This is a genomic window from Streptomyces sp. NPDC006296, assembly GCF_040613235.1.
In the GTDB taxonomy this organism is placed as follows: domain Bacteria; phylum Actinomycetota; class Actinomycetes; order Streptomycetales; family Streptomycetaceae; genus Streptomyces.
In genome coordinates this window covers 1-55,885 of the sequence record NZ_JBEXRT010000043.1, presented here as the reverse complement: position 1 = coordinate 55,885, position 55,885 = coordinate 1, and the positions used below count along the sequence as shown (strand labels likewise).

The 55,885-nt window shown below is 73.5% G+C and carries 51 protein-coding genes; 26 read left to right on the top strand and 25 right to left on the bottom strand.

The genetic code is table 11. The annotated features are described in order from the left end of the window. Positions 1-67: 67 nt before the first annotated feature. Genes ABZ172_RS25190 through ABZ172_RS25180 form a run of 3 tightly spaced genes read right to left on the bottom strand, consistent with a single transcriptional unit; the run spans position 68 to position 3,320 of the window. Complete coding sequence (locus ABZ172_RS25190; protein ID WP_356886701.1) at positions 68-1,153, bottom strand: low specificity L-threonine aldolase; 1,086 nt, start codon at positions 1,151-1,153, stop codon at positions 68-70. Beyond that, the gene (locus tag ABZ172_RS25185) at positions 1,132-1,896 is read right to left on the bottom strand and encodes an SDR family NAD(P)-dependent oxidoreductase (protein WP_356886699.1); all 765 of its coding nucleotides are present in this window, start codon (positions 1,894-1,896) and stop codon (positions 1,132-1,134) included. The genes ABZ172_RS25190 and ABZ172_RS25185 overlap by 22 nt, the downstream gene beginning before the upstream one ends. A gap of 26 nt (positions 1,897-1,922) precedes the next feature. Further along, positions 1,923-3,320, bottom strand: coding sequence for a DUF6421 family protein (locus ABZ172_RS25180; protein ID WP_356886697.1), 1,398 nt, complete (start codon positions 3,318-3,320; stop codon positions 1,923-1,925). A 281-nt stretch (positions 3,321-3,601) separates the two neighbouring features. On the opposite strand from ABZ172_RS25180, the gene ABZ172_RS25175 reads away from it, so the two are divergent. Beyond that, entirely contained in the window at positions 3,602-4,252 is a 651-nt protein-coding gene (locus ABZ172_RS25175) for a glycerophosphodiester phosphodiesterase family protein (RefSeq protein ID WP_356886711.1), read from the top strand. Between the two features lie 32 nt (positions 4,253-4,284). Here ABZ172_RS25175 and ABZ172_RS25170 read toward each other — a convergent pair whose 3' ends face one another. Then, positions 4,285-4,833: a GNAT family N-acetyltransferase gene (locus ABZ172_RS25170; protein WP_356886695.1), complete on the bottom strand. Its 549-nt coding sequence runs from the start codon at positions 4,831-4,833 to the stop codon at positions 4,285-4,287. A gap of 178 nt (positions 4,834-5,011) precedes the next feature. Here ABZ172_RS25170 and ABZ172_RS25165 point away from each other — a divergent pair, with 178 nt between their 5' ends. The 5 genes from ABZ172_RS25165 to ABZ172_RS25145 all read left to right on the top strand — a co-directional run bounded on the left by ABZ172_RS25165 (position 5,012) and on the right by ABZ172_RS25145 (position 8,410). After that, positions 5,012-5,626 (top strand): DUF5134 domain-containing protein, encoded by a 615-nt coding sequence (locus tag ABZ172_RS25165; RefSeq protein ID WP_356886693.1) that lies wholly within the window; start codon positions 5,012-5,014, stop codon positions 5,624-5,626. Between the two features lie 87 nt (positions 5,627-5,713). Then, positions 5,714-6,649 carry a M56 family metallopeptidase gene (locus ABZ172_RS25160; protein ID WP_356886691.1) on the top strand — a complete coding sequence of 312 codons (936 nt, stop codon included), beginning with the start codon at positions 5,714-5,716 and terminating at the stop codon, positions 6,647-6,649. Positions 6,650-6,683: 34 nt separating this feature from the next. Further along, complete coding sequence (locus ABZ172_RS25155; RefSeq protein WP_356886689.1) at positions 6,684-7,370, top strand: phosphatase PAP2 family protein; 687 nt, start codon at positions 6,684-6,686, stop codon at positions 7,368-7,370. Between the two features lie 55 nt (positions 7,371-7,425). Continuing rightward, positions 7,426-8,127: an HAD-IA family hydrolase gene (locus tag ABZ172_RS25150; protein ID WP_356886687.1), complete on the top strand. Its 702-nt coding sequence runs from the start codon at positions 7,426-7,428 to the stop codon at positions 8,125-8,127. A 103-nt stretch (positions 8,128-8,230) separates the two neighbouring features. Beyond that, positions 8,231-8,410 carry a hypothetical protein gene (locus ABZ172_RS25145; RefSeq protein ID WP_356886685.1) on the top strand — a complete coding sequence of 60 codons (180 nt, stop codon included), beginning with the start codon at positions 8,231-8,233 and terminating at the stop codon, positions 8,408-8,410. A 210-nt stretch (positions 8,411-8,620) separates the two neighbouring features. Here ABZ172_RS25145 and ABZ172_RS25140 read toward each other — a convergent pair whose 3' ends face one another. Continuing rightward, complete coding sequence (locus ABZ172_RS25140) at positions 8,621-10,111, bottom strand: hypothetical protein (protein ID WP_356886683.1); 1,491 nt, start codon at positions 10,109-10,111, stop codon at positions 8,621-8,623. Positions 10,112-10,274: 163 nt separating this feature from the next. Here ABZ172_RS25140 and ABZ172_RS25135 point away from each other — a divergent pair, with 163 nt between their 5' ends. Then, the gene (locus tag ABZ172_RS25135; protein ID WP_356886709.1) at positions 10,275-10,949 is read left to right on the top strand and encodes a DUF305 domain-containing protein; all 675 of its coding nucleotides are present in this window, start codon (positions 10,275-10,277) and stop codon (positions 10,947-10,949) included. Positions 10,950-11,118: 169 nt separating this feature from the next. On the opposite strand, the gene ABZ172_RS25130 is transcribed toward ABZ172_RS25135, so the two are convergent. The 8 genes from ABZ172_RS25130 to ABZ172_RS25095 form a co-directional block, all read right to left on the bottom strand. Then, positions 11,119-11,502, bottom strand: coding sequence for a helix-turn-helix transcriptional regulator (locus tag ABZ172_RS25130; RefSeq protein WP_356886681.1), 384 nt, complete (start codon positions 11,500-11,502; stop codon positions 11,119-11,121). Positions 11,503-11,595: 93 nt separating this feature from the next. Further along, a complete protein-coding gene (locus ABZ172_RS25125) occupies positions 11,596-12,321 on the bottom strand; it encodes a class I SAM-dependent methyltransferase (protein WP_356886679.1) in 726 nt (241 codons plus the stop codon). Between the two features lie 29 nt (positions 12,322-12,350). Then, positions 12,351-13,451, bottom strand: a complete 1,101-nt coding sequence (locus tag ABZ172_RS25120) for an NADH:flavin oxidoreductase/NADH oxidase (protein WP_356886677.1) — start codon at positions 13,449-13,451, stop codon at positions 12,351-12,353. A gap of 145 nt (positions 13,452-13,596) precedes the next feature. Continuing rightward, on the bottom strand, positions 13,597-14,001 hold the full coding sequence (locus ABZ172_RS25115; protein ID WP_356886675.1) for a hypothetical protein: 405 nt from the start codon (positions 13,999-14,001) through the stop codon (positions 13,597-13,599). A gap of 333 nt (positions 14,002-14,334) precedes the next feature. Then, positions 14,335-16,737 carry a glycoside hydrolase family 3 N-terminal domain-containing protein gene (locus ABZ172_RS25110; protein ID WP_356886673.1) on the bottom strand — a complete coding sequence of 801 codons (2,403 nt, stop codon included), beginning with the start codon at positions 16,735-16,737 and terminating at the stop codon, positions 14,335-14,337. Positions 16,738-16,789: 52 nt separating this feature from the next. After that, complete coding sequence (locus ABZ172_RS25105) at positions 16,790-17,686, bottom strand: carbohydrate ABC transporter permease (RefSeq protein ID WP_356886671.1); 897 nt, start codon at positions 17,684-17,686, stop codon at positions 16,790-16,792. A gap of 4 nt (positions 17,687-17,690) precedes the next feature. Continuing rightward, complete coding sequence (locus tag ABZ172_RS25100) at positions 17,691-18,626, bottom strand: sugar ABC transporter permease (protein ID WP_356886669.1); 936 nt, start codon at positions 18,624-18,626, stop codon at positions 17,691-17,693. Continuing rightward, positions 18,623-19,867 (bottom strand): extracellular solute-binding protein, encoded by a 1,245-nt coding sequence (locus tag ABZ172_RS25095; protein WP_356886667.1) that lies wholly within the window; start codon positions 19,865-19,867, stop codon positions 18,623-18,625. Before ABZ172_RS25095 ends, ABZ172_RS25100 begins: the two co-directional genes overlap by 4 nt. A 215-nt stretch (positions 19,868-20,082) precedes the next feature. Between ABZ172_RS25095 and ABZ172_RS25090 the strand changes: the two genes are divergently transcribed. Together ABZ172_RS25090 and ABZ172_RS25085 are read left to right on the top strand one after the other, a co-directional pair. Beyond that, positions 20,083-21,156, top strand: coding sequence for a LacI family DNA-binding transcriptional regulator (locus ABZ172_RS25090; RefSeq protein WP_356886665.1), 1,074 nt, complete (start codon positions 20,083-20,085; stop codon positions 21,154-21,156). Positions 21,157-21,357: 201 nt separating this feature from the next. Then, entirely contained in the window at positions 21,358-22,443 is a 1,086-nt protein-coding gene (locus ABZ172_RS25085; protein WP_356886663.1) for a sialidase family protein, read from the top strand. A gap of 62 nt (positions 22,444-22,505) precedes the next feature. On the opposite strand, the gene ABZ172_RS25080 is transcribed toward ABZ172_RS25085, so the two are convergent. The 4 genes from ABZ172_RS25080 to ABZ172_RS25065 form a co-directional block, all read right to left on the bottom strand. After that, entirely contained in the window at positions 22,506-22,922 is a 417-nt protein-coding gene (locus ABZ172_RS25080) for a universal stress protein (protein WP_356886661.1), read from the bottom strand. Between the two features lies 1 nt (position 22,923). Then, the gene (locus tag ABZ172_RS25075; protein ID WP_356886659.1) at positions 22,924-24,417 is read right to left on the bottom strand and encodes an APC family permease; all 1,494 of its coding nucleotides are present in this window, start codon (positions 24,415-24,417) and stop codon (positions 22,924-22,926) included. Positions 24,418-24,610: 193 nt separating this feature from the next. After that, a complete protein-coding gene (locus tag ABZ172_RS25070; protein WP_356886657.1) occupies positions 24,611-25,831 on the bottom strand; it encodes a saccharopine dehydrogenase C-terminal domain-containing protein in 1,221 nt (406 codons plus the stop codon). Positions 25,832-26,369: 538 nt separating this feature from the next. Then, the gene (locus ABZ172_RS25065; protein WP_356886655.1) at positions 26,370-27,047 is read right to left on the bottom strand and encodes a uracil-DNA glycosylase; all 678 of its coding nucleotides are present in this window, start codon (positions 27,045-27,047) and stop codon (positions 26,370-26,372) included. A 187-nt stretch (positions 27,048-27,234) separates the two neighbouring features. On the opposite strand from ABZ172_RS25065, the gene ABZ172_RS25060 reads away from it, so the two are divergent. After that, on the top strand, positions 27,235-28,227 hold the full coding sequence (locus ABZ172_RS25060) for a BadF/BadG/BcrA/BcrD ATPase family protein (RefSeq protein WP_356886653.1): 993 nt from the start codon (positions 27,235-27,237) through the stop codon (positions 28,225-28,227). A 315-nt stretch (positions 28,228-28,542) separates the two neighbouring features. Then, positions 28,543-29,466: a hypothetical protein gene (locus tag ABZ172_RS25055; RefSeq protein WP_356886651.1), complete on the top strand. Its 924-nt coding sequence runs from the start codon at positions 28,543-28,545 to the stop codon at positions 29,464-29,466. A gap of 100 nt (positions 29,467-29,566) precedes the next feature. On the opposite strand, the gene ABZ172_RS25050 is transcribed toward ABZ172_RS25055, so the two are convergent. The 4 genes from ABZ172_RS25050 to ABZ172_RS25035 form a co-directional block, all read right to left on the bottom strand. Then, positions 29,567-30,637, bottom strand: a complete 1,071-nt coding sequence (locus ABZ172_RS25050; RefSeq protein ID WP_356886649.1) for a lactonase family protein — start codon at positions 30,635-30,637, stop codon at positions 29,567-29,569. Positions 30,638-30,734: 97 nt separating this feature from the next. Continuing rightward, positions 30,735-32,246 carry an FUSC family protein gene (locus ABZ172_RS25045; protein WP_356886647.1) on the bottom strand — a complete coding sequence of 504 codons (1,512 nt, stop codon included), beginning with the start codon at positions 32,244-32,246 and terminating at the stop codon, positions 30,735-30,737. 275 nt (positions 32,247-32,521) lie between these two features. After that, positions 32,522-32,971, bottom strand: coding sequence for a hypothetical protein (locus ABZ172_RS25040; protein ID WP_356886645.1), 450 nt, complete (start codon positions 32,969-32,971; stop codon positions 32,522-32,524). A gap of 68 nt (positions 32,972-33,039) precedes the next feature. After that, positions 33,040-33,735, bottom strand: coding sequence for a TetR family transcriptional regulator (locus tag ABZ172_RS25035; RefSeq protein WP_356886643.1), 696 nt, complete (start codon positions 33,733-33,735; stop codon positions 33,040-33,042). A gap of 130 nt (positions 33,736-33,865) precedes the next feature. Between ABZ172_RS25035 and ABZ172_RS25030 the strand changes: the two genes are divergently transcribed. The 6 genes from ABZ172_RS25030 (at position 33,866) to ABZ172_RS25005 (ending at position 41,585) form a co-directional block, all read left to right on the top strand. After that, positions 33,866-34,633 (top strand): SDR family NAD(P)-dependent oxidoreductase, encoded by a 768-nt coding sequence (locus ABZ172_RS25030; RefSeq protein ID WP_356886641.1) that lies wholly within the window; start codon positions 33,866-33,868, stop codon positions 34,631-34,633. A gap of 480 nt (positions 34,634-35,113) precedes the next feature. Beyond that, a complete protein-coding gene (locus ABZ172_RS25025) occupies positions 35,114-36,943 on the top strand; it encodes an NAD(P)/FAD-dependent oxidoreductase (RefSeq protein ID WP_356886639.1) in 1,830 nt (609 codons plus the stop codon). A gap of 83 nt (positions 36,944-37,026) precedes the next feature. Then, entirely contained in the window at positions 37,027-38,619 is a 1,593-nt protein-coding gene (locus tag ABZ172_RS25020) for a hypothetical protein (RefSeq protein ID WP_356886707.1), read from the top strand. A 329-nt stretch (positions 38,620-38,948) separates the two neighbouring features. Further along, positions 38,949-39,428 (top strand): Lrp/AsnC family transcriptional regulator, encoded by a 480-nt coding sequence (locus ABZ172_RS25015; RefSeq protein WP_356886637.1) that lies wholly within the window; start codon positions 38,949-38,951, stop codon positions 39,426-39,428. Between the two features lie 23 nt (positions 39,429-39,451). After that, positions 39,452-40,138: an HAD family phosphatase gene (locus ABZ172_RS25010; RefSeq protein WP_356886635.1), complete on the top strand. Its 687-nt coding sequence runs from the start codon at positions 39,452-39,454 to the stop codon at positions 40,136-40,138. Positions 40,139-40,379: 241 nt separating this feature from the next. Then, on the top strand, positions 40,380-41,585 hold the full coding sequence (locus ABZ172_RS25005; RefSeq protein ID WP_356886705.1) for a serine/threonine-protein kinase: 1,206 nt from the start codon (positions 40,380-40,382) through the stop codon (positions 41,583-41,585). A 9-nt stretch (positions 41,586-41,594) separates the two neighbouring features. Here ABZ172_RS25005 and ABZ172_RS25000 read toward each other — a convergent pair whose 3' ends face one another. After that, positions 41,595-42,587, bottom strand: a complete 993-nt coding sequence (locus ABZ172_RS25000) for an aldo/keto reductase (protein ID WP_356886633.1) — start codon at positions 42,585-42,587, stop codon at positions 41,595-41,597. A gap of 52 nt (positions 42,588-42,639) precedes the next feature. Continuing rightward, entirely contained in the window at positions 42,640-43,557 is a 918-nt protein-coding gene (locus tag ABZ172_RS24995; protein ID WP_356886631.1) for a glycoside hydrolase family 16 protein, read from the bottom strand. A gap of 240 nt (positions 43,558-43,797) precedes the next feature. Here ABZ172_RS24995 and ABZ172_RS24990 point away from each other — a divergent pair, with 240 nt between their 5' ends. Beyond that, positions 43,798-44,319 (top strand): DUF4232 domain-containing protein, encoded by a 522-nt coding sequence (locus tag ABZ172_RS24990; protein ID WP_356886629.1) that lies wholly within the window; start codon positions 43,798-43,800, stop codon positions 44,317-44,319. 99 nt (positions 44,320-44,418) lie between these two features. Further along, the gene (locus ABZ172_RS24985) at positions 44,419-45,015 is read left to right on the top strand and encodes a DNA polymerase ligase N-terminal domain-containing protein (RefSeq protein ID WP_356886627.1); all 597 of its coding nucleotides are present in this window, start codon (positions 44,419-44,421) and stop codon (positions 45,013-45,015) included. 118 nt (positions 45,016-45,133) lie between these two features. Here ABZ172_RS24985 and ABZ172_RS24980 read toward each other — a convergent pair whose 3' ends face one another. Together ABZ172_RS24980 and ABZ172_RS24975 are read right to left on the bottom strand one after the other, a co-directional pair. Further along, the gene (locus ABZ172_RS24980; protein WP_356886703.1) at positions 45,134-45,823 is read right to left on the bottom strand and encodes a class F sortase; all 690 of its coding nucleotides are present in this window, start codon (positions 45,821-45,823) and stop codon (positions 45,134-45,136) included. 123 nt (positions 45,824-45,946) lie between these two features. Further along, a complete protein-coding gene (locus ABZ172_RS24975) occupies positions 45,947-46,684 on the bottom strand; it encodes a hypothetical protein (RefSeq protein WP_356886625.1) in 738 nt (245 codons plus the stop codon). Positions 46,685-46,943: 259 nt separating this feature from the next. Here ABZ172_RS24975 and ABZ172_RS24970 point away from each other — a divergent pair, with 259 nt between their 5' ends. From ABZ172_RS24970 to ABZ172_RS24940, 7 genes are all read left to right on the top strand, one after another. Beyond that, the gene (locus tag ABZ172_RS24970; protein WP_356886623.1) at positions 46,944-47,957 is read left to right on the top strand and encodes a formylglycine-generating enzyme family protein; all 1,014 of its coding nucleotides are present in this window, start codon (positions 46,944-46,946) and stop codon (positions 47,955-47,957) included. Between the two features lie 66 nt (positions 47,958-48,023). After that, positions 48,024-49,238: an ROK family protein gene (locus ABZ172_RS24965; RefSeq protein WP_356886621.1), complete on the top strand. Its 1,215-nt coding sequence runs from the start codon at positions 48,024-48,026 to the stop codon at positions 49,236-49,238. Beyond that, a complete protein-coding gene (locus ABZ172_RS24960) occupies positions 49,235-50,065 on the top strand; it encodes an ABC transporter permease (protein WP_356886619.1) in 831 nt (276 codons plus the stop codon). The genes ABZ172_RS24965 and ABZ172_RS24960 overlap by 4 nt, the downstream gene beginning before the upstream one ends. Further along, a complete protein-coding gene (locus ABZ172_RS24955) occupies positions 50,062-50,841 on the top strand; it encodes an ABC transporter ATP-binding protein (protein WP_356886617.1) in 780 nt (259 codons plus the stop codon). The genes ABZ172_RS24960 and ABZ172_RS24955 overlap by 4 nt, the downstream gene beginning before the upstream one ends. Positions 50,842-50,890: 49 nt before the next feature. Next, on the top strand, positions 50,891-51,874 hold the full coding sequence (locus ABZ172_RS24950) for an aliphatic sulfonate ABC transporter substrate-binding protein (protein WP_356886615.1): 984 nt from the start codon (positions 50,891-50,893) through the stop codon (positions 51,872-51,874). Next, the gene (locus ABZ172_RS24945; RefSeq protein ID WP_356886613.1) at positions 51,871-53,382 is read left to right on the top strand and encodes a sulfatase-like hydrolase/transferase; all 1,512 of its coding nucleotides are present in this window, start codon (positions 51,871-51,873) and stop codon (positions 53,380-53,382) included. Before ABZ172_RS24950 ends, ABZ172_RS24945 begins: the two co-directional genes overlap by 4 nt. Next, positions 53,379-55,748, top strand: coding sequence for a family 43 glycosylhydrolase (locus tag ABZ172_RS24940; RefSeq protein ID WP_356886611.1), 2,370 nt, complete (start codon positions 53,379-53,381; stop codon positions 55,746-55,748). The genes ABZ172_RS24945 and ABZ172_RS24940 overlap by 4 nt, the downstream gene beginning before the upstream one ends. Positions 55,749-55,885: the final 137 nt, after the last annotated feature.

Below are 55,885 nucleotides of genomic sequence, written 5' to 3'. Positions count from 1 at the left end.
GCCGCACGGGCGTGACCTGCGGCCGACCGGGAGCGTGGTGCTCCCGGCCGGCCGCACGGGCGGGCCGCTACTGCTGCCGCGCCATCTCCTCCTTGAGCGCCAGCACGAAGGCGTCCACGTCGTCCTCGCGGGTGTCGAAGGCGCACATCCAGCGGACGTCGCCGGCCTTCTCGTCCCAGAAGTAGAAGCGGAATCGCTTCTGGAGCCGCTCGGTCACCGCGTGCGGCAGGCGGGCGAACACCGCGTTGGCCTGGACGGGGTGGAGGATCTCCACCCCGTCCACCGTCCTGACCCCGTCGGCGAGCCGCTGGGCCATGGCGTTGGCGTGGCGCGCGTTGCGCAGCCACAGGTCGCCGGCGAGCAGCGCTTCGAGCTGGACCGAGACGAAGCGCATCTTGGAGGCGAGCTGCATCGACAGCTTCCGCAGGTGCTTCATCGCCCGGACCGAGTCGGGGTTGAGGACGACGACGGCCTCGCCGAAGAGCGCGCCGTTCTTGGTGCCGCCGAAGGACAGGACGTCGACCCCGACCGTGTTGGTGAACGTGCGCATCGGTACGTCCAGCGACGCGGCGGCGTTGGCTATCCGGGCACCGTCGAGGTGCACCTTCATGCCCCGGGCGTGGGCGTGGTCGCAGATGGCGCGGATCTCACCGGGCGTGTAGACGGTGCCGAGCTCGGTGTTCTGGGTGATCGAGACGACCTGCGGCATCGCCCGGTGCTCGTCGTCCCAGCCGTACGCCTCGCGGTCGATGAGCTCCGGGGTGAGCTTGCCGTCCGGGGTCGGGACGGTGAGCAGCTTGAGGCCGCCCACGCGTTCCGGCGCGCCGCCCTCGTCCACGTTGATGTGGGCGGACTCCGCGCAGATCACCGCGCCCCAGCGGTCGGCCAGTGCCTGGAGGGCGACCACGTTGGCCCCGGTGCCGTTGAAGACCGGGAAGGCCTCGGCGGTGGGGCCGAAGTGGCTGTGCATGACGCGCTGGAGGTGTCCGGTGTAGTCGTCCTCGCCGTAGGCGACCTGGTGGCCGCCGTTGGCGAGGGCGAGGGCCGCGAGGACCTCGGGGTGGACGCCCGCGTAGTTGTCGCTCGCGAAGCCGCGCACCTGCGGATCGTGATGACGGCGCGCGTCGGTCCTTACGGTTGCGGGGTCAGCCACAGGCGTTTTCCGTTCACTTCTCCGGCGGGCCGGTCCCAGACCCCGGCGATGGCGTCGGCCAGCTCCGTGACGTCGGTGAAGCCCGCGAACTTGGCGTTCGGTCGCTCGGCGCGCATCGCGTCGTGCACCAGAGCCTTGACCACCAGGATCGCAGCAGCCGATGTCGGGCCCGCGTCGCCCCCCGCCTTGCGGAAGGCGTCGGCCAGCGCGAGCGTCCACGCCTCGGCTGCCGCCTTGGACGCGGCGTAGGCGGCGTTCCCCGCGGTGGGCTTGCCCGCCCCGGCCGCGCTGATCAGCACGTACCGGCCGCGGTCGCTGCGCTGGAGTGCCTCGTGGAAGGCCAGCGAGGTGGACTGGACGGTGCGGATCAGCAGCTTCTCCAGGAAGTCCCAGTCGGCAAGGCTGGTGTCCGCGAATCCGGAGCCGCCGCGCCAGCCGCCGACGAGGTGGACCAGGCCGTCGACACGGCCGAACTCCTTTTCGGTCTTGAGCGCCCATTCCCGCGCGGCCGCCGGGTCCAGCAGGTCGACCGTGTCGCCCGTGACGGTCGCTCCGCCGTGCGCGTACCGCGCGGCGTCGACCGCCTCCGCCAGCCGCTCGGGGTTGGCGTCCGAGGCGATCACGGTCGCGCCCGCCTCGGCGAGCCTGAGCAGGGTGGCCCGGCCCGCCGGTCCCGCCGCCCCGGCCACCGCGATCACCGCGCCCTCGAGCACGCCGCCGTCGGCCCTGTCCGTTCCGTTCATCGCCACCGCCTCCTCAGAACCCGCGCTCACGCAGCTGCCCGCCCGGCGTCCGCCGCGGTGATCCCCTTGGTGGAGGCGATCACATGCTTCAGCTTCTTCGAGAGCGCCTCATAGAACATGCTCAGGGGAAACTCGTCCGGAAGCACGTCGTCGACGAGCTTGCGCGGGGGCAGATCGAGGTCGAGGGCGTCGGGCCCCTTGGCCCAGCGGGAGCCCGGGTGGGGTGCGAGGTAGGTGGCGACCAGGTCGTACGCGGCGAACCAGTGCACGAGCTTCGGGCGGTCGATGCCGTCGCGGTAGAGCTTCTCGATCTCTCCGCACAGCTCGTTGGTGACCTGCGGCGCGCGGTCCCAGTCGATGGTGAGCGTGTTGTCGGTCCAGCGGACCACGTCGTGCTTGTGGAGGTAGGAGAAGAGCAGCTGGCCGCCGAGACCGTCGTAGTTGCGGACGCGCTCGCCGGTCACGGGGAAGCGGAACATCCGGTCGAAGAGCACGGCGAACTGGACGTCCCGGCCCTGGCCGAAGCCGTCGGCCTCCAGCTTCACGGCCTCCTTGAAGGCGGTGAGGTCGCAGCGCAGCTCTTCGAGCCCGTACATCCAGAACGGCTGGCGCTGCTTGATCATGAAGGGGTCGAACGGGAGGTCGCCGTGGCTGTGGGTGCGGTCGTGGACCATGTCCCAGAGCACGAAGGCCTGCTCGCAGCGCTTCTGGTCGCCGAGCATCTCGCGGATGTCCTCGGGCAGGTCGAGGCTCAGCAGCTCCACGGACGCCTCGGTGACGCGGCGGAAGCGCGCGGCCTCCCGGTCGCAGAAGATGCCGCCCCAGCTGAAGCGCTCCGGCGCCTCGCGCACGGCGATGGTCTCGGGGAAGAGCACCGCGGAGTTGGTGTCGTAGCCCGAGGTGAAGTCCTCGAAGGTGATCCCGCAGAACAGCGGGTTGTCGTAGCGCGTGGCCTCCAGGTCGGCGAGCCACTCGGGCCAGACCATGCGCAGCACGACCGCTTCCAGATTACGGTCCGGGTTGCCGTTCTGCGTGTACATCGCGAAGACGACCAGGTGCTGGAGGCCGTCGGCGCGGTTCCCGGCGGGCTGGAAGGCGAGCAGGGAGTCGAGGAAGTCGGGGACGCCGAAGCCGTCCGCCGCCCAGCGGCGCAGGTCGGTGACGAGCGCGCGGTGGTAGGCCTCGTCGTGCGGGAGCAGCGGGGAGAGCTGCTCGACCGCGGTGACCACGCGGGCGACGGCCTCGCCGGCCGTCGCGGCGGAGGGCGCGTCCTCGGCGTCGAAGTCGATGGAGCCGTCCTTGGACTGCCAGGGGCGGAGCTCTTCCACGGCACTCTTGAGCACGGGCCAGGCCGGATGCTCCACGACCCGTTGGGCTGCAGCTATCGCGCCGGTGGCGTGGTCACGCTCAAGAATTTCCGTCATAGCACTTCCTTCACAGGAGAACTTCGCGTCAAGCAACCGTATCCATTTCCGGTTCCTTCGGACAAGTGGGCGGCAGAAAATTATCCTGCCACCCATCATGTTCACCGCTATTTTTCCTGTCACACCTGGGGGCGACCTGTTCTTCCGCCGCCGTGGCGGGCCGGGGGCGGCTCCCCGTGCGCGAACTGGTTCGCTGGGGGCAGGAGCCGCACGGCGGACGGACACGGACACACGGAAGCGGGAGTGCCTTGACTTTTCTCACCATCGGTCATCGCGGGGTCATGGGGGTCGAGCCGGAGAACACGCTGCGCTCGTTCGCGCACGCGGAGCGGGCCGGCATGGACGCCGTCGAGCTGGACCTCCACCTGAGCAAGGACGGGGAGCTCGCCGTGATGCACGACGCCGCCGTGGACCGCACGACGGACGGGCGGGGGCTGATCGCCGAGAAGACCATGGCGGAGCTGCGCGGGCTCGACGCGGGGCAGGGCGAGCGGGTGCCCGTCTTCGAGGAGGTGCTGGACGCGGTCGGTTCACCCGTCCAGGCCGAGATCAAGGACGCCGCGGCCGCGCGGGCGCTCGCCGAGGTGATGCTGCGCCGCGATCTGGCCGGCCGTGTCGAGGTGTCCTCGTTCCACGACGAGGCGGTCGCGGAGATCGCCCGGCTGGTCCCGGGCGTGCGGACGGTGCTCATCGCCAGCCGCTGGGAGGGTGACGTGGTCGACCGGGCGAAGGCGGTCGGCGCGGCGACGCTCGCCCTGAACATCCGCCGGCTCACCCTCGACGTCGTCGAGCAGGCGCACGCCGAGGGGCTGAAGGTGATCGGCTGGGTGGTCAACACCCAGGACCACCTGCGCCTCGTCCACGCGCTGGGCCTGGACGGAGCGACGACCGACTTCCCTGAGATCCGGCGCCCGGGCGGCCCCGCGTCCTGAGGCGCCGGGGCCGCGGCGCCGCTCCCCGCGCCCTACAGCTCCTTGACCAGCAGCTCGAACGCGAGGTCGGCGCGCTGCGGAACACCGAAGCGCTCGTCGCCGTACGGGAAGGGGGTGAGCTCCCCGGTGCGGCGGTAGCCGCGGCGCTCGTACCAGGCGATCAGCTCCTCGCGGACCGAGATCACCGTCATGTGCATCTCGCTCGCGCCCCAGCCCTCGCGGGCCGTGCGTTCCGCCTCGGCGATGATCACCTTGCCGAGGCCGGCGCCCTGCAGCTCCGGCCTGACCGCGAACATGCCGAAGTACGCGGCACTCCCCCGGTCTGCGAGCTGGCAGCAGGCGACCGGCTCGCCGTCCCGTTCGGCGACCAGGACCTTGCCCGCGGGGCCGGCGAGCAGCGCGCGCACTCCCTCGGCGTCGGTGCGCCGGCCGTGGAGGAGATCCGCCTCGGTGGTCCATCCGGTCCGGCTCGCGTCGCCCCGGTAGGCGGACTCGACCAGGCGCACCAGGGCCGGCACGTCGTCCTCCGTCGCGTCGCGGAAGGTCAGTCCTGCCTGTGCCGTGGCCGGTGCGATGTCCATGGGCTCTTCTCCGGTGGTGTGCGGCCGATGCGTGCGTCCCGAGACTAACCCGCCCCCTGACCGCCCCCGCAGGCCCGGCGCGCTCCCCCCAGTACCCCAATGCGCCCCGGTAGAGGGTGCCGCCGCCGGGCATCGATGGGACGACACCGGCATGATCCGCCCGAGGGGGAGGTGCACCGTGCACGGACCGGCGCCGTCGGGGTGGCTGCTCATGGTGCTGTGCGGGGTCACAGGGGCGTACTGCCTGCTGCGGGCCCGGGACGGCACGGCCGGAGAACGCGGACCGGCGCGCGCCGAGGCGCTGATGGGCTTCGGGATGGCGGCGATGGCGGTGCCCCCGGCCCTGTTCACCCTGCCGGACCGGATGTGGGCCGTCCACGCGGTGGTGTTCGGCGGCTCCGCCCTGCACGCACTGCTGCGGGCCGGTGGCGGCGGCCACCATCTGCACCACCTGGTCGGTTCGCTGGCGATGGTCTACATGGCCGTGGCGATGGCGCCCGGTGCCGCCCCCGCGGGAGGCGGCCACGCGGGACACGGGGCGGGGCCCGCCGGAGGGGTCCCCGCGCTGACGGGCGCGCTCCTGCTGTACTACGCCCTCTACGTCCTGCGGTCGGCGGGACGGCTGGTCCCGGCTCCGTTGCCGGTCGGGCCGGCCGCCGGTGTGCCGGGCGGGTTACCGGCGGGCCGGGCCGGCGGCCCGGCCGGTCCCGCGTGGGGCGCACGGCCGGAGCTCGCACTCGCCTGCAGACTCACCATGGGGATAGCCATGTTCGCCATGCTGCTCACTCTGTGAGACGGACGGCCCCCCGCACCGTGGCGTACGTCACTTGGCGCGCGCGGCCGTACCCGCCGGCACGGCGGCCCTCATAGGCTGACGGCCATGTTGGTCTCCCTCGCGCTGCTGCTGCTCGGTGCACTGACCGCCGTCGCGGCCCCGGGTCTGATGGCCAGGGCCCGGTGGCCCGAGCGTGAGCCGGTCGTGGCCCTGTGGGTCTGGCAGTGCGTGGTCGCGGGCGTCCTGTTGTCCTTCGCGCTGTCCATGACCTTCAGTGCGGCCGCCGCGTGGCAGGCGGTGCGCGGTCATGTCTTCGCGCCCGCCCCGCACGGCGTGGTCGAGGCGTACGCCCTCGGCGCCTACGGTCCCTGGTCGGCGGTGATCGCCGTCCTGCTCGCGCTCGGCGGGCTGTGGACGGCCGCCATGCTCGTGCGCGAGATCCACCGGGCCCGGGTCCGGCGCAGGCGGCGGCGCACCGAACTCCTGGTCCGTGCCCCGCTGATGCCGGGAGAGGACGCGGGCAGCGGACGCCTCGTGGTGCTGGAGGGCGAACGCCCCGACGCCTGGTGGCTGCCCGGCGCGGCCCCCCAACTGGTCGTCACGACCGCGGCTCTCGGCCGGCTGAAGGGCCGTCAGCTCGATGCCGTGCTGGCGCACGAGCAGGGACACGCCCAAGCCCGTCACGACTGGCTCCGGCACTGCTCGGACGCGCTCGCGACCGGATTCCCGCAGGTGCCGGTGTTCGCCGCCTTCCGGGACCAGATGCACCATCTCGTCGAGCTGGCCGCGGACGACGTGGCGTCACGGCGCTTCGGACGCCTGACGATCGCGCTCGCCCTGGTCGAACTCAACGAGGACCGCGGGGTGTTCGGCCCGGCACCCGCCTCCGGCGCGCAGATGCCGCTCCGGGTGAACCGGCTGCTCGCTCCGGGGGAACGGCTCACCGCGGGCCGCCGTCTCCGGTTGACCGCCGCTGCGGCCCTGGTGCCCGTGGTCCCGCTGCTGGTCGCCTTCGTGCCGGGGCTCCGCGCCCTGGGATAGCCGCACGCGCGGTCCGTCGGCGAGGATCGTGCCCATGCACTCCCCCTCCCTCCGCTCCCGCACCGGGCCGCTCAGCCTGATCACCGGTCTCGTCTGCACCTCGCTGTCCCTCGTCCTGCTCGTGCTGGTCGCGGTGCGCTGGTCGCCGCTGATGTCGCTGGACACGGCCGTGGCCCGGTCCCTGCACCGGAACGCGGTGGCCGAACCCGGGCTGGTCCACGTCAACCGCGTATTGACGGACTGGGTGTGGGACCCGTGGACGATGCGCCTCCTGACCGCTGTCGTCGTCCTCGCCCTGTGGTGGCGCGGATCACGGCTGCTCGCCGGCTGGGTCGCGGCGACCAGCCTGCTCGCCGCGCTCGTGCAGCAGGGGCTGAAGGCAGCGGTGGGCCGGGAGCGCCCCCGGTGGCCCGACCCGGTGGACTCGGCGCACTACGCCGCCTTCCCCTCGGGCCACGTCATGACCGCCATGGTGACCTGCGGGCTCCTGGTGTGGCTGCTGCGCCTGCACGGCGCCCGGCCGGCCCTGTGGTGGGGCTCCCTGGCGCTCGCCGTGATCTCGGTGGCCGGGGTGGCCTTCACACGCGTGTACCTGGGCGTCCACTGGCTGAGCGACGTGGTGGGCGGCGTACTTCTCGGAGGGGCGCTGGTGGGGCTCTCCGCGGCGGCCTTCGACGGATACCTCCGGCGGTCCCCGGGCTCCGGGAGCGGCTCCCGGTAAGGGGTCGTCCCGGGCCCCCCTTTCGCCGCTCACCGCCGGCCGCGAGGATCGGTCCATGCAGATCAAGGGTGTACTTTTCGACTTCTCCGGGACCCTCTTCCGGATCGAGCCCGTCGACGCGTGGCTGCGCGCCGCCCTGGACGCACGGGGTACGGCCCTCGGGCAGGGCGACTTCGAGCGCTGCGCACGCGCGCTGGCCGAGGCCGGAGCACTGCCCGGGGGCCCGGCCCCCAGGAGCGTCCCGCCGTCGCTGGCCGCCGTGTGGGCCGCGCGCGACAGCAGTGCGCGACAGCACCGGGAGGCCTACACGGGCCTGGCCCGCGAGGTGGCCCTGCCCGATCCCGGTCTGTACGACGCGCTGTACGAGCGGCACATGAGTCCGGCCGCCTGGCGGCCGTATCCCGACGCGGAGGAGGTGCTGCGCGCGCTGCGCCGCAGCGGCGTCGCGGTCGGCGTGGTGAGCAACATCGGCTGGGACCTGCGCCCCGTCTTCCGGGCGCACGGACTGGACGAGCTCGTCGACGCGTACGTCCTGTCCTACGAACACGGTGTCCAGAAGCCCGATCCGCGGCTGTTCGGCACGGCGTGCTCGCAGCTGGGGCTCGCTCCCGCGGACGTGGTCATGGTCGGTGACGACCGCCGCGCGGACGGGGGCGCCGCCGCCGTCGGCTGTGCCGTGCGCCTCGTGGACCATCTGCCGGTGGCGGAGCGGCCGGACGGGCTGCGCGCGCTCGGCCTGCCGGGATCCGCCGGGTGAGGCCGGGTGCCCGGCGTCCGTGAAGAATTCCGGGAGAAGGTGTGAGGGATGTCCCTGCCCCGGCGGGGGTCGGAAAGCCCGGCGGGGGGTTAGCTTGGTGGACATGCCCCCGTACCCGAACCCGTCCGCAGCCGTCCGCACCGCCTCCGTGGTGAACGAGGAGATCCGCACGCTCTGGCAGCGTTCGGGCGGTCTGCTGTCCCCGGACGACGAGACGGAGTACCAGCGCCTGCTGGTGGAGTGGGCGGCGGTCTCGGGCACGGACGTGCGGCCGGCCGCCTGAGCGCGCCGACGGCGTCCGGCCGGTTCCGGCGGCCCTGAGCGCCACGGTGCCGGCCGGTGTCCGCCGGGCCCACGACCTGTGCGACGGACGTGCCCCGCCGGGTGCGATGCTTCCCGGCGGGGCGCTTGCGTCACCGCTGCGGTCTGTCGGACGGCCTCAGGACGGACCGCGGCCCGGCACGCGGGAGAACCCGCGGGCCGGGCCCGCGGATCAGCGGTCGAAGTAGTCCGGCTGCGTCTGCACGTTGAGCTCGGGCAGCCGCACCTTCTTCGCCGGATCGGTCCGCCGGTCGTTCAGCTTCAGGACGTCGAAGCCCTTGGCGATGTCGTTGGAGTAGATGTAGCCGTTGTAGTAGTACGCCGACCACGGGCCGGCCGTGGTGACCGCGTCCGTGGAGACCGGGCCGCGCTCGAAGTACGCGATCTCCTTCGGCTTGGAGGAGTCGGTGAAGTCCCACACGGACACCCCGCCCTGGTACCAGGCCTGGACCATGATGTCGCGGCCCTTGACCGGGATGATCGAGCCGTTGTGCGCGACGCAGACCTCGGTGTCCGCCTGCGGGCGGTCGATCTTGAAGTAGCTGCGGAAGACCAGCTTGCGGTGGTCGCCGCGTCCCTTGATGTCGTAGACGCCGTCGGCCCCGCGGTTCGGACCGATCTCGTCGTTGCAGGTGGCCGCGCCGCCGCCGCCGAGCTCATCGGTGAACACGACCTTGTCGGCGCCCTGGTTGAAGGTCGCGGAGTGCCAGAACGCGAAGTTCACGTTGTCCTGGACCCGGTCGATGATCTTCGGGTTCTCCGGGTCCTTGATGGAGAACAGCAGGCCGTCGCCCATGCACGCGCCGGCCGCGAGGTCCTTCGACGGCAGCACGGTGATGTCGTGGCACCCGGTGGTCTTCGAGACGCCGGGGTTGGTCGGCGCGCCCGGGTTACCGCCGTCCGGGAAGAGCACCGGGAAGTTGACGACCCGTGAGTCCTCGGGGGTGCTGCGCGGCACCTTGATGACGGAGATCCCGTCGTGCGGCGGCTGGCAGTCGGGGAACGTCTCGCTCGGTGAGTACGACGAGACGTAGATGTAGACGTTCTTGCGCTCGGGAATGATCGTGTGGGTGTGCGAGCCGCATGCCGTCTCGACCGCGGCGACGTACTTCGGGTTGCGCTTGTCGCTGATGTCGAAGACCTTCATGCCCTCCCAGGAGGACTTCTCCGTGGCCGGCTGGGTGGTGCTGGCACACGAGTCGTCGCTGCGCGAGGAGTCGGTCGACAGGAAGAGCAGGTTCCCCGAGACCGAGATGTCGTTCTGGGAACCGGGGCACAGGACCTGGGCGACGGTCCTCGGCTTCTTCGGGTTGCGGATGTCGAAGATCCGGAACCCGTCGTAGTTGCCGGCGTAGGCGTAGTCGCCCTGGAAGGCCAGGTCGGTGTTGAGCCCCTGGAGCGCGTCCTTGGGGACGTTCGTGAGGTGCTCGATGTTCGCGCTGTGGACGATCTCGTCCACACCGGGTATCTCGCCGCTCTCGATGGCGGCTCTGGCTTCGGCCTGCTCACTGACGGAAACACCGCTGCGCGTGGTGGCGGTGTCGCCCGGGTCCGGCGTCGCGGCCGCGGGGCCGGCCGTGAACAGCGTGGCGATGAGCCCGGCCGCGGCTGCCGCCGCACCCAGACGTCTGCGCCGCACGCCGGTGATGTGCAACGAGGTCACTGCGTCCTCCCTAGTGTCCGTTCGTCGACGAACGGTTATCGGACCCCGGCAGTATCGTCCCTCTCATGTACACACCAACAGATGGCAACAGAGACGTAATGAAAGTTTTTGATCTTCGGCCGGTGGTAGGTGTGAGGATGGTGTGGAACACGTTCATGTGCCCATGGAGGTCGCCGTGTTGATTTCCCGTCGGACCACACGCATGCGCCCGGCCGCCCTCGTGGCGCCGCTCGTGGCCGCCGTTCTCGCGCTGGGCGGCTGCGACGGAGGCGACGACGGGGCGAAGGCCTCGGCGGACGAGGGCCCCGCGGTCGTGGCGCCCGGCAGGCCCGGTGAACCGGCCAGGACGCTGTCGGCCGAGGAGGCGGTGAAGGCCGCCGGGGACGACACCCCCAATTCGGCGGACTTCCGTTACGTGCGCATGATGATCGAGCATCACGACCAGGCCCTGGTGCTCACCGCCCTGGTGCCCGGACGGGCCGCCTCCACCTCGGTCGAGCGGCTGGCCGAGCGGATATCGGCGGCCCAGAAGCCGGAGATCGGCGCGATGGAGGGCTGGTTGAAGAACAACGGCGGGGACGCGCGCGAGGAGACGCACGAGCACGCCTCGATGCCCGGAATGGCCACCGACCGGCAGATCGCGCGGTTGCGCGACAGCGACGGCAAGGCCTTCGACCGGATGTTCCTGGAGTTGATGATCACCCACCACCAGGGAGCGGTCACCATGGCGACCGAGGCGCTGGCCGACGGCAACAACGTCCTGGTGGAGGAGATGGCCAACGACGTCATCGCGCAGCAGACCGTGGAGATCGACCGGATGCGCGGGCTGCTGGCCTGACCCGGGCCCGACCGGCCGGCGCCGGCCTGGCGCACCTGCCGCCGCACCGCCACGGGCCGGCGCCTCGGACGTGGGGCACGAGGACGCCCCCCGCAGCCACGGACGGCGGGAGACGCGGGGCAGGAGCCCGGGCGCCGGCGGAGGGCATCGGGCGGAGGTGCCCGACCGCTCAGGGCAGCTCGCGGGCCGGTCCGGCCGGGGACGCGCCGGCCGCGCCGAGGCGTCCGGCCTGGAGGTCCGCGGCGCGCAGGACACTGTCCAGCAGGCCGGGGAAGAGCGCGTCCAGGTCCTCGGTCCGCACGCAGCTCAGCTTGGCGGTGCCGCGGTAGAACTGGCTGATGACCCCGCTCTCGCGGAGCACCCTGAAGTGGTGGGTCGTGGTGGACTTGGACACCGGCAGGTCGAAGCGGGAGCAGGCCTGCTCGTCGGCGGCAGCGGCCAGCTGACGCACGATCCGGAGCCTGACCGGGTCGGCCAGCGCGTGCAGGACGCCCTCGACGCGGATCTCCTCGCGCGCGGGGTGGGCGAGCACACGAGCGGCGTTCGTCGTCACGGTGGCTCCACTTCGGACTAGGGACTCCATGGTACGAGAATCGTCGGATCTTCACGCACGGGCGACCGCTCCGCACCCACGGGTGGTCTCCCCTCACCCACGGGCGGCCACGACCAGCCGGGCCCGCGGGCTGCCGTCCGGCCTGCGGCCGAACTCCTCCAGGGGCAGCAGCCGCACCCCGAACCCGGCTCCCACCAGGTCGTCCACCACGCCCGCGAGCGGGAAGGTGCGGTAGTACATGACGAACGGCGGGCGCCGCAGGGCGTTGCGGGCCCGCATGGCCAGGTCGAAGCCGAGCAGGGACCAGTAGGCGCGCGAGCCCACCGCGGGCGGGGCTCCGACCGGGAAGGCGAACAGCCCGCCGGGCCGCAGCGCGGCGTACACCTGGTCGAACAGTCCGGGGCGTTCCGCGGGCAGGAAATGGCCGAACGCCCCGAAACTCACGGCCAGGTCGAACGCCCCGGTGAACGGCAGCGCCCGGGCATCCGCCCGGACCCAGTCCACCGCCGGGCCCCGCGCGGTCCCGGCGGTGGCCCGGGCGACACCGAGCATGCCCGCGCTGAAGTCGACGCCGGTGACCCGCTCCCGGCAGAGACCGCGGAGCACTCCGGTCCCCGCCCCGGTGCCGCAGCAGAGGTCCAGGCCCCGGCCGAACGGCCCGAGGGGCCGCAGCGCGTCGGCGGCGGCTTCGAGCACCCGGTCCGGGGTCCGGTAGGGCGTCAGGTCGAACTTCGGCGCGAGCAGGTCGTATCCGCGCATCGTCGAGGAGAGCGCCTGCACGGCCAGCTCGCGCAGCGTGGGGCCCTGGGGAGTGGACATCGCCGCTCAGCGTACCCGCGGACGCGGGGTCACACCGCGTAGCCGTACGGCTCGGGCGCCCTGACGTCACCGCCGAGCGCACGGGCCGCGTTGCGGGCGAAGTAGGGGTCACGCAGCAGTTCGCGGCCGAGCAGGACGGCGTCGGCGCTGCCGTCCGCGACGATCTTCTCGGCCTGCACGGGGTCGGTGATCAGCCCCACGGCGGCGACCGGGAGGCCGGTCTCCTTCCGCACGCGCTCGGCGAACGGCACCTGGTAGCCGGGCTCCACGGGGATCCGCGCCTTCGGCGCGAGTCCTCCGGTGGAGACGTCCAGCAGGTCGACGCCGTGGGCGCGCAGCTCGTGGGCGAAGCGGACGGTGTCGTCGGCGGTCCAGCCCTCGCGCGGGTCGTCGGCGTTCTCGGTCAGCCAGTCGGTGGCGGAGATGCGGAAGAACAGGGGCAGTTCCTCGGGCCAGACGGCGCGCACCGCGTCCACGACCTCCAGCGCGAAGCGGATGCGGTTCTCGAAGGAGCCGCCGTAGGAGTCGGTGCGGCGGTTGCTGTGCGGGGACAGGAACTCACCGATCAGGTAACCGTGCGCCCCGTGGATCTCCACCACCCGGAAGCCCGCGTCGAGGGCCCGGCGGGCGGCGTCGGCGAACTGGCCGACGACCTGCCGGATGTCCTCGGCGCCGAGCTCGGCGGGCGTCGTGTGGCCCTCGTCGAACGGGAGGGGGCTGGGGGCGACGGGCTGCCAGCCCTCCGCGTCGCCGGCGGGTACGGGGCCGCCGCCCAGCCAGGGACGGCCGGTCGACGCCTTGCGCCCGGCGTGGGCGAGCTGGATGCCCGGAACGGTCCCCTGACCGGCGAGGAACGCGGTGATGCGGCGGAAGGCGTCCGTCTGGCGGTCGTTCCAGATGCCGAGGTCGGCCGCGCTGATCCGGCCCTCGGGGCTGACGGCGGTGGCCTCGACGAGGACGAGGCCGGTGCCGCCGGCCGCCCGCGCGCCGTAGTGGACGACGTGCCAGTCGTGGGGCGCCCCCGCGTCGGGACCGGACGCCTCGGCGCTGTACTGGCACATCGGTGCCATCCAGACGCGGTTGGGAAGGGTCAGCGACCTCAGGGTGTAGGGCTCGAACAGTGCGCTCACGGGGGCTCCGGTTCCTGGGGAGGCGGCGGCAGGACGGCCCGGGCACGCCGGGCCGCCGCTTCGTACGAGCCTCACCGTACTACGAATTTCTTCGTAGTACGAGAAGTGCCGTACTACTGCGTCCGGGGAACCTCGCCCCGGCCGGTCACGGCCCCGGCCGCAGCCTGCGGCGGAGCCGGACGGCCGCGTCGGCGTCGTACGTCTGGCTCCAGCTGCGTCCGGCTCCGGAGGTCCAGGTGACCTGGACGTTCGCCCCGTCCGCCCGGACGGCCTCCACCGTCATGAGCCGGTCGGCGTCCCTGACGTCCCCGCGCAGCAGATCGGCGGCCCGGACGCTGACCGGTTCCGCGTCACGCGCGTGCTCCGCCTCGTCGGCCGCCGTGACGAGGGCCGCGGCGAGCTCCCTGGCCGCGGCCGGGGTGCAGGACCAGGCGGCGTGCGCCGCGGGGCCCTCGATCAGGATCCCGACCCGGAGCGGTCCCTCCGCGGGCCCGGGGGCCGCCTCCAGCGTCGCGCCGTTCCCCTCGGGGTCCCGGATCTCGATGCCCATCCCTGCCGCCTCCTCGTCCGCTCCGGCCGGCTCGGTCCGGCCGGAGACCCTTCGGCGGGCCCGCACGGCCGCGCCCGCGCGCCGCCGGCGTCCACCGCCGGGTTACGGGATACCACGGCGCGGAGGGGACACGGCGGGGGAGGCGGCACCATCCGCACCGTGGAACGGGCTGCGGGTTCACCGCGTGGAGGCCGGCGGGCGTCTTCGAAACTTTCGGGCGCCCGCCCGGCCTGTCCGTCCTGTCGTCGGCCCGGTCCGTCCGCGATCCGGCCTCGGGGAGGAGGCCTGCCCGGTCGCGGACGGACCGGGCCGCACCGATCGGCTCCGCCGCGCTCAGGTCCGCGCGGCGGGCGGGCCGACCGAGGCGGCGCAGACCATCCGGCGTCCGTGCCCGACCCTGCGCTCGGGGCCGGTGAGGCGCAGCCGTACGGTGTGCCGGACGTCCGCGGGGTCGCTGGACGTCGCGAAGCGCAGCTCCAGCTCGCCGGGTTCGACGATCCGGTGTCCGCCGGCCCCGGTGAACGCGGCCAGGTCCGGGTGGAAGCGGAAGCCGACCCTGCGGGACTCCCCCGCCGCGAGCGGCACCCGGGCGTACCCGATGAGCCGGGCCTCGGGCCGGGTGGTCTGGGCGACCGGGTCGTGGACGTACAGCTGGACCACCTCGGTGCCGTCGCGGTCGCCGGTGTTGCGGACCGTGATCGCGAGGTCGGCCTCGGCGTCGGTGGGCAGTTCGGCCGGCCCGTCCTCGGCGGGCTCCCACCCGAAGGAGGTGTACGAGAGTCCGTGGCCGAAGGGGTAGAGGGGCGTGGGGTCGAGGTTGCTGACCCCGTTGGCCCGGCCGAGCGGCGGCTGCAGATACGTCCAGGGCTGACCGCCGGGGCCGTCGGGCACGCCGAGCGGCAGGCGTCCGGAGGGGTTGACCCGGCCCGAGAGGACGCCGGCGAGCGCGGGGCCGCCCTCCTCGCCGGGGAAGAAGGCCTGCACACAGCCCGCCAGCCGGTCCGCCCACCGGCCGAGCGCGTACGTCCGCCCGGTCAGCAGCACCAGGACCACCGGGGTCCCGGTCGCCAGCAGCGCGTCCAGGAGCGCGCCCTGGAGGCCGGGCAGCGCCAGGTCGGCGGCGTCGCAGCCCTCGCCCGATGTGCCCCGGCCGAAGAGTCCGGCCCGGTCGCCGAGCACCGCCACACAGAGGTCGGCGCCGGCCGCCCGTGCGGCGGCGCTCTCGATCCCGGCGGAGTCCGTGCCGTCCACCGCGCAGCCCGGCGCGTGGTCGACGTGCGCACCGGGGAACTCCTCCCGCAGCGCTTCGAGCAGCGTGGGAACGGCGATGCCCAGGGGCACGCCGGGGTGCTGGACCCCGACGTGGCTCGGGAAGGAGTAGCAGCCGAGCATGGCCAGCGGATCGTCGGCGCGCGGCCCCACGACCGCGATCCGTCCGGTCCCGGCCAGCGGGAGCACGCCGCCGGGATTGGCCAGCAGCACGCAGGACCGTTCGGCGAGCAGCCGGGCCAGGGCGCGGTTGTGCGGAGGGTCGAGGTCCACCGTGCCGCGCGCCCGGTCCGGGTCCGCCCCGTCGAGCGCGGCCGGCCGGACCTGCCGGTCCGGATCGAGCAGGCCGAGCTCGCACTTCTGCAGCAGGACCCTGCGCAGGGCGCGGTCCAGCAGTTCCTCGGCCACGCGTCCGTCGCGGACCGCCGCCACCAGCTCGTCGCCGTAGCTGCGCACCGTGGGCAGTTCCACGTCCACGCCCGCCGTGAGGGCGAGGCGGGCGGCGTCCGCACGGTCCCCGGCCACCCGGTGCAGGGTCTCCAGGAAGCCGATGCCGAAGTAGTCGGCGACGACCGTGCCGGTGAAGCCCCAGGTGTCCCTGAGGAGACCGGTGAGCAGGGCGGGGTCGGCGGCGGCGGGCACCCCGTCGATCTCGGCGTACGAGTGCATCACCGAGCGGGGGCCGCCGTCGCGGACCGCCATCTCGAAGGGCGGCAGGATCACGTCGGCCAGTTCCCGGGCGCCGGCCCGGACCGGGGAGAGGTTGCGGGCCCCGGCCGAAGCGGAGTAGCCGGCGAAGTGCTTGAGCGTGGCGACGACCCCGGCGGACTCCAGTCCGCGGACGTAGGCCGTCCCGATGGTCGCGACCAGGTAGGGGTCCTCGCCGATGGTCTCCTCGACGCGGCCCCAGCGCAGGTCGCGCACCACGTCCAGGACGGGGGCGAGACCCTGGTGGACACCGACCGACCGCATGTCGCCGCCGATGCGGTGCGCCATCTCGGCGACCAGTTCCGGGTCCCAGGCCGCTCCCCAGGCCAGCGGTACCGGGTAGGCGGTCGCGCCCCAGGCGGTGAATCCGGCCAGGCACTCCTCGTGGGCCAGTGCGGGGATCCCGAAGCGGCCCGCCGCCACGATCCCGGCCTGGGCGCGGGCCAGGGAGACGGCGCCGGTCGCCGGGTCCACCGGGGCGGAGCCGAACGGGCGGGTGAGCTGGCCGAGTCCGCGGGTGATGAGGTCCTCGTAGTCGACCGGGTCGACCATGTCGTTCTGGTGCGGCGCGACTCCGCCGCCCTCGGCGTCGGCGCCCACCCAGATCCCGTACAGCTGGGCGGCCTTCTCCTCCAGGGTCATCCGGGACGCCAGGTCGGCGACCCGCGTCCCGGGGTCGAGCGAGGGGTCGCGCCACGGGCCGTCGACGGCGGGGGGCGGGTCGGCCTGTCGGGTCTGCGGGGCAGGGTGGATCGCCATGCGGGCAGGGGTTCCTCTCGTGAGTGCTGCGGTCGGGGGCGGCGTCGGTGCGCTACTTGCCGCCCACCCCCATCAGTCCGTCGGTCAGCGCCCGCCGGGCCACGAGGTACACGGCGAAGACCGGTACGACGGACAGGACGACCGCCGCCAGTACCGCGGGGATGTTCACTCCGAACTGGCTCATGAAGGTGAACAGCCCGAGCGTCAGGACCCGCCGCTCCTCCGACTGCGTGAGGATCAGCGGGAACAGGAAGCCGTTCCACGCCTGCAGCGCGGAGTAGATCGCGACGGTGCTGATCCCCGCCCTGGAGAGCGGGACGGCCAGCTGCCACAGCATGCGCACGGGCGAGGCACCGTCCAGGGCCATCGCCTCGTACATCTCCTCGGAGACGTCGCGCATCGTGCCGCTGAGCACGAGGACCGCGACGGGCATCGCGAACGCCGCGGTGGGCAGGACCACCGCCCACAGGGTGTCGTACAGCCCCAGCTTCCCGATCATCAGGTAGAGCGGCACGATCACCGCCTGCGCCGGGATCGCCACGCCGAGCAGGAAGGTGCGGAAGGCGAGCGAGGAGAGGCGGCTGCGGGTGCGCACCGCGACGTAGGCCACCGGGACCGAGAGCACCAGCACGAGGACCACCGTGGCCGCGGCCACGATCGCGGTGTTCCCGATCAGCGTGAGGAAGCCGCTGTCCAGCACGGTGCGGTAGTTCTCGAACGTCGGATCCGTCGGGATCGCCAGCGGGTCGCCGTTCAGTGCCTCGTCCTGGCGCATCAGCGACGCGGAGACCAGGGTGTAGAGGGGCACCAGGACGACGAGCAGCCAGATCATCGAGCCGAGGCCGGCCACCGGGTTGCCCCGCACTCTGCGCGGACGGCCCGGACGGCCGCGCGGCGCCGCGTCCGGTGCCGGGCGGCGCTGCGCGGCCGTGCGGATACCGGTCGTCATCGCGTCACATCCCTTCCCGGGTGGACCGCATGGTGCCGAAGCCGCTCAGCCGGACCATGAGCAGCGAGATGCCGGTGGCCACCACGACGAGTGCGGTGGCGACGGCCGCCGCGTAGCCGAGGTCGTAGGTCTGGAAGCCGGTCCGGTACATCAGGTAGGGCAGGATCGTCGTGTCCGTGCCGGGACCGCCCCTGGTCATGATGAGCACCGTGTCGAAGTAGGTGAGCGAGCCGACGATCATCAGAACCGACGAGGTCGTGATCGTGTGGCGCAGCTGCGGCAGCGTGATGTGGAAGAACCGCCGCACCCTGCCCGCGCCGTCGATCGAGGCGGCCTGGTGGAGGACTTCGGGGATCTGCCGGGCGCCGCCCTGGTAGATCAGCGTGTGGAAGGGCATGAACTGCCAGCCGCCGACGAAGGCGACCACGAGCAGGGCGCCGGTGGACGAGCCCATGACGTCGGGGTCGATGCCCAGCCAGGGCCCGATCACCCGGATCACGCCGAAGTTGGGGTCGAGCAGGGAGTGGAACAGCATCGCGATCGCGGTGGTGGAGAGCAGCAGCGGGATGAAGAAGACCGCCGACAGGAAGGCGCGGCTGCGCTGGCGGCCCGCCGCCCACACGCCCAGCAGGAGGGCCACCGGCGTCTGGAAGGCCCAGCTGACCGTGGTGAGCAGCAGGCTCAGCCAGGCGGCCCGGCCGAACTCGGCGTCCCCGAACAGCCGGGTCCAGTTGTCCGGCCCGGTGAGGACCGGGGAGCCGAGCCCGTCCCAGGTGCAGAAGGAGAGGTACACGGCGATGGCCAGGGGGACGATCGCGAAGACGGCGAAGAAGAGGATGCCGGGGACGGCCCAGGCGACCGGCGGACGGCCGGCGTCGCCGACGGCCGCCTTGCCGCCCGGGCGCCTCCTCGCGACCGGTGGGTGGTGCGGCGTCGTCACTTGGCGGCCCTCATCGCGTCGACGAACTGCTCGGGGGTGCTCCGGCCGGCGAACAGCTTGCTGATCTCCGTGAGCAGCGGTGTGGCGTAGCGGGCTTCGAGTGCCTGGTCCCAGGAGAGGGTGAAGCTCGGGGCCTTCCGCACCATCTCGTACTGGTCGGTGGCGAACCGCGGGTCGGGCGAACCGCTCAGCATCGAGGCGGCGCCCGAGGTGGTGGGGACGTCGCCGTTGTCGACGAGGGCCTGCGCGTAGGACTGCGAGGCCATCGTCCTGAGGAACGCGACGGCGGTGTCCTTGTGCTTGGTCCGGGCGTTGACCGACCAGTAGTTGGTGGGGTTGCCCACGACGTTCGCCGGGTCGCCCGCTCCGCCGGCGACCGTCGGGAAGGCGGTCCAGCCGAGGTCCTTCTCGGCGAAGCCGGGGGCCTTGCCCAGTTGGGTCGAGTACTCCCACGAGCCCATGAGGTGCATGGCGGCCTTGCCCTGGTTGAGCAGGGCGGGCGCTCCGCCGTTGCCGTAGTCGACGGAGGTGAAATTCGTGCCGAACGCGCCGTCGTCGACCAGCTGCCTGACGGTCCGGGCCGCCTCGAGCACCGCGGGGTCGCCCCATCCCCCGGGGTCGCCGTCCTGGATCCTCCGGAAGACCTCGGGGCCGCCGATCCGGTCCAGCAGGTATTCCATCCACATCAGTTCGGGCCACTTGTCGGAGCCGCCGAGGGCGAACGGGGTGATGCCCGCCGCCTTGAAGGTGCTGACAGCCTTCCGGAGCTCCTGCCAGGTCCGGGGCGGCTCGATCGCGTGCTCGGCGAAGAGGGCCTTGTTGTAGAAGAGCATCACGGGCTGCATGCCGCGCATCGGGATTCCGTAGACCTTCCCGCCGAGACCGCCCGCGGTCATCACCGAGGGGAGGAAGCCGTCCCGGAGGACGGCGTCGTCCCTGACCGTCGCCGTGAGGTCCAGCAGTTTCCCGGCGTCGGCGTACGGCTTGACGGAGCCGCCGCCCCAGTTGAAGAAGATGTCGGGGGCGTCGGGCGATCCCATGGCGCTGCGCAGTTTGTTGACGTAGTCGGTGCCGGGGACCGCCACCAGCTTCACCTTGACCTTCGAGGTCGTGTTGAAGCTGTCGACCGCGGCCTGCTGGACCTTGACGGCGTCGTCGCCGTAGACGTAGGCGGTGAGGGTGCTGCCGTCGCTCCCGCCGCCTCCCGTCCCGCAGCCGGCCAGCACTCCGGCCATGACCATCGCCGCGCCGGCCGCGGCCCATCTCGTCGTCCGTGTGCCCCGAGTGAAAATCCCCGCCCGCATGGCCGCACCCTCTGTCGAATGTTTCGGTGTGCTTCTCGAATGTTGCCGGAACCGTAAGGGGGTGTTTCCAGCCCGTCAAGAGGGTGGGAGCGGAGATTCGCGCTTCGCGTCCTCACGCGGTCCCGAGGGGGCGGGGAAGCTACGATTCAGCCATGAGCCCTGCAGAGGTCCGGCCCCCACGGGAGAAGGCGCCCGCCGACGACTCACCGGAGAGCACCGCCACGCTGGCGGCGATCGCCCGGGAGGCCGGAGTCTCGGCTCCGACAGTTTCGAAGGTGCTGAACGGCCGTGCCGATGTCGCCCCGGGCACCCGCACCCGGGTGGAGGAGCTGCTGCTGCGGCACGGCTACCGCCGCAGGCGGGGCGCCTCCCAGCAGTCCCGGCTCATCGACCTGGTCTTCCACGAGCTGGACAGCGCCTGGGCGATGGAGGTCGTCCGGGGCGTCGAGAACGTCGCGCGGGAGGAGGGGCTCAGCCTGGTCCTGTCGGAGAGCGCGGGCCGGCTCACCCCCGGCCAGACCTGGGTGGACGGTGTGCTGGCCCGCCGGCCCGCCGGGGTGATCCTGGTGCTCTCGGACCTCGACGCGGCCCAGCGCGCCCAGTTGGCCGGCCGCGCCATCCCCTTCGTGGTCGTCGATCCGGCGGGCGATCCCGGGGACGACGTCCCGTCGGTGGGGGCGGCGAACTGGCAGGGCGGTCTGGCGGCCACCCGCCATCTGACGGGGCTGGGGCACCGGCGCATCGGGATGATCGGCGGACCGGCCCGCATGATGTGCAGCCGGGCCCGGCTGGACGGCTACCGCGCGGCCCTGGAGACCTCGGGCCTGCCGATGGACCCCCTGTTGGTCCGCGAGGGCGAGTTCCACCACGAGGACGGGTACCACGCGGCGCTGGAGCTGCTGCGGCTGCCCGACCCGCCCACGGCGGTCTTCGCGGGCAACGACCTGCAGGCGCTCGGGGTCTACGAGGCGGCACGCGAGCTGGGGCTGAGGATCCCGGAGGACCTCAGCGTGGTCGGTTTCGACGACCTGCCGCTGACCCGCTGGATCGGCCCGCCGCTCACCACGGTGCGCCAGCCGCTGACCGAGATGGCCGAGACCGCGGCCCGCCTGGTCCTCGAACTGGGCCGGGGCGGGCGGCCGGCGACCACCCGGGTCGACCTGGCGACGAGCCTGGTGGTCCGCAGCAGCACGGCTCCCCCGGCGCTCCGGGGGGACGCGGTCTGACGTCGGGCCCCTCCGCGGGACGCGCGGGGCCGGCCCTGCGGGGCGGGTCCGGCCCGCACCGGTGGGGCGCATCCGCCGGGCCGGCGGGGCGTCTCTCCGCGGCCGATCCGGCCGGGCGGGCGCCGTCGCTGCGGGGCGTTGTCGGTGGCGGGGTGCAGACTGGCCCGTATCCGGCACAAAGGCGTCTCGGGAGGTCCTGTCATGACCGACGTACTGCTCACCGTGGGCACCCGCAAGGGGCTCTTTCTCGGCCGCCGACGCGGCGGGACGTGGGAGTTCGGCGATCCGCACTTCAACGCCCAGGCGATCTACTCGATCGCGATCGACACCCGGGCGGGGACGCCCAGACTGCTGGTCGGCGGGGACAGCGCGCACTGGGGCCCCTCGGTCTTCCACTCCGACGACCTGGGCGCGAGCTGGGTGGAGCCGCGGCAGCCGGCCGTGCGGTTCCCGCGGTTCACCGACGCGTCGCTGGAGCGGGTCTGGCAGCTGCACCCCGCCGGCCCGGAGGCCCCCGACGTCGTCTACGCGGGGACGGAGCCGGCCGCCCTGTTCCGGTCGGACGACCGCGGTGAGTCCTTCGAGCTGGTCCGGCCGCTCTGGGAGCACCCGACCCGGTCCCGGTGGGTGCCGGGCGGGGGCGGCGAGGGCCTCCACACCATCCTGACCGATCCGAGGGACGCCCGGGCGGTGACCGTTGCCGTGTCCACCGCGGGCGTGTTCCGCACGGACGACGGCGGCGCGCGCTGGGTGCCCTCCAACAAGGGCGTCTCCGCCGTCTTCCTGCCGGATCCCGACCCCGAGTTCGGTCAGTGCGTGCACAAGGTCACGCGGGACGCAGCCGATCCCGACCGCCTCTACCTGCAGAACCACTGGGGCGTGTTCCGCAGCGACGACGGCGGGACGCGCTGGAAGGACATCGGCGCGGGCCTGCCCTCCGACTTCGGCTTCGCCGCCGCGGCGCACCCGCACCGCCCGGACACCGTCTACGTGTTCCCGATCAACGCCGACGCCGACCGGGTCCCCGCCGGCCGCCGCTGCCGGGTGTACCGCACCCGGGACGCGGGCGAGACCTGGGAGCCGCTGAGCCGCGGCCTCCCGGACGGCGACCACTACGGCACGGTGCTGCGCGACGGCCTGTGCACGGACGACGCCGACCCGGCGGGCGTCTACTTCGGCAACCGCAACGGCGAGGTGTACGCGAGTGCGGACGACGGCGACAGCTGGCAGCAGCTGGTCTCGCACCTGCCGGACGTGCTGTGTGTACGGGCGGCGGTGATCGGCTGACGGGGCGGGGCCGGCCGGTCACCGCCGCGGGGCGCGGACCGGCCGCTGCCGGCCGTCCCGGCTCACACCTCGGTCGGGACGCAGAGCACCGGGACGGTCGACAGGTGCAGGAGCTTGTGCGGGGTCGATCCGAGCAGCGCCCCGCGGATCGGGCTCTCGCCCCAGGTGCCCACCACGACGACCCTGGCCCCGTGGCGGGCAGCGGCCTCGATCAGGGCCGCCGCCGGGCCGAGGTCGATGACCTCGACCGTGGAGGACACCCCGGCCTGCTCGGCGGAGGCGACGGCGTGCTCCAGCCCCCTGCGCCCCTCCTCGGCGATGGCCGCGTAGTGGGCGCGGTACTCCTCGCCCCGGGGTCCGGGCGGTGCCGCCCCGTAGACGAGCACGAGGCGCTCGTCGAAGGCGGCGGCCACCTCGATCGCCACCCGCAGCGCCCGTTCGGCACCCGGCGACTCGTCGTACCCGAGGACCACCGACATGTCAGGACTCCTTGCCGTGGACGAGGCCGGGGTCGACGACCCCTCGGCGCTCCTTCCAGAACGCCGGCGACCGGAAACGCAGCACCACCATGATCACCACGCCGGCGAGGCTGATGCAGATGCCGATGACGAGCGGGGGCCCGAGGCCGAACCAGGACGTTCCGCTGTAGGAGTTCGCCGGGTTGGACATGTCCCTCACCGAGCGCACCAGGAGCCAGGTCAGCAGACCGGCGCCGACGAGCGGTCCGAGGCCGATGAGGAGGAGGTTGCGCAGGCTCTCCGTCAGATGGCGCCGGTAGTAGACCGCGCATGCCACGCCCGTGAGCGCGTAGTAGAAGGCGATGAGCAGGGACAGCGCGGTCAGCGTGTCGAAGAGGGCGTTCTCGCTGATCCGGCTCACGACGACGTACCAGGCGATGGCGATGGCGGCCACCCACCAGGTGCTCACGTCGGGGGTGCGGAACCGCGGGCTGATCCGGGCGAACCGCGCCGGCAGCGCCTGCCGCCGTGCCATCGAGAGCGCGGTGCGCGAGGCCGGGATGATGGTGGTCTGGGTGGAGGCGAGCGCCGAGGTCGCGACCGCGAGCAGCACGATCCAGTCCCAGCCGCCCATGACGTCGCGGGCGAGCAGGGCGAAGATGAACTCCTCCTCCCCGGCGTTCTCCACCAGGTACGCCGTGCCGGCGAACGCGACGACGGCGAAGCCGACGGACAGGTAGGTCACCAGCAGGATCACCGTCGACCACACCCCGGCCCGGCCCGGCGCGCTCGCGGAGTCCTCGACCTCCTCGGTGAGGTTGACGGCCGATTCCCAGCCCCAGTAGATGAACACGCCCAGCAGCAGACCGCTCGTGAGCGCCGCGCCGCCCGCACCGAAGGGGTTGAGCCAGGCGACCGAGGGTCTGACCGAGTCGAAGGACGTGGTGCCCGCGTAGACCCGGTAGAGCGCGACGATGACGAACACCAGGAGGAAGGCCACCTGAGCCAGGATCAGGGCGTTCTGCACCTTGGCGGACAGCTCGGTCCCGATGACGCAGAGCCCGGTCATCACCACGATCAGCAGCACGGTGAGCAGTTGGCGGACGAAGGTGTTGCCGACCCAGCCGTCGAGCCCGACGGCGAGGAGTCCGAAGCTGACGGCGATGTCCGCCAGCGACCCCACCACGAGCACACCGGTCATCGCGATCGCCCAGCCACCGAGCCATCCGGTCCACGGCCCCATGGCGCGCGTCACCCAGGAGAACGTCGTCCCGCAGTCCTGGTCGGCCTTGTTCAGGTAGTAGAAGGCCGAGGCGATGAGGAGCATCGGCACGAAGGAGGCGAAGAGGACGCCGGGTGCGTAGACACCCACGAGTGCGACGACCGGACCGATCACCGCCGCCACCGAGTAGGCGGGGGACGTGGCGTTCAGTCCGATGACCAGGGCGTCGACGAAACCGATCGCGTCGGGCTTCAGGCTCGCCGGCGGCGCTGATCCGGAGCGGTCCTCCACCATGCTCCCTCGCTCGGGTCACGGGCCTGGACTCAGGCGGAATATTTCCTTCCGTATGCTAAGGGCTGTCCCGTCGTCCCCGGTGGATCAGCGCGCGGCGTCGGATGCGGTGCGCGGCGGGCGGAGCGACGTTCACCTGTGTGCCGGGTCCGCGCGGGGGCGCCGCGGGCGTCGGTCTCCGCCGCCTGCGCGTCCGTCACTGCTCGCGCATCCCCCACGGGCTGCCGTACTCGGTCAGCAGGTCGAGGAACGGCCCGGGCGGCATGGCCTCGGGGCCGAGCACCCCGCTGCCGCCCCAGGCGCCGCCCGCGACGAGTTCGAGGGCCGCGACGGGGTTGATCGCGGTCTGCCAGACCACCGCCTGGGAGCCGTACTCGCGCATCGACCACTGGTTGTCGACCACGTGGTAGAGGTAGACCTCGCGGGGCCGCCCGTCCTTGCTCCCCTTCACCCAGGTGCCCGCGCACGTCTTGCCGTGCATCCGCTCGCCGAGTCCGGCCGGGTCGGGCAGGCAGGCCGCCACCACGTCACGGGGCGAGACCTTTGCGTCGCCGGCCCTGCTCCGCACCGAGACGGGCTCCGTGCCGTCGAGGCCCAGCTTGTGGAGGGTGCGCAGCACTTCGATGAACTCGTCGCCCAGCCCGTACTTGAAGGTGACGCGCCGGGCGTCGATCCACCGCGGGACGAGCAGCACCTCCTCGTGCTCGACGTTGACGCACTCGACGGGTCCGATGCCCTCGGGGAAGTCGAAGACCTCCGGCTCGCTGAAGGGGGCGGTGGTGAACCAGCCCCGCCCCTTCTCGTAGACGACCGGCGGGTTCAGGCACTCCTCGATGGTCGTCCAGATGCTGAAGGACGGGGCGAAGTCGTAGCCGTCGACCGTGAGATCGGCTCCGTCGCGGATGCCGATCTCCTCGATCTCGTCGAACAGCTCGTCGGCGGCGTACCGGGCGAACACGTCCGAGAGCCCGGGTTCGACCCCCATCCCGACCAGGGCGAGCCGTCCGGCCGCCTCCCATGCGGCGGCCCGGTCGAACTGCGCGTCCCCGAGCTTGACGCCGCACTCCTCGTAGGGACGGGCGGGGTGGGGCCGGGACAGCGACATGGCCATGTCGACGTAGTGGACCCGGTGGGCGAGGGCCGCCTCGAACAGCGGCATGACGAACCGGGGGTCCGTGGCGTTGAGCAGGACGTCGCAGCGGTGCTCCTCCAGCGCGGCGCGCACGGCTGCGGGATCCGAGGCGTCCAGCCGCACCGCGACGAAGCGGGAGCCCCGCTCACCGAGGGCCGAGACGGCGCTCTGCGCCCGGGCGAGGTCGTAGTCGGCGACCGCCATGTGCGCGAAGAACGGGCGGCGGGCCGCGATCCGGGTGATCGCCGTACCCACACCCCCCGCGCCGACCAGGAGGATACGCATGGGACACCACTCCTCTGCTGCTTCGGCCGCGGAGCCGCCCGCGGCCGGCCCGGCCGGGCCGGTGGACTGGGCACGCTAGCAGCCGCGCATCACGGCGGTGGGCAACCCGTCCGAGCGGCGTCCCGCGTCCGGGCCGTCCCCGCCCGGGGCCGCCACCCGGACGGAGCCCCAGCGCCGCCGAGGGGTCCGCGTCGCAGCGGCGGGGGTCGGCCGCAGCAGGGGGCCGGCGGCCCGTCGCGACGGCAGGGTCCGTGCGATCCCACGGCCGGGTGGTCCGGAGCCGGGTGGTCCGGGGCCCCGTGGTCCGCGGCCGTGGCGGCGCAGGGGCCCGTCGGTAGACCCGGCGGACCCCGGAAAACGGGGCGGCCCCACCGGCGGGGGGGGGTGCCGGTGGGGCCTGGTGCCCGCGACGACGCGGAGGGGGGTGCGTCGCCCGGAACTCGGGTCGGAGGGTCTCCTGCCCCAGGAGCGGAAAGCTATGCGGGACATCCGGCCGGAGATGCGGGACGCGATGTACGGCACCGGCGTCCGGCACCGCTCAGGGCAGCCGCCAGTCCACCGGCTGCTGCCCGGCCTGCTCCAGGAAGGCGTTGGTGCGGCTGAAGGGACGCGATCCGAAGAAGCCCCGGTCCGCCGACATCGGGGACGGATGGGCGGACTCGACCGCGGGCAGGTCCCCGAGGAGCGGCCGGAGGTTGCGGGCGTCCCGCCCCCACAGCACGGACACCATCGGCTTGCCGCGCGCGACCAGGGCGCGGATCGCCTGTTCGGTGACTTCCTCCCAGCCCTTGCCGCGGTGGGCGGCGGGTTTGCCGGGGGCCGTGGTCAGCGCCCTGTTGAGCAGCAGCACCCCCTGGCGCGTCCAGGGCGTCAGATCACCGTTGGACGGCCGGGGAAGGCCGAGGTCGGAGTGCAGTTCCCGGAAGATGTTCTCCAGGCTGCCCGGCAGGCGCCGCACGTCGGGCGCCACCGCGAAACTGAGCCCCATGGCCATGCCCGGGGTCGGATAGGGGTCCTGACCGACGATCAGGACGCGCACGTCGTCGAAGGGCTGCTGGAAGGCGCGCAGCACGTCCTTCCCCGCGGGGACGTAGGTCCGGCCCGCCCCGATCTCCGCACGGAGGAAGGTGCCCATCGCGGCGATCCGGTCCGCCACGGGCGCCAACGCCTCGGCCCAGCCGGGCTCCACAAGTTCGTTCAACGGTCGCGCTGCCACGCCCGTCACTCTACCGGCCCACACGGCTCCGGGTGATCATGCGGTCCCCCGGAGCGGGACGGAGCGGTAGGGTGCCGGTCGTCGTCAGTCCTCCACTCCCCCGGAGACCACGTATGAGGCGTGCAGGCACCCGTCCGCCGGCAGCGGTACCCGTGGCGTGCGGTGCGCCGACCGGACGGCGGCCGCGGTGAGTTCGGGTGCGTACGTCCTCGGCGTCGACTCCGGCGGATCGGGCCTGCGGGTGGCGCTCGCCCCGGCCGGCCCGGCGGGCGCGGTGCTCACCGAGGCCTGTGCCGAGCCGGTGCGGACGGGTGCCGACGGCATCGACGCAGCGCATCTGCTGGAACAACTGCTGCCCGCCGTCGGCCGGTTGCTGGAACAGGCGGGTCCGGGGGCGGCGGTCACCGCCGCGGCCGTCGGGGCCGCGGGCATGGCGACCCTCGGCGACCAGTTGCGGGCCCGGCTCCCGGGCGCCCTCGCGGACTCCCTCGGTGTACGGCGGGTGGCGCTGGCCGCCGACGCGGTGACCGCGTACGCCGGCGCGCTCGGCGGGCGGCCCGGGGCGGTGGTCGCGGGCGGCACGGGCCTGATCGCACTCGGCACCGATCTGACGTCCTGGCGCCGGGCGGACGGCTGGGGGCACCTGCTGGGCGACAGCGGCGGCGGCGCCTGGATCGGCCGGGCGGGGCTGGACGCCGCGATGCGTGCCCACGACGGGCGGCGCGGTGGTTCCCCGGCGCTGCTGGCCCGGCTGGAGGCGGTCCTCGGACCGGCCACCGCGCTGCCGGGCCTGCTCTATCCGCGTACGGACCGCCCCGCGCTGCTGGCGTCCTTCGCGCCCGAGGTCGGGGCCTGCGCAGCCGGGGACGAGGTCGCGGCGCGGATCCTGCGCGAGGCGGCGGCCCACATCGCCGAGGCGGCGGCCGCGGTGTGCCCGGGGCCCGCCGACACGCTTCCCGACGGCTGCGAGGTGGCGCTGACCGGCGGGCTGTTCCGCATGGGCGAGCCCCTGGCCGGGCCGTTGCGCCAGGAGCTGGCCCGGCAGGTGCCGCAGGCGCGGGTGGTCCCGGCGCAGGGCGATCCGCTGCACGGCGCCGTGCGGATCGCCCGGAGCCTCGCAGGCCCCGGACTGCGGCTCCCGGCCCATCCGTCCCTGCTGTTCGTACCGGACGCGGGATGAGGGCCGAGCCGCGGCGCCGGAGCCGGTGCGACGCAGGGCGCAGGGGGTGCACAGATCGGAGGCCTGTGGGCGTTCCGGCCCCGCGGCGAGGCGCGCCGGCCGTCGGCGCGCGGCCGGCCGGGAAGGACAGGACGGCTCTCAGGGCGAGTTGGTCATGAGCGCCGGTCACCGGTCCGGTCGATTCGAACGCCGGGCTGTCCGGACAGAGCAGGTCAGTCACCCGCTATGCCGCTCAACAGACATATATGGACAGATAACGCCTGACCGCCCCCTCCCCGAACAGAGGGGCACCCAAAACCAGTAGCATGCGGCGCCATGAGCACCCCCACTGGGCCCGCTTCCGGCCTGCCTGTACGAATGCCGCGACCTCGCCAGTCCGGACGGCACCGCCGCCCGGAGCCCGTGGTCGCACCTGAGGGCGCCGCCGCGCTCGTTCTCGCCGTTCCCGGTACCCCTTCCCCGGCCTCCCGCAGCCTGGCCGAGGAAGTGATCAGCATCGCGCGTTCCGAGCTGCCCGGTCTGAACGCGCAGATCGGTTATCTCGACGGCGACGACGCCGAATTTCCCACCCTTTCCTCCGTACTCACCCACGCCGCCACCGAGCGCACCGCGCGCTACGAGCAGGCCACCGCCGCGGGCCGCGAGGTCCCGGAGCCCTCGGGCCCGTCCGCCGTCGTGGTGCCGCTGCTCGCGGGCCCGGACAGCGCCACGATCCTGCGCATACGGCAGGCGGTCACGGAGAGCGGCACCCAGGCCGAGCTGACCGATGTGCTGGGTCCGCACCCGCTGCTCGCCGAAGCGCTGCACGTGCGCCTCTCGGAGGCCGGTCTGGCGCGCGCCGACCGTGCGCGGCTCTTCACCGTGGCGACCGCCGCCGACGGCATCGTGCTGGCCACGGTGGGTGGCGAGGAGGCCGTGCAGGCCGCCGGGATCACCGGGATGCTGCTGGCCGCCCGTCTCGCCGTGCCCGTGATGGCGGCGGCCCTGGACGTGGAGGGCTCGGTCGCCGCGATCGCCGCCCAGCTCCAGGGGTCCGGCTCCGCGCAGCTCGCGCTCGCGCCGTACCTGGTGGGCCCGGAGATCGACGCGGAGCTGCTGGAGGCCGCGGCCAAGGAGGCCGGCTGCGCGACGGCCGAGCCGCTCGGCGCCTACCCGGCCATCGGCAAGCTGGTCCTCTCGCTGTACGCGACGACGCTGGGCATCACCCCGGCGACGCCGCAGGGGGCGCCGGCCCACTGACCCCCGGGAAGGTGTGCGGCGGGGCGCGGACGGGTCTTCCTGTCCGCGCCCCGCCGCAGGTCGCTCGCCCGCGCGGGGGCGTGCCGACCGGCGAGCGGCGTCAGCCGAAGACCACGCAGGAGGCGGCGGGGACCTCGACGGACCCCGCGTGGGCGGGGACACCCGTCCGTCCGTCCACCGCGAACCAGCTGACGTTCCCGGAGTGCTCGTTGGCGGCGTACAGCCACTGTCCGGTGGGGTCGAGGGTGAGGTCGCGGGGCCAGCGTCCACCGCAGCCCACGGCTGCCGCCAGGAGGGGCTTCTCGGCCGTCTCGTCCAGGGTGAGGACGGAGATGCTGTCGTGCCCGCGGTTGGCGGTCCAGAGGAACCTGCCGTCGTGCGAGACCACCACCTCCGACGGGTACGTGCGCCCGGCTCCGCCCTCGTCGTGGTCGAGCGGCAGCACCGGTGTCTCGCCGAGCGGTTCGAGGACGCCTCCGACGGCGTCCCAGCGGCACACGGTGAGGGTCGGCTCCAGCTCGTTCAGGACGTACAGGTGTTCTCCGGCCGGGTGGAAGGCGAGATGGCGCGGCCCCGTGCCCGGGCGCAGCCGCGTCTCCGCGTGCAGCCGCAGGGAGCCGGTGCCGGGGTCGAGTGCGCAGACCCGCACGGAGTCCGTCCCGAGGTCCACGCTGAGCACCCATGCCCCCGAGGGGTCGGCCAGGACCTGGTGCGCGTGCGGGCCCGCCTGGCGTTCCCCGTCCGGGCCGCGGCCCTCGTGCGCCAGGACGCCGGAGGCGGGACCGGGCGAGCCGTCGTCCCGCACGGGCAGCACGGTGACGCCGCCGGATCCGTAGTCGGCCGTGAGCAGGTGTCCGGCGGCGAGGGCCAGATGGGTGGGGCCGCTCCCGCCGACCGGCCGCACCTCGCCGATCAGCCGGGGCGTGCCGTCGGCGTCCACGCCGAACGCGGCGGCGGCCCCGTCGGTGGTCTCGCTGACCGCGTACAGCACGGTGCCGCCCGTGCCGGGGGCGCGGCCGACCGCCAGGAAGGACGGGTCGGCCAGGGTGTCGGTGGACGCGAGGAGGGACAGTGCGCCGGTGTCCGGGTCGACGTCGGCGACGGTGATGCCGTGCCCGCCCGCCGAGGTGAACGACCCTATGAATGCCCGCTGTCCGTGGTCGGCGCTCATCGCGCTACCCCTCTTCACGTCCGTCCCGATCTTCCGGCAGACGGTAGCAGTCGGCACGGCCCGTCCCTGACCGGAACGGACCGTGCCGACCGAGGTGTCAGGCGCCGACCAGCGGAGCGCGCGGCGGGCTGTGCAGGGGTGCGGCGAGTTCGGCGAGCGCCTTCTCCAGGCTGTGCAGGTGGGCCAGTGCGGGTTCGGCGGCGTGGACGGGTGGGAGGGCTCCGTCGACGGCCGCCGCCGCCCGGTGTCCGCGCACCCGGGACGTCAGCGCCTCCACCGACGCCTCCACCCGCCAGCAGGCGGCGGCCAGCCGGGCGTCGTGCGAGGCCTCCGGGTCCGCTGCGACGGAGGACAGGCCGCGGACCTCGCGGACGCAGACGTCGAGCAGCGCGAGCACCTGCCCGGCCCGCGCCTTGCGGGCGCGGAAGGGGCTCAGCGGATGAACGAGCGGGGCCAGCGACAGCCGCACCCGGCCGAGGAGCGCGTCCAGTTCGGCGACACGGGGGGCGGGGTCGGCGGTCGCCGAGCCGGCGAGCCGCGCGGCGGCCTCGGCGGTGCAGGCGTGCACGCAGCGCAGGGCGCGCTGGATCCAGGCGTCGGTCGTGGCGTGGGTGGTGACCGGCAGGACGAGGAGGACCGCCACCGTCGCACCGAGGGCCCCGACGCCGGTCTCGACCAGGCGCAGGGCGAGCAGCGCGGGGTCGAGGACGCCCAGCAGGCCGTAGAGCGTCCCCGCCAGGACCGTCACCGAGAACATCATCCAGGTGTACGAGACGGCGGCGGTGTAGAAGATCCCGAAGACCCCGAGCGCCACCAGGACCGCGGAGGGCAGGGGCGCGCCGTGCAGCGGGGCGATGACCAGCAGTCCGACGGGGATGCCCGCCAGGGTCCCCAGCACCCGGCGGAATCCGCGGACCAGGGTCTCGCCGCGCGAGGTGGTGTTGACGAAGACCCACCAGGTGGCGCCCACGGCCCAGTACCAGCGTTCCCCGGAGAGGAACTGGCCCGCGAGCAGCGCCAGGGCCCCTCCGGCCGCCGCCTGGACCGCCTGCCGGGTGGTCGCCCGGGCCAGCCCGCGCGCCGGGGCCGGAGCGACGGCGGTGGCGGCGGGCAGCCGGCGTTCGTAGCACCAGAGCCCGAAGCGGACCGCGGACGCGACGGCCAGCGAGAGCAGGACGGCGGCGTACAGCTCGGGCAGCTGTCCCGGCAGGGTGTGGAGGAACTGGGTGACGAAGAACGCCATGAAGCCGAACACCCCGAGCGCGTGGCCGCGCGGCCCCCAGCGCCGGGCGTACACCCCCGCGCCCATGACGGCGAGGAAGGCGAGGTCGCGTGCCACCGGGAGGTCGTGCAGCACGGCGGCCAGCGCCAGGACGGGAAGCCCCACCACGGGCAGGAGGGCGGTCGTCACCGCCTGGCCGCGCACGGTGGGATCGGTCACCGTGAAGAGGGCGAGCAGCGCCGCGAGGCCACCGGTGACGGCACCGGCGAGCGAGTGCCCGGCCAGGCCGCACACGGCCACGGCCAGTCCGATCCCGAGGACGGCCCTGGTCGCGTGGCGCAGCCGCAGCCGCCCCGGATCCAGTGCCACGAACGCCCTCTTCAGCACGGCTTCCCACCCCTTCACACGAAAAAGGGCGCCGCGGAATCCGCAGCGCCATCGACGGTGACATCAGACCACGTCCGGGACCTCTGGCTCAACAGACGACCTATGGACTGATCCATTGGTACAGCTTTTCGCCGGGACTCTGTACCAGAGCCCGGCCAATGGCCGGGCCGGAGGCAGGCCCTCCCGCCCCGGACCGCGCGCCGCCACACCGGCACGACCGCGACGTCACGGCGCCGGACCGATCACGACCACGCCGTCACGGCGTCACGCCGCGGTCAGCGGCCGTACGTGGCGCGGCACAGGTCGACGACCTCGGCGGAGGCGACCCCCTGGCCCGTCGCGCAGACGGTGCGCATGTCGTAGGTGCCGCGCGGCGGCGCCGGGCGGGGGACCCCGGCGAGGCGCGGCGGGGCGGCGGGTACGGCGCGCGGCGGCCGGTTCCGCGCCTCCGCGCGGGGCGGTGGCGACGCCGCGGGTCCCGCCGGGGCGTCGCGCTCCTTCTTCCGCTTCGCGTCGGCACCCTCCCGGGTGTCGTCCTCCCGGCCCAGCGCGTCGTGCACGGCCGGGGGCGCGACCGCCACCGACGGGGACGCCTGCACGGCGGCGGCGCCGTCCGGCCGCCCGGAGAGGGCGGGCCGGGGCTTCTGCGCCTCGGGCGGGACGGAGACACAGCCGGTCGCACCCAGCAGGGCGACGACCGCGAGGGAAGCGGTCCGCAGGTTCATGCCCGGTCAACGACGGACGGAGCGACCGGACACGTCGGGGGCCGACGGGCGCGGGCGGAGGGAGCCGCTCAGTCGGACAGCCCGGACCGGGCGATGCCGAGGGCCCGGTGGAGGGTGCGGGGCAGCGGCTCGGGGTGCGGGTCCGGGCTCCACGCCCACTGCTCGACGGCGATGCGGAGCGTGCCGTTGAGGAGGGTCGCCTGCACCCGCGGTTCGAGGTCGTACGGCTCGCGGCCGGCCCGCTCGGCGATGACCTCGGCGAAGACCAGTTCCGCGTCGTGGTGGACCTGGAGCCACACGGCGCGCAGCCCCGGCTCGGTGCGGGTGAGCCGGACCAGGGCGCGCAGCGCCTCCGCGTCGGGGTGCGCCGATGCTCCGTCGAGCGAGGACGGCGTCCCGGCGACGGCCTCCGCCAGCGGACGGTCGCGCGGCCACGACCTCATCAGCACGGTGACGAGGTCGAGCGCGTGGGTCAGCAGCGGGCTGACGCACAGCTCCTTCGACGCGGTGTGGCGCCACAGCGTCCGCTGCGAGATCCCGACGGCGGCGGCGATGTCGTCGGCGGTCGTCGCGGCCACCCCGCGGTCGGCGAACAGGCGCACGGCCTCGCGGGCGATCTCCATCCGGGTCGCGGCCCTGCGGCGTTCGGTCAGCGGCGGGCGTCCGATGCGCGCGCCGTCACCCGTCGCGGCCCCCCGGGCGCCCGTGGACCCGCCGCGCCCCGGGGCGGGGTCCCGCACGTCTCCGGCCTGCGCGGTCTCCACGGCTTTCGGCCACCTTTCCTCGGGCTGCGCCCATCGTAGCGAGTCCCTTTCCGGCACGCACCGCCATATTGGCAGTGCCCGCCACAAAAGATAGGGTGCTCGCCCCACCACCGAACGCGAGGAGCACCACGTGAGCGTCAGCACCGACGGCCCGGGCCGCGGCGTCATCGTTACCGGAGCCGGGTCGGGCATCGGGCGGGCCACCGCCCTGCTGTTCGCCGGGAAGGGCGCGCGCGTCGTGATCGCCGACGTCGACGACGCCGCGGCCCGGGCGGTCACCGAAGAGGTGGAGCGGGCGGGCGGGACCGCGCTGACCGTGGTCGGCGATCTGCGGGACGGGTCCGTGGTCGACCGGGTGGCCGGGACGGCGGTGGAGCGGTTCGGCGGGATAGACGTCCTGGTCAACAACGCCGGGGTGATGGACAGCATGTCGGCGGTCGCCGACACCGGCGACGACGAGTGGGAGCGGGTCATCGGCGTCAATCTCACGGCGCCGTTCCGCCTGACGCGGGCCGTCCTGCCGCACATGCTGGCCGCCGGGAAGGGCGCCGTCGTCTTCACCGCCTCGGAGGCGTCGCTGCGGGGCAGTGCGGCCGGCGCGGCGTACACCGCGTCCAAGCACGGCATCGCCGGCCTGACGAAGTCACTGGCCGTCATGTACCGCGACCGGGGCATCCGTTGCAACGCCATCGCCCCGGGCGGCACCGCCACCAACATCCGGGTCGAGGCCGACCGGACGGCCCACGGCCCGGCGGCCCTCGCCCCCTATCTGGGCGCCGTCGGCTCGGTCGCGCGGGCGGAGGAGCAGGCGGCGGCCATCTTCTTCCTGGCGTCCGAGGCGGCGAGCAACATCAACGGGGCGATCCTTCCGGTCGACAACGGGTGGTCCGCCGTCTGAGCCCGCCCCGCCCGTCGCCGCACGGCCCTGACGCCCCGCCACGACCGCGCCGCACCCCGGCGCACCGTCCGGCTGCCGCTGGAGATGCACGGCCCCCGGAGGCCCGCCCGGCGCCCGCACGGACGGCGCCGCCCCACGTCAGACCGTTTCCGGACACCGGCACCACCGCCTCCCGGCGACACCGATATGTATCAACCACATGATGTGTACTATGCACTTCACGGTAGAGGTGCACCGCACGTCCACCGGCGGCCGAGGCGGGCGGCGTACGCCTGCCGACGGGCGCAGACCCCCGTGGCCTGCGCCCGCCCCGGCCGTCCGTCCGGTGCCCGGGCACCGCTCCGGGACGGCCCACCCCCGCCGGCCGGAACCGGCCCGCCGCACGTCTCCCCCGCACCCCACGACCCCGCCGGACACCCGGCGCCGCCACCGGCGCCCCGGCTCCGGCACCGATCCCGCTCCGACAGGAATGAGGCCCCCATGTCCTCGCCCCGCACCTCACCCGCGCAGACCGGCCCCGGCGCCGGCGGACCGGACTTCGACCCGGAGGAGTTGCGCCGGAAGTACCGCGCGGAACGCGACCGGCGGATCAGGCCCGACGGCAGCGCCCAGTACCGGCGCGTCGCGGGTGAGTTCGGCTACTACGACGCCGATCCGCACGCCGACCCGCACTTCTCGCGGGAGCCCCTGCGGGACACGGTCGACGTGGTGGTCGTCGGCGGCGGCTTCGGCGGCCTCCTCGCCGCGGCGCGGCTGCGCCAGGCCGGCGTCGAGTCGATCCGGGTCATCGAGAAGGGCGGGGACTTCGGCGGCACCTGGTACTGGAACCGCTACCCCGGCATCCACTGCGACATCGACGCCTACACCTACATGCCCCTGCTCGAAGAGGTGGGCTACGTCCCGAAGTGGAAGTACGCACCGGGTGACGAGATCCGCGAGCACGCACGGGCGATAGCGCGGCACTTCGGCCTCTACACCGACGCCTGCTTCCAGACCGAGGCCACCGAACTGCGCTGGGACGACGACGCGTCGCAGTGGACGGTGTCCACGGACCGCGGAGACCGGATCAGGGCCCGCCACGTGGTGGTCTCCAGCGGGACGCTGAGCCAGGCCAAGCTGCCCGGCATCCCCGGGATCGAGACGTTCGAGGGGCACACCTTCCACACCAGCCGCTGGGACTACGGGTACACCGGCGGCGACCACACCGGCGGCCTCTCGGGGCTCGCGGACAAGCGCGTGGCGCTGATCGGCACGGGCGCCACCGCCGTCCAGGTGGTCCCGCACCTGGGGGCGGACGCCCGGCGGGTGTACGTGTTCCAGCGGACGCCCTCCTCGGTCGACGTCCGCGACAACCGGCCCACCGACCCGGAATGGGTGAAGTCGCTCCGGCCGGGCTGGCAGCGGCGGCGGATGGAGAACTTCCTGGAGGTCGTCACCGGCAAGGGGACCGGGGAGGACCTGGTGGACGACGCCTGGACCAGCACCGCCCGGCTGCAGGAGAAGCTCATCCCGACCGACGCCTACACGGACGTCCCGGCCGAGGAACGCGAACGGGCCTACGAGCTGGCGGACTTCCAGAAGATGAACGAGATCCGGACGCGCGTCGACGCCGTCGTCGAGGACCCCGGGACCGCCGAGAAGCTCAAGCCCTGGTACCGCTACATGTGCAAGCGCCCGACGTTCAGCGACCACTACCTCCAGACCTTCAATCTCCCCGGCGTCACGCTCGTGGACACCGCGGACACCCACGGCGTGGAGCGCATCACCCGCGACGCCGTGGTGGTGGGCGGGGTCGAGTACGAGGTCGACTGCATCATCTTCGCGACGGGGTTCGAGGTCGGCGTCTCCGGGGTGATGTCCGGGAAGCTCCCGGTGTACGGCCGGGACGGTGTGTCCCTGCTGAAGTCCTGGGCCGAGGGCCCGAGGACGCTGCACGGGTTCTACAGCCACGGCTTCCCGAACTTCTTCCAGCTCGGCCCGCTGCAGAACGCCAGCGCCGTCAACTACGTCCACATCCTCGACGAGCAGGCCACCCACGTCGCCGAGGTCGTCGCCGAGGCGAACCGGCGCGAGGCACCGCGCGTCGAGCCCACCGTCGAGGCGCAGGACGCGTGGGTGTCGACGATCCGCCGGAAGGCGCCGAGCCTGCACGCCTTCCAGGCGGAGTGCACCCCCGGGTACTACAACAACGAGGGCAGGCCCCGGGCCCGCAGCGAGTCCTACGGTGACGGGCCGGTCGCCTTCCACCGGCTCCTCAGGGACTGGCGTGCGGGCGACGGCATGGACGACGTGCTGGCCGGGGCGGAGTGAGCGTGCGCGAGACGGACGGAAGGGCGGCCGGCAGGTTTGGCGCGCCGACGGGGCACCGAGGCGGACGCCCGGTCCCGGAGAGGCTGAACCCCGCCAACCCGCTGTGGGGGTCCAACGGCATCGCGTTCGGCCCGGACGGGCGGCTGTACGTCGCGGAGTTCCTCGGGGGCCGGATCAGCGCGGTCGATCTCGCCGGGGGCGACCTCGACGTCGTCGTCCCGGCGGACGGCCCGGTGCGGACGCCGGACGACCTGGCCTTCGGGGCGGACGGCTCGATGTACATCGCCGACCTGGTGCCGGGCCGCGTCTGGAGGCGCACCCCCGGGGGCACGTACTCCCTGGTCAGCGACGCGGTGAAGAACCCCAACGGCATCACCTGCATCGGCGACCGGCTGTTCGTCAACGAGATGAGGCCCGGCGGCCGTCTGCTGGAGCTCTTCCCCGACGGCGGTGAGCCGGTCGTGCTCACCGAGGGGCTCGCCATGGGCAACGCCATGCAGCGCGGGCCGGACGGATGCCTCTACTACCCACACATGATCAGCGGGCAGGTCTGGCGCATCCCGCCGGACGGCGGTGTGCCCGAGCTGGTCGCCGACCGGGTGGACCGGCCGGTGGCCGTGCGCTTCGACCGGGGCGGCGTGCTGCACGTCCTCTCGCTCGGACCCGAGGGCAGGGTGACCCGCATCGACCTGCACGGCACCGGGTCCAGGACGCTGGTCACCAGTGGGGTGGCGGGCCTGGACAACGCGGCGTTCGACGCGGAGAACCGGATGTACGTCTCCAGCTACGCCAGCGGCGGCATCACCGAGCTGCACCCCGACGGGAGGACCCGGGTGATCGTGCCGCGGGGCTTCGACGGCCCCTACGGCGTCACGGTCGGCGCGGGCGGCACCGTCTACGCGGCCGACCACTACCGGGTCGCGAGCCCCGCTCCCGCGGATCCGCCCGCCGCCGAGGGGGCCGACGGCACGACGCCCCCGGCCGGGGGCGAACCGGACAGCCTGGTGCTGGCACCCTTCGTCCACGGCATCGTCGCGGACGGCGGGCTCCTGCACCTCACCTCGCAGTTCGGGGAGGTGCGGACCTACGACACCGCGGACGGAACGATGCGGACGCGCGTGGGCGGACTGGACCGGCCCCTGGGCATCACGGTGAGCCCGGCCGGGTCGCTCGTCGTCGCGGAGTCCGGCGGCGGCCGTGTCCTCGCCGTCGACGGCGAGGACACGGTCAGCGTCCTCGCGGAGGGGCTCGACCGCCCGGTCGACGTGGCCTTCGACGCGGCGGGCCGGTGCTACGTGAGCGACGAGCGGGCGGGCACCGTGCTCAGGCTGGACGGAGACGCGCCGCCGGCCGTCGTGGCCGACGGGCTCGGGGCGCCGCAGGGACTGACGGTCCTGGGCGACGCCCTGTACACGGTGGAAACCGCGCACCGCAGGGTGCGGGGGGTCTCCCTCACCGGCGCGGGGCACTGGACCGAGGCGGAGGACCTGCCGGTCGGTCCGTCACCGGACCCCGCTCACGACCCTGGGTACAGCGAACCGGCCCTGTTCGCCGAGGGGCTCCCGGGGCTCGCCCGCCGTTTCGCCGGGATCGCCGCCGCACCGGACGGTTCGCTGGTCCTCTCGGCCGACGGCGAGGGCACCCTGCTGCGCCTGACCCCGGCCGGACCTCGCTGAGTTCGGGCGGGAGGCCGGGCCGCCGCGGCCCGCACAGGGGTCACGGCGGCCCGGCCCCGGCCGGGCCGGTCGCAGCACGGCCACCCGGGGGGCCGGACGCCGCTCCGGGGAGCGGCGGTCGCGGACAGGGAGCCGGGGAACGACGGTCGCGCCGCCGGGAAGCGGGGAACGGCTTCAGCACCGCCGGGGAGCAGGGAACGGCTTCAGCGGGCGGGCCGAGGGCCGGGCGGGGGCGGGCGCGCGCCGGGCCTCCGGCTGCCGGACTCCCGTGGCCGGCCCCGGTTAGAGTCGGGCGACCGATCACCGAGCCGGGAGGAGCACAGCCGGACATGGCGGTGGACGCCCTCGACACCCGTATCCTCCGGCTGCTCATCGAGCAGCCGCGTACCAGCGTCCGGGAGTACGCACGTGTCCTCGGCGTGGCCCGGGGCACCCTGCAGGCCCGGCTCGACCGACTGGAGCGGGACGGGGTGATCACGGGCACCGGGCCCGCGCTCTCCCCCGCGGCCCTCGGCCATCCGGTGCTCGCCTTCGTGCACCTGGAGGTCACCCAGGGCCATCTCGACGAGGTGGGCGACGCGCTGGCGGCCGTGCCGGAGATCATCGAGGCGTTCTCGACCACCGGGGGCGGCGATCTCCTGACCCGGGTGGTGGCCCGGGACAACGGGCACCTGGAGGACGTGATCCAGCAGCTGATCCAGCTCCCCGGCGTGGTGCGGACGCGGACCGACGTGGCGCTGCGCGAGCGGGTGGCGTACCGGGTGCTGCCGCTGGTCGAGGCCGTGGGGCGGGCGGCGGGTCCCCGCTGACCGCCGTCGGTCATGCTGGGGCGATGAGCACCCCGCGCCTCCCGCCGTCCGTCCTCTTCGACCTCGACGGCACCCTCGTCGACAGCGAGCCGAACTACTACGAGGCGGGACGCCGGCTCCTCGCCCGTTACGGGGTGCGGGACTTCGGCTGGGAGGACCACGCCCGGTTCATCGGGACGGGCACCCGGGAGACCCTCACCGTGCTGCGCGAGGAGTACCGCATCGAGGCCCCGGTCGACGAACTGCTGGCCGGCAAGAACGCCCTCTACCTGGAGCTCGCCGGGGCCTCCACCACCGCCTTCCCGCAGATGCGCGCCCTCGTCGAGCGGCTGCACGGGTGCGGGGTGCCGATGGCGGTGGCGTCGGGGTCGTCCGGGGCGGCGATCGCGGCCACCCTCGCCGTGACGGGGCTGGACGCGTACCTGCCCCTGTTCGTCTCCGCCGAGGAGGTGCCGCGCGGCAAGCCGGAACCCGACGTGTTCCTGGAGGCGGCCCGCCGGCTCGGTGCGGCCCCGGACGCGTGCGTGGTCCTGGAGGACGCCGCACCGGGCGTCCTGGCCGCCCGTGCGGCAGGGATGCGCTGTGTCGCCGTCCCCGGCCCCGGGGCGGAGGCGGACGCCGCGGTGTTCGAGAAGGCGGAGCTGCTGTTCCCGGGCGGCCAGGCGGAGTTCACCGCCGATGCGGTGCTCGCCTGGCTCGCCGCGGGGTGAGAACAGGCCGGTCCGGCCCACCGATTGGCCGGATCCCGTACCCGTGGCTCCGGCCGGGCGAGCGGCGCTCCGGAGGACGGATATCCTGATCACGCCGCGCACCCTGACGCTACCCACCGAGGCGATGAGCCCGACGGGGTCGCCGCCGCGGCAGTCGGAGAGGGCCACGACGCGAGATTGGTGTGCACAGGTGCTGGTTGCTGGGCGGTACCGGCTGATATCCCCCATCGGCCGTGGCGGTATGGGCGAGGTGTGGCGCGCCGAGGACGAGGTGCTGGGGCGGGCCGTGGCGGTGAAGCTGCTGCTGGGCGACCAGGTCGACGCCTCGTCGACCGCGCGTTTCCGCCTGGAGGCGCAGACGGCCGCGCGCCTGAGCCACCCTCATCTGGTCGCCGTGTTCGACTTCGGTTCCTGGGAGGACCGGTTCTATCTGGTGATGGAGCTGGTCGAGGGCAAGAGCCTCGGGGATCTGCTGGAGGCCCAGGAGTCGGTCCACCCCGAGCAGGTCGCGCACATCGCCGGGCAGGCCGCCGCCGGGCTGGCCGCGGCGCACCGGCAGGGCATCGTCCACCGGGACATCAAGCCCGGCAACCTGATGCTGGACGCCGACGGTTCGGTGAAGATCGGGGACTTCGGGATCGCCCAGTTCGTCGACGACCCCTCGACGGCGCTGACGACGGCCGGGCACATCGTCGGCACGAGCCTGTACCTGGCGCCCGAGCGGGCTCTCGGCCGGACGGCCGACTCGTCGTCGGACATGTACTCGCTCGGCTGTGTGATCTACCAACTGCTGGCCGGCCAGCCGCCGTTCCGTTCGGACACGGCCACCGCGACGCTCTACCAGCACGTGGACACGCCTCCGGTGCCGGTCAGGCAGCGGGGGGTGGACATCTCCCCCGCCTTCGACTCGTACCTGCTCGGCCTGCTGGCGAAGAAGCCGGAGGACCGGCCGAGCGCCCAGCAGGTCTCCGACTGGTTCCGCACGGACGCCTGGCGCGGGCGGCCGGAGCCGCTGCCGCGGCACGCGCCCGCCGCCCCGCGGCCCGCCGCACCGGCCTTCTCCCGGTCGGCTCCGTCGGCCCCGTCGACGCCGGGCGCCGGCGGCAGGACGGGCGGGGGCTCGTCGACGTACCGGCTGCCGCAGGCCACCGGGCGCAGACGGGCGGCTCCGGCGCCCCGGACCTCCAGATCGGCGAACCGGTCCCCCGGCACGCGCCGGATCAGCACGGGTGAGGCCATCCGGCGCCGCCCCCGGGTGGCCAGCGCGGTGGCCGGAACGGTCGCCTTCCTGGCGGCGGTCTATCTGGGCACCGTCCTCTTCGCCCCGGACACCGGGGTGGCGGACACCCCGGATCCCGGCCCCTCCCCCACGGCCGGGCTCGAATCGCCGGCGGCGCCGGCCGGCCCGGCGGGGGATCCCGCCGAGGACGGCGGCGACGACGACTGAGCCGGGGGCTCACCAGCGGGAGTGGACCTCCGGGCGGATCCGGCGGTCGTACAGGTCCCGCACCGCGTCCAGGGTGGACTGCGGGAGTGCCGGGAGCGCGGCTGCCGCGGCGTTGGCCCGGGCCTGCTCCACCGAACGCGCACCGGGGATGACGCTGGTGACACCGGGCTGCTGGATGATCCAGCGCAGCGCCGTCCCGGCCGGGGTGGCGCCCTCGGGGGCGAGTGCGGCGAACTCCGCCGCGGCGGACACGCCGGTCGCGTAGTCGATGCCGGAGAAGGTCTCCCCCTGGTCGAACGCCTCGCCGTGGCGGTTGTACGCGCGGTGGTCCTCGGGGGCGAAGACCGTGTCCGCGGTGTACCTGCCGGACAGCAGCCCGGAGGCGAGCGGTACGCGCGCGATGATGCCGACCCCCGCCTCGACCGCGGCCGGGAGGACCTCTTCGAGGGGCTTCAGGCGGAACGGGTTCAGGATGATCTGGACGCTCGCCACACCGGGCCTGGCGATGGCGGTCAGTGCCTCGGCGCAGGTCTCGACGCTCACCGCGTAGGCGGCGACGCGGCCCTCGTCGACCAGGGTGTCCAGGGCGTCGTACACGGCGTCCGACCCGTAGACGGCGGTGGGCGGGCAGTGCAGCTGGACGAGGTCGAGGGTGTCGACGCCGAGATTGGCGCGCGAACGGTCGTTCCAGGTGCGGAAGTTGTCCAGTACGTAGTTCTCCGGAAGCTGTTCGGCGCGGCGGCCCATCTTCGTGGCCACGAAGACGTCCGCGTCGGGCCGGTCCTTCCGGTAGCGGCCGATGAGTCGTTCGCTGCGGCCGTCGCCGTAGACGTCGGCGGTGTCGAAGAAGGTGACCCCCGATTCGACGGCGGCGTCGAGGACGGCGAAGGCGTCGGCCTCCCGCACCTCTCCCCAGTCCCCGCCCAGCTGCCAGGTGCCCTGTCCTACGACCGATACGTCACGGCCGGTCCTGCCGAGTGTGCGCTGCTCCATACGGATCATGCTACGTCGACGGTGCGGACCGGCGGCGGAGGCCGCCGGTCCGCACCCGTGCTCAGTCGCCCGTGGTGACGCGGACGTAGTCCACGACGAGTTGCTGCGGGAGGCTCGTGCTGCCGTCCGGGTCGCCCGGCCAGTAGCCGCCGACGGCGAGGTTGAGGATGAGGAAGAACGGCTTGTCGAAGACCCAGGCGTTGCCGTTGAGGTCGGCGGGGGTGCGGCGCTGGTAGACGGTGCCGTCGACGGACCAGGTGATGGAGTCGGGGGCCCAGTCCACGGCGAAGGTGTGGAAGTCGTCGGCGAAGGCGGCTCCGCCGGGGAGGGTGTAACCGGCGCCGATGCCGCCGCTGCCGGAGTAGCCGGGTCCGTGCAGGGTGCCGTGGACGGTGCCCGGCTCGAAGCCGACGTTCTCCATGATGTCGATCTCACCGCTGTTGGGCCAGCCGACGTCGCCGATGTCGGCGCCGAGCATCCAGAAGGCCGGCCAGATGCCCTGTCCGCGCGGGATCTTCATCCGGCTCTCGACGTGCCCGTACGTCGAGGTGAACCTGCCCGAGGTGTTGAGGCGGGACGAGGTGTACTCGCAGGTCCCGTACCAGCACTGGTAGTTGCCGGGGTTCTCCTTGCGCGCGGTGATGACGAGGTTGCCCTCGCCGTCGAGTGCGGCGTTGCTGGTGCCCGAGGTGTAGTACTGCCGCTCGTGGTTGTCGACGTTGTCGCCGGTCTCGGTCAGCCACTTCCCGCCGTCGACCGCGGACCCCGCGGGGCCGTCGAACTCGTCGGCGAAGGCCACGGCCTGCGTCCGGGGGCCCGTGGTGGACGCAGCCGTGTGGGGGTCGGGTGCGGCCGAGGCTCCGGCGGGGAGTGCGGTCATGGCCAGGGAGCAGCAGAGCAGCGAGAGGGCGGTGTACAGCGTCCTGCGGCGCTTGCGTGCGGGGCGGGGCGCGTCATGGTGGGGGGACGTCACGGTCATCACATCGATTCGGGGTGGGGGATGACAGTTGTGGGGGGCGTCTGTTCTCACGTGAGGTTCCCGCGGGAACAGACAGTCATGCGCATGACAGATACACAACGAGAGATGAACACGGGACACGTGCATCTCCCGCGTATCTTTCACTACTTGATTTAAGGCAGCGGTTCGAAGCCCGTCAAGGATCTGGTCCAGACCGGGCAGGTACGGGTGGAATCCGCCGCTCCGGGGAACGGACAACCCATGCGCATCCCTGCCGAAGTGACCCTTCCCGCCGCCCTGGTCCTGGTTCTGGCCACGACCGGCGCCGCGGTGGCCTCCCCCTCCGCCCCCGCATCCGGTCCTCCCGCCTGCCGGCAGAGCGGCCTGTCGGTCGCCGCCGGGGCCTCGGACCGGCCCGCGACCCTGCGGATCAGCGTCACCAACCGAGGAGCCGGGTCCTGTGTGATCGACCGCGTTCCCACGGTGGTCTTCGGTGATCTGGACGGCCCCGCCCTGCCGGTGCCCGAGGGCGGGAGCGCTCCGTACCGCCTGCCGTCCGGGAGCACCGCCCACGCCGTGGTCCGCACCCTGTACCCGGCGGCCACCGAGCTGCGGGTGGTGGACCGGCTGACGGTCGCCGCGGACCCCGCGCACCCCGGGCGGACCTTCGACGCCGCCGCGCTGGGGACGCCCGACGGGATCCGGGTCTGGGAGCCGGTGACCACCTGGTGGCAGGGCTCGCGCGCGGCGGCCGACGCGGCTCTGGACCGGTACGCCGGCTGACCGGCACCGCGGCGGAGCGGCGGTCCGTGGTGCGGCCCGCCGCGGACGGCGGCACAGTGGAGGCAGGGACCGTGCGAGGTTCGGGCACACCCTGCCCGCGTGCTCACGCACGGTCCGGCCGCACCGGCGGAGGGATCGGTCGTGGACGACGCGAGCACACGGCGATTCGTGGTGCAGATCCACGACGCCCGGCGTATGCACTTCGACTTCCGGCTGGAGGTGGACGGCGTCCTGAGGTCGTGGGCCGTTCCGCGCGGCCCGTCGGACAACCCCAGCGACAAGCGGCTGGCCGTGCCGACGGACGACCATCCGCTGGAGTATCGCGATTTCGAGGGCGTCATCCCGCCGGACGCGCAGGGCAGCGGCACCGTGATCGTCTGGGACCAGGGGACCTACCGCCCCACCAGCCACGATCTCGCGGGAGCCCCCGTCCCGTTCGCCGAGTCCCTGGAGGGCGGGCACGCCACGTTCTGGCTCGACGGGACGAAGCTGCGCGGTGAGTTCGCGCTCACCCGCTTCCGTATCGACGACGAGGACGGCACCCCGGGCCCGGAGGCCTGGCTGCTGATCAAGGCCGACGACCGGCTGGCCGTCCACGACCGGCCGGGCACCCCCGACCCGTACCACGCACGCTCGGCCCGCACCGGCCGCACCCTGCACCAGGTCGCCGCGGCGGAGCGGGAGGGCGCGGGCTGAGCGGGAGCACCCCGCGGGCCCGGGAGGGTGCGGGGTGAGCGAGCACCCCGCACCCCCGGCCGTCCGGCCTCCGCACCGGGGCGCCGCGGACCTGCGCGCGGCGGCCCCGGGGACTCCCTCAGGCATTCTTGGCGGAGGCCAGGTGGGCGAAGACCACCACGTTGTCCTCGTAGTCCTTCTTCTTCTTGTCGTACGCGCCGCCGCAGGTGATCAGCCGCAGCTGGGCGGAGCCCTTGTCGGCGTAGACCCGGTCGTTCGGGAAGTCCGCCTTGCTGAAGGTCTCGACCGAGTCGATCACGAAGGTGGCGACGATGCCGTCGTCCCGGGTGATGTCCACCGTGTTGCCCGCCTTGAGGGTGCTCAGCAGCAGGAACACCGCGGGTCCGGTCTTCGTGTCGACATGCCCCGCCACCACCGAGGTGCCCCGTTCGCCGGGCGTGGCACCGTTCTTGAACCAGCCGGCCAGGTTCGCGTCGTCCGCGGGCGGAGCGTCCAGCCGGCCGGAGGGCCCGATGGCCAGCGGGGTGAACGGGGCGTCGACCGCGATCGACCTGATCGAGATCCGCTTCGGGTAGGACGGCGGCAGCTCGGGCGGAGCGGTGGACGCGGACACCGACGGGGTGGGTGCGGCGGGAGCGGAGGCCGCGGGCAGCGACACCATCGAGGGGGCCGACGGGACTCCGGCCGAGGCGTCGAAGGAGTTGTAGACGAGGAGGAAGCCGAGCCCGACCGCCACGACGGGCCACAACAGGGAACGGCCGACGGCCGGGGAGGCGGAGTCGGGTGCGGACGGCTGCGGGGCGGCCATGCTCATGCTGCCTTTCGTGTACGAGGGGGCGACGGGCGTGCGCGGTGCGGGAAACCGCCGCGGCCACCGCCCCGGGAAGGACGGCGGCCACGACACGATCGGTTCGGTGGTGCCGGACGCCGGTCAGGCGGCCGCGGCACCCGAGGCGTTGCGACGACGCAGCTTGTACGCGGCCGCGCCGAGCCCGCCGAGCATCAGGACCGAACCGGCGGCCAGCCCGCCACCGGAGAGCGCCGTCGCGCCGCCGCCGGTGTGCATGCCGCCCTCGGGCTTCTCGTGCTTCCAGGTCTTCTCGCCGTCCGTGCCGCTGCCGGAACCGGAGTCCTGGTCCTTGTCCTTCTGCCAGTCGTCCGCCGTCAGGCCGGCCAGCGCGCCGCCGCCGGTGTGCATACCGCCCTCGGGCTTCTCGTGCTTCCACGAGTCCGGCTTCTCACGGTCGTCGTCGCTGCCGGAACCGGACTCCTTCTCCTTGTCCTTCTGCCAGTCGTCCGCCGACAGACCGGCGAGCGCACCGCCACCGGTGTGCATGCCACCCTCGGGCTTCTCGTGCTTCCACGAGTCCGGCTTCTCACGGTCGTCGTCGCTGCCGGAACCGGACTCCTTCTCCTTGTCCTTGTCCTTGTCCTTCTGCCAGTCGTCCGCCGACAGACCGGCGAGCGCACCGCCACCGGTGTGCATACCGCCCTCGGGCTTCTCGTGCTTCCACGAGTCCGGCTTCTCACGGTCGTCGTTGCTGCTGGCGGAGGAGCCGCTGTCCTTGTCCCAGTCGTCCGCCGAGCTCACGGCATATGCGGCGGGGACGGAGACCGCGAGGACCGCCGTGACGGCGGCCGACGCGAACAGGGTGCGGGCAGTGCGCATGGGTACACGGTCCTTTCGCCACGCCCGCGCTGGCCGGCGGTCTGCCGGCTCGTCGGATCACGGGTGCGACGTGATCCACCGTCAGCGGAAACCGGGAGGCGCACCACTCGGGAGGTCCGCATTGGAGCGACGCCGTGGGCCCATCGTGTGACAGGGGGTCCGATGTCACCCGTTGGACGGCACGCCACGCCGGGGCGAGGTTTGGACAAAGTTGATCATCGGTGTAGGGGCCTCGCGCGGGTGCTCGTAGGATCGCCGCATGGACGACATCGCGCCCGAAGGCTGCTGCTCCCCCGGTCGCGGCGGGACCGGCGCCCCGTCCGGGGGCACCGGGGACCGGCCGGCCGGCGCACCGGGGCGCGCGGACCGTACCGAGCGGGCGGAGGGGTCCGCCCGCTCCCCGCGGGGTCCGGACGGGGCCGACGGGGACGGGACGGTGCTGCTGCCGGGCGGATCGTTCCTCATGGGCACCGAGGATCCCGAGGGGTTCCGGGCCGACGGTGAGGGGCCGGTCCGCGAGGTGCGGGTCTCCGCCTTCCGGATCGACGCCCATGCGGTGAGCAACCGGCGTTTCGACGCGTTCGTCTCGGCCACCGGTCATGTGACGGAGGCCGAGCGTTTCGGCTGGTCGTACGTCTTCGCCGGCTTCCTGCCCGCCGCGCTCCGGCGTGGCGCGGGCCGTCCGGAGGGCACCCCGTGGTGGTGCGGTGTGGAGGGTGCCCGGTGGGACGCGCCCGAGGGACCGGGCAGCGGGATCGAGGACCGCTGGGACCATCCGGTGGCGCACGTCTCCTGGAACGACGCGCGCGCGTACAGCCGTTGGGCCGGTGCGCGGCTCCCGACCGAGGCCGAGTGGGAGTACGCGGCCCGGGGCGGTCTGGAGCAGGCCCGCTATCCGTGGGGCGACGAGCTGACCCCGGGCGGGGAGCACCGCTGCAACGTCTGGCAGGGGCACTTCCCCACGAAGAACACCGCCGAGGACGGCTACGCGGGCACCGCGCCGGTCGACGCGTACCGGCCGAACGGCTTCGGCCTGTACAACATGGCGGGAAACGTCTGGGAGTGGTGCCAGGACTGGTGGACCACCGCCCATCCGGCCGGGCGCCGGAGCGATCCGCGCGGTCCGGGCGCGGGGGACGCCAAGGTGATGCGGGGCGGCTCCTACCTGTGCCATCGCTCGTACTGCAACCGCTACCGGGTCGCCGCCCGCACCCGCAACACACCTGACAGCACCACCGGGAATCTCGGCTTCCGCTGCGTCCGCACGGCCTGATCCCGTCGTCATTGCGGCAGCATGAATATTTTTCCGGGTCATTGACTAAAAAATCGCGCGGTCATCATGCTGGGCGCCATGCACTCACACGGTGGACCTCTCTCGCGGCTGAGGCGCGGGCACGAGGAACGCGTGCTCGGTCTGCTGCGCCGGCACGGGCCGCAGAGCCGGGCCGAGCTCGGGCGTCAGGCCGGGCTGTCGCGCACCACGCTGTACGACATCGTCGGGACCCTGGTCGCGAGCGGTGCCGTCGTGGCGGCCGCCGCCGAACCGGGTCCGCGTCGGCGCGGCCGGCCGGTGGAGCACCTCACGCTCAACCCTGACGCGGGCCAGGCCGTCGGGATCGACTTCGCGCGGCGGGCCGTCCATGTGGCGGCCGCCAACGTGGCCCACGAGGTGATCGGTTCGGCGAGCCGGGCCCATCCGCCGGGGCTCTCCTGGGAGCGGCGGGTGGAGCTGGCCGAGCGGCTGGTGGCCTCGCTGGCCGGGGGCACCCTGCGGCTGTCGTCCCTGGGCACCACCGGCGCGGTCGGGGTCGGCGTGGTCGGACCGGTACGGACGTCCGGGGACGCCCCGGAGGAGCCCCTGACGGCACTGGCAGGGCTGCTGGGCAAGCGGTTCGGGGCTCCGGTGCTGCTGGACAACAACACCCGGCTCGCCGCCCTCGCGGAGTCCACCTGGGGCGCGGCCGCGGGCAGCCAGGACGTGCTCTACCTGCGGCTCTCGCACGGGGTCGGCGGCGGTCTCGTCGTGAACGGCTCGCTGCACCGCGGGGTGGACGGCCTGGCCGGCGAGCTCGGGCACATCACCGCCGACCCGGAGGGCGGGCCCTGTGAGTGCGGGGGCCGGGGGTGCCTGGAGACGATCGCGTCGATCGGGCCGGTCCTGGCCGCCCACCGCGCCCGGGGCGGACGGGCGGACGACGTCCCGACGCTGCTGCGGGCGGTCGAGAACGGCAGTGCGGCGGCGCACGAGGTGCTGCGGGCCGCGGGGGCCCGGACCGGTGCGGTGCTCGCGGGTGTCGTCAACGCGGTCGGCCCGGGCGTGATCGTGCTGGGCGGTGAACTGGCCAGGGCCGGGGACGCCCTGCTCTCCCCCGTGCGGGAGGCACTCGACGCGCATGTGCTGCCGCTGGCCCGCGGACGGGTGTCCCTGCTGCCCGCCGGGCTGGGTGAGGCGGGCGGCGCGCTCGGCGGGGTCGCCCTCGCCCTCCATGAATCCCCTCTGCTCGCCCGCTACCCGGAACCGGGTGGCGAAGACCTTCCCGAGGACGCCGCATGAGTTCCACGGAGACACCTCTGAAGCGGGCCGATCCCGGCGGGGACGGCGCGGAAGACACCCGCGCGCCCCGGCGGGACGGGGTCCGTGTCCCCCCGTTCGTCCTGAACCTGCTCGCCCTGGTGGCCGGGATCGGCCTGTGGGCGTGGCTGGCCTCGCTCGGGGTGCAGGCGCTCCCCGGTCCGGTCGCCGTGGCCGGCAGGGCGGGCGAGCTGATCGCGGACGGGACGCTGACCGACGACGCGCTGGCCAGCCTGCGCCGCGTCCTGACCGGTTTCGCTTTGGGCACCCTGCTGGCCGTGCCGGTGGGCTTCCTGATGGGCTGGTACCCGGTGGCCCGCGGGCTGCTGGAACCGTACGTGCAGTTCTTCCGCACGGTGCCGCCCCTGGCGATGATCCCGCTGGCCATCGTGCTGCTGGGCATCGGCGAGGTGCCCAAGGTGTTCGTGATCTTCCTGGCGGCGTTCCTGTCGAGCGTCGTCGCGGCGTACCAGGGCGTGGTGGGGGTGAACAGGACGCTCATCGACGCGGCGCGCGTCCTGGGGGCCCGCGACGGGACGATCTTCCTGAAGGTGGTGGTCCCGGCCTCCGCGCCGTTCATCCTGGTCGGGATGCGGATCGGGCTGGGCTCCGCCTGGGGGACCCTCGTCGCCGCCGAGCTGATCGCCGCCCAGGAGGGCCTCGGCTTCCGGATGCAGTCGGCCCAGCTCTACTACGACCTCCCCACCATCTTCGTCGGCCTCATCACCATCGGTCTGCTCGGTCTGCTGATGGACCGGCTGCTGCTGCTCGCCGAACGCCGTCTGACCCGTTGGCAGGAGACCCGTTGAACGCCAAGATCTCCTTCCGGAACGTCTCGCAGACCTTTCCGCTGAAGAAGTCCACCTTCACCGCCCTGGACCGGGTGTCCCTGGACATCGGCGACGAGGAGTTCGTCACCGTCGTCGGCCCGTCCGGGTGCGGCAAGAGCACCCTGCTCAACCTGGCCGCCGGGCTCGCCACCCCGTCCTCGGGCGAGGTCCTCGTCGACGGACGGACCGTCACCGGTCCCGGCCCGGACCGCGGGGTGATCTTCCAGCAGTACGCGCTGTTCCCCTGGCTGACCGTGCGCGGCAACGTCGAGTTCGGGCTGAAGCTGGCGTCCGTGCCCCCGGCGGAGCGGAGGCTGCGGGCGGAGCGAGCCATCGACCTGGTCGGCCTCACCGACTTCGCCGACGCGCTGCCCAAGACCCTGTCGGGCGGGATGAAGCAGCGCTGCGCGATCGCCCGCGCCTACGCCGTCGATCCGAAGGTGCTCCTGATGGACGAGCCCTTCGGCGCCCTGGACGCGCTGACCCGGGTCCAGTTGCAGGACCGGCTGCTGGAGACCTGGAGCCGGGACCGGCGGACGGTCCTGTTCATCACGCACGACGTGGACGAGGCCGTGTACCTCGCCCGGCGGGTCGTGGTGATGGCGGCGCGGCCCGGCCGGATCCACTCGGTCATCGACGTGGACCTGCCCTATCCCCGCACCGAGGCCGTCCGCCTCTCGGACCCGTTCACCCGGATCCGCAACGCCGTGTGGACGGCCGTCTACCACCAGACCCCGGCCGCCCCGGCCGCCTGACCACCACCCGTCACCCGCACCCCCGTACTCCCGTTAGGAACCCTGCGTCATGCGTCTGCCTCAGCGCGCCCTGACAGCGGCCCTCGCCGTGTCCACCCTGGCACTCTCCGTCACCGGGTGCTCCGGTGACCCGTCGTCCGGCGGTGCCGGCACCGTCCGCTTCGGCTACATCAGCGACTACAACGGCGCGAGCCTGCTGGCCATCGCCGACGAGCAGGGCCTGTGGAAGGAGCAGGGACTGACCCCCGCGTACTCGACGTTCACCAACGGCCCGCTCCAGATCCAGGCACTCGGCTCGGACAACCTCGACTTCGGCTACATCGGACCCGGCGCGATGTGGCTGCCCGCCTCCGGCAAGGCGAAGGTCGTGGCGATCAACACGCTCGCCCGCGCCGACCGGGTCATAGCCCAGCCGGGCATCACCTCCGTGAAGGGCCTCAAGGGCAAGAAGGTCGGGGTGCCCGAGGGCACCTCCGGCGCGATGGCGCTGGACCTCGCCCTGCAGAAGGCCGGGATGTCGGAGAAGGACGTCGAGAAGGTGCCGATGGACCCGTCCACGATCGTCTCGGCGTTCGTCTCCGGGCAGATCGACGGAGCGGGGCTGTGGTACCCGCTGATCGACACCGTCAAGGCGAAGAAGCCCGGGCTCGTCGAGGTCGCCAGCACCGCGGACTTCACCGACCGGGCGTTCCCCACCGCCTTCGTGGCGCCCGCGAAGAGCGACGCGAAGCTGAACGCCAAGGTCGTCAAGGTCCTCCAGAAGGCCAACGACTGGCGCGCCGCGCACCCCGAGGAGTCCGTCGACGCGGCCGCCGCGCTGCTGAAGGTCGACCGCGCGAAGGTCGCGGCGGACGCGGCCAACGTGGAGACGCTGTCCACCGCCGATCTGGTGGCCAGGACCGAGGACGGCACGGTGGAAGGCTGGCTGGACGGGCTCGGCGCGTTCTTCGAGGGCACGGGACAGCTGGCGAAGGCCCCGGCGGCGGACACGTACTACGAGGGCGACCTCTACACGAAGGCGTACACGAAGTGAACCTGCTCTTCCTGATGACCGACCAGCACCGGGTGGACACCCTGGGCTGTTACGGCAATCCGCACGTCGCCACACCGAATCTCGACCGGCTGGCCGCCACCGGTACGCGCTTCGACCGCTTCTACACGCCCACCGCGATCTGCACCCCCGCGCGGGCGAGCCTGCTCACCGGGCAGGCGCCGTTCCGGCACCGGCTGCTCGCCAACTACGAGCGCAACGTGGGCTATCTGGAGGACCTCCGCGAGGACGCCTTCACCTTCCCCGAGGCGCTCGCCGCGCAGGGCCACCGGCTGGGCCTCATCGGGAAGTGGCACGGCGGGACCGAGCGCAACGCCGCCTCCTACGGTTTCGAGGGGCCCGACCTGCCGGGCTGGCACAACCCCGTCGACCACCCGGACTACCTGGCCTACCTGGAGGAGCGCGGGCTGCCGCCCTACCGCATCTCCGAACCGGTCCGGGGCACCGCCCCGGGCGGGAACCCGGGGAACCTGCTGGCCGCCCGGCTGCACCAGCCGGTGGAGGCGACGTTCGAGCACTACCTCGCCACCCGCGCCATCGAGCACCTGGAGCGGTACGCGGCCGGCGAGGAGCCGTTCTTCCTGGCCACGCACTTCTTCGGCCCGCACCTGCCCTACCTGCTGCCGGACGCCTACTTCGACCTCTACGATCCCTCGCTCGTCGACCTGCCCCCGTCCGTCGCCGAGACCTTCGAGGGCAAACCGCCGGTGCAGCGCAACTACAGCGCGCACTGGGCCTTCGACACCATCCCCATCGAGACGACCCGCAAGCTGATCGCGGTCTACTGGGGCTACGTCACCCTGATCGACGAGCAGATCGGGCGCATCCTGACCCGTCTCGACGAGCTGGGGCTCGGCGAGGACACCGCGGTGTTCTTCACCGCGGACCACGGCGAGTTCACGGGCGCGCACCGGCTGCACGACAAGGGCCCGGCGATGTACGAGGACATCTACCGCATCCCCGGCATCGTCCGGATCCCCGGGGCCGCCCCGCAGGTCAGGAACGAGCTGGTCAGCCTCACCGACTGCACCGCGACGATCCTCGAACTGGCGGGCTGCGACCCGTCCCCGGCGGTGGACAGCCGCAGCCTGGTGCCCCTCGTGAAGGGCGGGACCCCGGACTGGCCGGGCGAGCTGGTCGCGGAGTTCCACGGCCACCACTTCCCGTACCCGCAGCGGATGATCCGCGACGACCGCTACAAGCTCGTCGTCAACCCCGAGTCGGTCAACGAGCTGTACGACCTGTGGTCGGACCCGCACGAGCTCGGCAACCGGTACACCCATCCGGAGTTCGAGCAGGTGGGGGCCCGGCTGATGCGCAGGCTGTACGAGCTGCTGCGGGACCGGGGCGACAACTTCTACCACTGGATGACGTCGATGTACGACATCGGTGCCTCCGACCACGACCCGAGCCTCAGCGCCTTCGAGAACGACGACACGACCTGGACCGCGGCCGCGGTTCCGGGCGGGACACCCACGGAGACACCATGAGACGTACGCGACGGGCCGTCCGCTCCCGCCTCCTGCCCCGGTGGGCGGCCGGGGCGGCCGCCCTGGTCTGGCTGCTCACCCTGGCCTCCGCCCCGTCGCACGGCGCCCAGAGCCGTCCGCCCGCCGCGGCGACGTACACCAACCCGGTCTCCGCGGGAGCCGTCGACACCTTTCCCGACCCGGCGGTGATCCGCGGCAAGGGCGGCCTCTGGTACGCCTACGGCACCCAGAACCCGGTGATGCAGAGCAAGGGCGAGGACGGGGAGCGGATCCTGCCGATCCTGCGCTCGGCCGACCTGGTGAGCTGGGAGTACGCGGGCGAGGTGTTCACCCCCGCGAGCAAGCCCGCCTGGCACGAGGGTTCGCGGCTCTGGGCACCCGAGGTGCGCTACGCCTCCGGGCTCTACCACCTCTACTACTCCGTGCCCGGGCGCAACACCGTCGGCCTCGTCACCTCGCCCTCGCCGACAGGCCCGTGGGCCGACCGGGGCGCCGTGCTGCCCTCCCCGAGCGGCTGCCCCGCGGGCAACATCGACCAGGCGCAGTTCACCGACACGGACGGCACCCCCTACCTCTACTGGGGCAGTTACGACACGATCTGCGTCGCGAAGCTGAACGCGGACCTGACCCGCACCGAGGGCGAGGTCACCCAGGTGGCCCGGGGCCGCCGCGTCGAGGGCGGCTTCGTCGTCCGGCGCGAGGACTTCTACTACCTCTTCTACTCCGACGCGGGCTGCTGCGACGGCGCGTACAGCGGCTACCAGGTGAAGGCCGGCCGGTCCACGAGTCCCACCGGCCCGTTCACCGACGACGAGGGCACCGACCTGATGGCCCTCACCAGCAAGGCGGGCGTGGTCGCCGGGGCGAACGGCAACCGCTGGATCGGTCCGGGCCACAACGCGCTCCAGACCGATCTCGCGGGCCAGGACTGGCTGGTGTACCACGGCATACCCGCCGAGTCGCCGGATCTCGCACCGGCCTCGAACGGCTCGCTGAAGCTGACCCGGCGTCCGATGCTCATCGACCGGCTCGACTGGATCGACGGCTGGCCCGTGGTGCGGGCCGGGGCGGGACCGTCGGACGGGCCGACCGCCGCACCGGTCACCGCGTGGGCGACGGGCGGCACCTTCAACGACGGCGGCCTGACGGGCTGGCGCGCCGCGGGCGCGGGCACCGACGGCTGGTCCGGCGGCGTCGACCCGGACTCGCGCGACTACGCACGGCACACCCCGGGACGGCCGGGGCAGGGTCCCGCCTACCTCCTCGCCGACGGACGCGCTCCGGCGGACCTGCGGGCGGAGGCGGACCTGCGGGTGACGGCGGCCGGCGGTGCGGCGGGGCTCACCGTCGCCTACCGGGACCCCGGCAACAGGATCGTGGCCTGGCTCGACCGTGCCCGGGGCGCTCTCGTCACCGACGTGCGCGTGGCCGGCCGGAGCCGTGGTGAGCGGGTGACCGCGCTGCCGCCCGGTTTCTCCTGGGGCACCTGGAACAACGTGTCCGTGGAGATACGCGGGAGGCGGCTGACCGCCGAGGTCACCGGCGACCGGCTGCGGGATCCGGTGGCCCTGCAGTCCCGTGCGCTGCCCGCCGCGGCCGTGCACGCGGGCGCGGTGGGCGCGGCGGCGCGGGGCGCGGGCGCGGCGGCGGACAACGTGGGTGCGGCAGCCCTGCACCGGCCGGTGACGAAGCGGGTGGCGACGGCTCCGCCGGGGCGGCTGCTCCCCGGCCACAGCGACGAGTTCGACTCCGCCGCTGTCCCCGGCACGGAGGCCGGCTCGCCCTGGCAGTGGGTGCGCGGGCGGGCCCCCGGGGTCGGTGTGACGGACGGCGCGCTGTCCTGGCCGACCCAGGACGCCGAGCTCCACCTGGGCGACAACACGGCCTCGGTGCTGCTGCGCGACGTGCCCGAGGGGGACTTCACGGTCGAGACCAGGATGCGGTTCGCTCCGGACCGGACCGCCCAGCAGGCGGGTCTCGTGCTCTACGAGAACGACGACCGGTGGTTCAAGCTGGTCCACTCCGTCCTGCCGCTCGCGGGCGGCGACGGCGCGGTGCTCGACGTGAGCGAGTTCGGCAAGGAGGGCGAGCGTCCCACCACCACCCCGCCGACGGCGGTGGCCAACGCCCCGATGTTCGGCGGCCCCACGGCCGACACCATGTGGCTGCGGATGGCGTACCACCGTGACACCGCGCACGGCGAGCACGAGGTGCGGGCGTCCACCAGCCGGGACGGCGTCCACTGGTCCCCGGGCGGCACCTGGACCCTGCCGGTGCGTGGTGCGCTGAGGATGGGGCTGGTCTCCCACAACCGGTCGGGCGCGACGGCGGAGTTCGCCTACCTGCGGACGTACGCCGCCCGGTGAGGGCACCGCCCGCCCACGGGCCGGGCGGTGCCGGGCACCGTGTTCCGGCACCGCGGGAGAGCGGCCCGCGCGGCACGGTCCGGGCGCGTGGCGGACCGTGCCGACGGCGCGGGGCCCTGCGGGAGGGATCCCGCCGG

Excerpts from the sequence above, each read along its gene's own strand:
- ABZ172_RS25025 (WP_356886639.1), top strand. The coding sequence starts at position 35,114 with ATGTCCTCGCCCCGCACCTCACCCGCGCAGACCGGCCCCGGCGCCGGC.
- ABZ172_RS25185 (WP_356886699.1), bottom strand. The coding sequence starts at position 1,896 with ATGAACGGAACGGACAGGGCCGACGGCGGCGTGCTCGAGGGCGCGGTG.
- ABZ172_RS25155 (WP_356886689.1), top strand. The coding sequence starts at position 6,684 with ATGCACTCCCCCTCCCTCCGCTCCCGCACCGGGCCGCTCAGCCTGATC.
- ABZ172_RS25075 (WP_356886659.1), bottom strand. The coding sequence starts at position 24,417 with ATGGTGGAGGACCGCTCCGGATCAGCGCCGCCGGCGAGCCTGAAGCCC.
- ABZ172_RS25175 (WP_356886711.1), top strand. The coding sequence starts at position 3,602 with ATGGGGGTCGAGCCGGAGAACACGCTGCGCTCGTTCGCGCACGCGGAG.
- ABZ172_RS25070 (WP_356886657.1), bottom strand. The coding sequence starts at position 25,831 with ATGCGTATCCTCCTGGTCGGCGCGGGGGGTGTGGGTACGGCGATCACC.
- ABZ172_RS25125 (WP_356886679.1), bottom strand. The coding sequence starts at position 12,321 with ATGTCCACTCCCCAGGGCCCCACGCTGCGCGAGCTGGCCGTGCAGGCG.
- ABZ172_RS25135 (WP_356886709.1), top strand. The coding sequence starts at position 10,275 with ATGGAGGTCGCCGTGTTGATTTCCCGTCGGACCACACGCATGCGCCCG.
- ABZ172_RS25170 (WP_356886695.1), bottom strand. The coding sequence starts at position 4,833 with ATGGACATCGCACCGGCCACGGCACAGGCAGGACTGACCTTCCGCGAC.
- ABZ172_RS25015 (WP_356886637.1), top strand. The coding sequence starts at position 38,949 with ATGGCGGTGGACGCCCTCGACACCCGTATCCTCCGGCTGCTCATCGAG.
- ABZ172_RS25090 (WP_356886665.1), top strand. The coding sequence starts at position 20,083 with ATGAGCCCTGCAGAGGTCCGGCCCCCACGGGAGAAGGCGCCCGCCGAC.
- ABZ172_RS25095 (WP_356886667.1), bottom strand. The coding sequence starts at position 19,867 with ATGGTCATGGCCGGAGTGCTGGCCGGCTGCGGGACGGGAGGCGGCGGG.
- ABZ172_RS24975 (WP_356886625.1), bottom strand. The coding sequence starts at position 46,684 with ATGCGCACTGCCCGCACCCTGTTCGCGTCGGCCGCCGTCACGGCGGTC.
- ABZ172_RS25180 (WP_356886697.1), bottom strand. The coding sequence starts at position 3,320 with ATGACGGAAATTCTTGAGCGTGACCACGCCACCGGCGCGATAGCTGCA.
- ABZ172_RS25055 (WP_356886651.1), top strand. The coding sequence starts at position 28,543 with ATGAGCACCCCCACTGGGCCCGCTTCCGGCCTGCCTGTACGAATGCCG.
- ABZ172_RS25010 (WP_356886635.1), top strand. The coding sequence starts at position 39,452 with ATGAGCACCCCGCGCCTCCCGCCGTCCGTCCTCTTCGACCTCGACGGC.
- ABZ172_RS25110 (WP_356886673.1), bottom strand. The coding sequence starts at position 16,737 with ATGGCGATCCACCCTGCCCCGCAGACCCGACAGGCCGACCCGCCCCCC.
- ABZ172_RS24980 (WP_356886703.1), bottom strand. The coding sequence starts at position 45,823 with ATGGCCGCCCCGCAGCCGTCCGCACCCGACTCCGCCTCCCCGGCCGTC.
- ABZ172_RS25085 (WP_356886663.1), top strand. The coding sequence starts at position 21,358 with ATGACCGACGTACTGCTCACCGTGGGCACCCGCAAGGGGCTCTTTCTC.
- ABZ172_RS25005 (WP_356886705.1), top strand. The coding sequence starts at position 40,380 with ATGGGCGAGGTGTGGCGCGCCGAGGACGAGGTGCTGGGGCGGGCCGTG.
- ABZ172_RS25150 (WP_356886687.1), top strand. The coding sequence starts at position 7,426 with ATGCAGATCAAGGGTGTACTTTTCGACTTCTCCGGGACCCTCTTCCGG.
- ABZ172_RS24995 (WP_356886631.1), bottom strand. The coding sequence starts at position 43,557 with ATGACCGTGACGTCCCCCCACCATGACGCGCCCCGCCCCGCACGCAAG.
- ABZ172_RS25000 (WP_356886633.1), bottom strand. The coding sequence starts at position 42,587 with ATGATCCGTATGGAGCAGCGCACACTCGGCAGGACCGGCCGTGACGTA.
- ABZ172_RS25115 (WP_356886675.1), bottom strand. The coding sequence starts at position 14,001 with ATGGGCATCGAGATCCGGGACCCCGAGGGGAACGGCGCGACGCTGGAG.
- ABZ172_RS24970 (WP_356886623.1), top strand. The coding sequence starts at position 46,944 with ATGGACGACATCGCGCCCGAAGGCTGCTGCTCCCCCGGTCGCGGCGGG.
- ABZ172_RS25145 (WP_356886685.1), top strand. The coding sequence starts at position 8,231 with ATGCCCCCGTACCCGAACCCGTCCGCAGCCGTCCGCACCGCCTCCGTG.
- ABZ172_RS24960 (WP_356886619.1), top strand. The coding sequence starts at position 49,235 with ATGAGTTCCACGGAGACACCTCTGAAGCGGGCCGATCCCGGCGGGGAC.
- ABZ172_RS25105 (WP_356886671.1), bottom strand. The coding sequence starts at position 17,686 with ATGACGACCGGTATCCGCACGGCCGCGCAGCGCCGCCCGGCACCGGAC.
- ABZ172_RS24940 (WP_356886611.1), top strand. The coding sequence starts at position 53,379 with ATGAGACGTACGCGACGGGCCGTCCGCTCCCGCCTCCTGCCCCGGTGG.
- ABZ172_RS24950 (WP_356886615.1), top strand. The coding sequence starts at position 50,891 with ATGCGTCTGCCTCAGCGCGCCCTGACAGCGGCCCTCGCCGTGTCCACC.
- ABZ172_RS25160 (WP_356886691.1), top strand. The coding sequence starts at position 5,714 with ATGTTGGTCTCCCTCGCGCTGCTGCTGCTCGGTGCACTGACCGCCGTC.
- ABZ172_RS24965 (WP_356886621.1), top strand. The coding sequence starts at position 48,024 with ATGCTGGGCGCCATGCACTCACACGGTGGACCTCTCTCGCGGCTGAGG.
- ABZ172_RS24990 (WP_356886629.1), top strand. The coding sequence starts at position 43,798 with ATGCGCATCCCTGCCGAAGTGACCCTTCCCGCCGCCCTGGTCCTGGTT.
- ABZ172_RS25050 (WP_356886649.1), bottom strand. The coding sequence starts at position 30,637 with ATGAGCGCCGACCACGGACAGCGGGCATTCATAGGGTCGTTCACCTCG.
- ABZ172_RS25080 (WP_356886661.1), bottom strand. The coding sequence starts at position 22,922 with ATGTCGGTGGTCCTCGGGTACGACGAGTCGCCGGGTGCCGAACGGGCG.
- ABZ172_RS25040 (WP_356886645.1), bottom strand. The coding sequence starts at position 32,971 with ATGAACCTGCGGACCGCTTCCCTCGCGGTCGTCGCCCTGCTGGGTGCG.